The organism is Anaerostipes sp. PC18, assembly GCF_039789045.1.
Taxonomy (GTDB): domain Bacteria; phylum Bacillota; class Clostridia; order Lachnospirales; family Lachnospiraceae; genus Anaerostipes; species Anaerostipes hominis.
Genome location: NZ_CP121164.1, coordinates 2,972,501 through 3,030,171, shown reverse-complemented (window position 1 = coordinate 3,030,171; position 57,671 = coordinate 2,972,501). Strand labels below are relative to the sequence as shown.

The following is a 57,671-nucleotide window of genomic DNA, read 5'->3' as shown; positions in this document are numbered from 1 at the left end:
AGGAATTGGAAAAAAGGACAGAACTCATGAAGAGGATTCTGGGAAAAACAGAGGGAGAATTCACAGTGGAGCAGCCGTTTTTTTGTGACTACGGCTATAATATTGAAGTTGGTGAGAGGTGTTTTCTGAACTATAACTGTACTATTTTAGACGGAGCCAAAGTTACATTTGGACACGATGTCTTCGTTGCGCCTAATTGTTCCTTTTATACAGCGGGACACCCCTTTGATATTAAACAGAGAAATGAGGGGCTTGAATACGCTTATCCGATCCATATAGGCAGCAATGTCTGGATCGGAGGAAATGTGACAGTGCTTCCCGGGGTGTCTGTCGGTGACGGCACGGTTATTGCTGCCGGAAGTGTTGTGACCAAGGATCTGCCCGCCGGGGTGCTGGCGGCCGGAAATCCATGCAAAATCATTCGGATGCTGTCTGAATAACAGAAAGGAGAAGCGGCGGGAAATGTGGTGCATATGACAGGCCTTATATTACAGCTGGAATACAGTGCAAGGATCCTTCTTGCAGCAGTCTGCGGAGCCTGTATTGGTTATGAGCGGACCAACAGGCTGAAAACAGCAGGTATCAGGACTCATGTAATCGTATCATTGGCCGCCGCACTGATGATGATCATCTCCAAGTATGGATTCAGTGACATTCTCGCTGTCCACAACGTAGGACTGGATCCGTCAAGGATTGCGGCAGGTGTCGTAACCGCCATCGGTTTTCTGGGTGCAGGAATTATCTTTGTGCATAACCAGAGTGTCAGCGGACTGACCACAGCAGCGGGCATCTGGGCTACTGTAGGAGTCGGTATGTCCGTAGGAGGCGGGCAGTATTTGATCGGGATTTTCAGCACGATCCTTCTGATCATCGTACAGTGGGTCCTGCACAGGGATTTCAAATGGATCAGGACGCCTACGGTGGAAGTAATTACCCTGAAGCTGCCCAACGGTCCTGATGCCGTGAAGATGATCCAGGAAACGATCAGGGAGGAATCCATAGAGATCCTGAACATCTCAGTTCAGAAGATAGGGAATGAGAGCATCAAGGTCAGACTGGATGTGAAACTGACGGACAGCTTTGATATGTACGATGCGATCCAGCGGCTGCTTGAAAATGAAAATATTGAATCTATTGATATTTGAAGGAGAAAGGGCCGGAAAGGGATAAAAAGTCATTTTACAGGGGTATTTATCTGCTGATTGTCAGAAATTTATAAGAAATTTGAAGCTTTTTTTTCTATATTGTATGATACCCTAATAGAAAGAGATAGTGTCAAGTGATGTATGAAAAAGCTGAGCATAAAAAATAGGCTCAGATGAACCTTGAAACCTGTAGATATTGATAACGTTAAGCTCTCCGAGGGCTTAGGGCGCTGCCCTAAGTACCCGCAAGGGACTTGTCCCTTGACCTAATATCAGGCTTTGCCCGAACCCATCCTCGCCGGAAGGCAGGAAAAGGGCGCAGTTGCCCCTTTTCTGCTAAACAGGATAATCCGAGAACCCTTATGTCAAGCAACTTTCGCGGCATATCCTTGTGCGGTGCACTGTGGTATTCCACGGTTTGCGTGACAACGGTTCCGCTCCTTTTAGGCTGTGGTCCGGTTTTGAAGATTCAGGATCGTCTGTTGACCAAGGAATATAAGAAGCTGCCACTTGCCGGGCATGTTTTCGGCTCCTTTTAGCAGTTCCACCTCATTTAGGACTTTATATCCTGTGTGTTTGTGAGGACGAAGGAAATTGTAGTAAGCAACCCATAGAGCAAGGTCATAGTTGGCGCCGTCGATGTTGTCAAAGCCGTTCGTAGGTCTGTAAGAGACCTTGTATGTACGATTGAGCCTTTCAATCATCTGCTTGTATGGTCGGAATTCTTTTGACACTTCATCGTCGTTGGTAAGTCCAATTACCTGAGTGATGCTGAACTTAAATTTATCACCAAACTCATGGAAGAACTGCTGGGCAGCTAATGGATAGGCACTGTATCCATCCGCAATAAATTTAAAGTTTTTCGGAAGCTCTTTTAGATTTCGGAAAGCCATTCTCATCGCAAGGATACAGGGACCAACACCGCGATTATCAGAGATCCGGTATCCAATGATGGAACGTTTTGCAGCATCCATAATGAACCAGACGTAAGCTTTAAGACCACGGATTTTGATATAGGTTTCATCAGCCGTGAAGACGGATTCGGTGCCATAATCGTAATGATCGACAAAGGGTTTGATGCAAAGAGCTGCGGATTTACAGTAGTTGGCAATGCTCTGATGAGAGATAGTGATACCGTAAAGGTCATGGAGCGCCTGCTTAGTTTTCCTGAGAGAAAGTCCAAGATTCACATGCATAGTCAGACATAGAGACATGGTGTGGGAATCAAACTTGGTGAATTTGAGAGAAGAGGCATTCTTTGGGAGAGAGTTTAAATCCATCCGAAAGAAATCTATCGTGAATTCACGGTAGATGTAGTGAAGCTTATATTTATTTTTACCGTAATCCTCATTCAGATGCTTTTTATCAACTTTTTTCAGGTTGTGCAGATAGTAAGGACACTTAGGATTTACGCATTTATGAATAATAAAGTGTTTACGGTCTTTCTTGTGTTCAAGATTGCGGTTGCAGTGAGGACACTTTAACACGGTAGTTTTGGAAAAACGGTTATCTTTGGTTGGAGAAAAATGTGTCTGGCAGACCTTGCACAGCACTTGGGATTTTCGTTTCCCATCGTTCCACGTGAGATAGTCAACCGGCGCACCGCAAACAGGACAGTGACAGGATTTGGGGATATCACATTCCACGCGTCTGAACACAGGCTTAATGGATTTATGGTAACGCCGCTGATAGTAAGAGATGAGATCCTTCCAGTTCCATTCCTGTTTATAGGAAATGAATTTGGGGAGCTGATCAATTTTAAATTTTTGATATTTCGGAGAATGGGAATCATCGAAAGCCCACTGCTTAAGTGGGATGTATCTACAGATAAAGTTAATAAGCCAGCAAAGTTGTTTATGTTGGTATTGAATAAGTTGAAGTAAATAAAGTATAATGTCCATGAGCAATGAACTCCTTTCGTATTATGTTTGGTTGTGGTAACTACATTATACTTCAAAAAGGGAGGTCATTGCTCTTTTTATTGCAAACTCCCATAAAATCAAGGTTAAAACAATAAGACAGGTAGTAAAACTTGACACTACCTAGAAAGAAAAGGGGGTGGTTTTATGAGAAACCATAGGAACAGGAAGCTTCGGGATGGAATATTTAACGGCGTCTTTATTTTTTATCTGGCATTTCTGCTGGAAAATATTCTGTTTAAATATGTACAGCCGTGGCAGCTATTTCAGCATGGAAGATACTTTTCAAGATCTTTAAATTTAGTTCCGTTTCGGCAAATCATTGGTTCTTCAGGAATCGGTGACCTGAATATTTATGGGAATATCATTTTATTTGTCCCGCTGGGAATTTATCTGATGTTCTTTATAAAAAGAAGAAAAGCGGTCAAAAGTCTGCTGGCAGTCTTTGGCATCAGTTTGTTCTTTGAAGCTTTTCAGTATGCAGCAGCCATCGGAGCCACAGATATTGACGATATTATTTTAAACTGTGCCGGAGGAATTTTGGGAGTTATATGCTATAAAGTTCTGCTTTTTGTCTGCATGGGAAAGGAAGAGAAGGCAAAGACTTTGATTGCCTGTATTGCGGCCGTGGTCGGAATGATCACCGCAGTTCTTACAGGCTTGCTTATTGCCTTTAATTAAGGCTTTACAAGATATAAAAGATATTTTATACTCTAAATAAGAAAAAGAAATGAGGTGTGGAAGGATGATGATTATTTCTTGCTAAAATTAAAACGGCATAAGATGAGAAGGAGGTTTCCTTCTGGTTTTATGCGCTCTGCAAGAAAGATCATCCGAACTGCTTCTATATAGATTGATATTAGTGTACGCTTGGCGTGCGTGATATTTTTGTATGCGAACCTGCGGGGAGAGTCTTTCCTGCGGGTTTTTTGTTTTGTTAAAGATCTTATCACGGTCAGGAGGTACATTTATGTCTATGATTCAAATTTCAGATTTAACGTTTTCATATGATACCAGTTTTGATTATATCTTTGAGCATGTCTCATTTCAAATTGATACGGACTGGAAGCTTGGATTTACGGGAAGAAATGGAAGGGGGAAAACCACATTTTTAAAATTATTGATGGGAGAGTATGAGTATAGGGGCTCTATTGCGGCGAGTGTAAAATTTGATTATTTTCCGTATCCGGTAAAGGACCCGACGGCGCTCACAGTGGATGTGCTGGAGTCTGTGGACCCGCAATATGAACTTTGGAAGGTCATGAAAGAGATGTCACAGCTGGGTGTTCCGGATGAAGTCCTGTACCGTCCATTCCAAACGTTATCAAACGGAGAGCAGACGAAAGTGCTGCTGGCTGTTTTGTTTGGCAAAGAAAACAATTTTCTGCTGATCGATGAGCCTACCAATCACCTGGATGCCGAGGCCAGAAGAAAGGTAGGAGCGTATTTAAACTCCAAGAAAGGATTTATTCTTGTATCCCATGACCGGGCGTTTCTGGATGAGTGTACGGATCACGTTTTATCTGTGAACAGAACGGAGATCGAGGTGCAGAAGGGAAATTTTTCTTCCTGGTATGAAAATAAGCTTCTCAGAGACCAGTATGAACTCTCGGAAAATGAGAAACTGAAAAAGGAGATCGGAAGGCTTTTAAAATCTCAGAGAAGGACTGAGGGATGGTCAGATCAGGTGGAAAAGACAAAAAGGGGCACCAGAAACTCCGGCCTTCGTCCGGACAGGGGATTCATCGGCCATAAGGCGGCAAAAATGATGAAGCGGTCAAAGGCGGCAGAGACAAGAAAGGAAGATGCAGTCAAAGAGAAATCAAAGCTGTTAAAGAATATCGAGACTTCGGAAGCCTTAAAAATATCTCCTCTGGAACACCATGCGAAACGGCTGGCAGTATTGGAGGATGTGTCAATTTCCTATGGAAGCAAAATTGTAACCGAAAATCTGTCCTTTGACATTGAGAAAGGGGACAGGATTGCCCTGGTTGGGAAAAATGGCTGCGGAAAATCCAGTGTGCTGAAACTTTTGCTTGGAAAGGCGGTGGATCACGAAGGTTATCTTTATAAAGCCAATGGTCTGAGAATATCTTATGTGCCCCAGAACACGGACGGATTGAAGGGGGATCTCAGAGAGTATGCATATAACTGCGGTATTGATGAGAGTCTGTTTAAGACCATCTTGAGAAAGCTGGATTTTTCCAGGATTCAGTTTGAGAAAAAAATAGAGGAATTCAGCGAGGGACAGAAAAAGAAGGTGCTGATCGCAGGAAGTCTGTGTGAGCAGGCACATCTGTATTTGTGGGATGAACCCTTGAACTATATTGATGTGTTTTCCAGGATACAGATTGAGGAATTGCTGAAAAACAGCGGAATAACCCTTTTATTTGTGGAGCATGACCTGGCATTCTGCAATCAGATTAAAACAAAAGAAATTTTAATGCAATAAAACAGTGCTCAGAATGAAGCCTCCTTCAAATGGAAATAATAATTCCATAAGAGAAGGAGGCTTTTATGATTCGCTGGATAGAAAAAAAATTTAAATTAAGAGAGCATCATACAGATATCAGAACAGAATTCCTGGCAGGTATCACAGTCTTTATTACCATGGCCTATGCCCTGGCTACGGTGCCCAACATGCTGGAAGCCACGGGAGTGGATAAGCACGTGATGATGACGGTTATGGTACTGCTCATCGCCGCTGCGACACTGGCGATGGCACTTTATACGAACCGGCCCTTTGCCCTGGCACCGGGACTCAGCAGTGCAGGGATTGTGGCTGCTATGATAAGCGCCGATCACGTACCGGTAAGGATTGCAGGAGGCATTGTTTTCTGGAGTGGTCTGCTGTTTCTCGCCATTACATTTTTGGGTCTCAGGGAGGCGATCGTAAGAGCTGTCCCTGCCAGTTTAAAATATGCGGTCAGCGCTGGTATCGGTATTTTCATTGCTCTGATCGGAGCAAGGGGAGCGGGTATTATTGCGGCGAATGAGGCAAAAAACAGCCTTGTATTTGAAAACCCTGGATCGCCGGAGGTGATTACGGCAGTGTTTGGATTTGTCATTCTCCTGATTCTGAGGGCAAAGCGTGTGCCTGGAGATATGGTTCTGTCTATACTGGCGGCTGCCATAGCCGGAATACCGCTGGGAGTGACGAAACTGCCTGAAAAGATTATTTCCATGCCGGCTTCTGTCGGGGGACAGCTGTTTCAGATTGATATCCTTGGAGCGCTTCAGGTGTTCTATCTTCCGTTTCTTTTAGCCCTGTTTGTTCCGGATTTCTTTGCCACCGTGGGGACAATCCTTGGGGTTGGTGCACGCGCGGGTTACCTGGATGAGAACGGGAACTTTGACGGCATTGATCAGTGTTTCCAGGTAGATGCGGCTGCAACGAGTCTGGGAGCACTGTTTGGAATGCCGGGCATGACCACTTATCTGGAATCTTCTGCGGGTATCGAGTCCGGGGGAAAGACGGGACTGACCGTAGTGTTTACGAGCATATGCTTTCTGTTTGCACTGTTTTTTGCCCCGGTGGCCCTCATCATACCTTCTGCGGCTACGGCCCCGGTGCTGGTCTATATCGGCATCAGCATGCTGGAGGCCATGAGCCATATTAAGTATGATGATGTGACGGAGAGTATGCCGTCCTTTATGTGCGTGGTTTTCACAGTTCTGGCCGGAAATATCGCAAACGGGATCTGCACCGCCATTCTGACGTATCTGGTCATGAAAACGGCGGGAGGGAAAACAAAAGAGATACATCCGTTCATGTATCTCTTAGGTGCGGTGAGTTTGCTTTACTTTTATACGCTGTTTTGACGAAAAATATTTTAGCGTTTCCTGCGGAATTCTGTATATGAGTATACAAACGGTGTGATGACCATGACCGCCAGGACTGTCAAAAAGACAGGCACCTGAAACGATTCGGGTGCAAGAGCGGTGAGTGTGACTGTCAGTCCTCCCAGTACCCATATTTTTGCGGCCAGCCGGTGCGTCAGAAACCAGTTTTGTTCATCGGCCAGGGTCCATGGGGTTCGGATGCCAATAAAATAATTATGTTTTGTTTTGGGCAGCAGGTTTCCAAGAAAAATAAATAAGCTGCCCATGCCCAGACAGAAGATCAGGTTGACATCAAAATCAATTTTAAAGGCTGACGCAATCGTCATGATCTGGACAACGAAGAATACCAGGCCTATGACGAAGGTGTACCGGTGATATTCTTTCTGAAATTTATCATAGTTTTCAGAATTGGGATCTGTACGCCGCATAAACTGAAAAAGTATGGTGATCAAAAAGATGACAGCCGGAAATATAAAGATCGTAAATTTGGGAGCGTAACGGTCGATGGCTCCATGTGTGTTCCAATGGGCAGGGATCTGTTCGGGCAGGGAAGAGAATACTGCCAGAGAAAGCAGCAGGGAGACCGCTGTCAGTAAAATACTTGATCTGGATTGTTTCATTTATATGTCCTCCTTAAAGCTTTGAAACCAGTGAATCACTTCTTCAAATACAGAGAGATTCAATTCATAATAAATATATTTTCCTTGTTTCTTGTCGGTTATGAGATTTGCCTGTTTTAAAATGTTCAGATGATGGGAAATCGATGCTCCTGTCATATCGAAATGACTGCATATTTCTCCGGCCGGCATGGAACCGTCTTTCAGCAAGTCTAAAATTTCACGTCTGGTGGAATCCGACAATGCTTTGAATGTTTCCTGAAAACCCACAGTTCCTCCTTTCTGATACATTTAGAAGTTTATCTAAATGTATTGTACCATTCTGCTCATATAAAAGCAAGAACATTTAGAAGAATATCTAAATGAAGTGTGAAAGTTAGAAAATCTTACCTTCCGGAGACAGCAAGCCGCAGAACTGGTGAAAATGTCATGCAATATCATCCAAGATTTTCTCAACACATTTATGTTACACTTAGTATTATGAAAGAAATAAGAGAAATATTTTATGACGAACAATTAAAGATTGAAGCCTATGGCTTTTACGGACTCAAACAGAAGTTTCCTAATCATTTTCACGATCATTACGTGATCGGATGCATTGAGAGCGGTATGCGGAAAGTGACTTGCCGGGGAGAAGAATTTCTTATTGAACCAGGAGACCTGCTGTTTTTTAATTACAGGGAGAACCATGCATGCGAGCAGGTGGGGGATTACCCTCTGAACTGCAGATTTATTAATATCAAGAGAGAAAGGATGAAAGAAATTGCAGAAGAGATCACGGGAAAGTATGAATATCCCGAGTTTGAAAGACCGGTGATCCGGAAGTGTTCAAAATCTGAGCTTCTCCGGGAAGTGTACCGGATGGTGGCAGTGGGGAATCAGGAGTTTGAAAAGGAGGAGTTATTTTATCTTCTCATGGAGCAGCTGCTCTCCGAGTATGCGGTATTTGAACAGAAGAAAGTACAGGTGCCTGACACAGAACGGCTCAATGCTGTATGCAGTTATATGAAGGGGCATTACAGTGAGAACGTTTCACTGGAACAGCTCTGTAAGATTGCAGGCGTCAGCAGATACAGCCTGATCCGGTATTTTACAAAGTATAAAAAGATTACACCGTACCAATACCTGGAATCCATCAGGGTAAACCGGGCCAAATTATATTTGGAGGAGGGAACAGAGCCGGCAGAGGCGGCGGCTCTGACCGGATTCTCAGATCAGAGCCATTTTACAAATTTCTTTAAGCGGCTGTTTGGCCTGACACCGGCACAATATCAGAGAATTTTTACAGAAAAGAAAGGTTATTAACTATGGAAGACAAAAAATACATACAGGGTCATTTGTTTGCACTGGCTACTATTTTTTTATGGGGCACAACGTTTATCTCCACGAAGATTCTGCTCAGGCAGTTTCAGCCGATTGAGATTTTATTTTTCCGTTTCCTTCTGGGCTTCTTGGTGCTGATTCTTATTTATCCAAAGAGGCTGAAGACAGAAGGCTGGAGGGAAGAAAAATATTTTATGGCAGCCGGCCTGTGCGGGATCACCCTGTACTATTTATTTGAAAATATTGCCCTCACATACACGATGGCTTCCAATGTGGGGGTTATTATTTCCGTATCGCCGTTTTTTACGGCACTCCTGGCAAGAGTGGTGACGGGAGAAAAGTCTCTTGGAAGACGTTTTTTTCTTGGATTTTTGCTGGCCATGTGCGGTATTTGCCTGATCTCTTTCGGCGGCACAGCGCTGCATCTGAGCCCAAAAGGGGATTTTCTGGCAGTGCTTGCAGCCTTCGTATGGGCGGCTTATTCCATGCTGACAAAAAAAATCGGAAACTTCGGACACAATATCATGCAGTCCACAAGGCGCTGCTTTGCATGGGGACTTTTGTTCATGTCTCCGGTTCTGCTGTTTACGGATATTTCCTTGGGGAGACAGAGATTTGCTGATCCTTTAAATCTTGGGAACCTTCTGTTCCTTGGGATAGGCGCCTCAGCCATCTGCTTCGTCACCTGGAATACGGCAGTGAAAAGGCTGGGTGCAGTAAAAACTACTGTTTATATCTATATGGTTCCGGTGGTGACCATCATTACATCGGTCCTGATCCTTGGTGAAGAACTGACGGTCAGGGCGGCGTGCGGTGCTTTTTTGACGATCGCGGGCCTGTTTTTATCAGTGGAAAAGAAGAAAAAGAGTGAAAAGTGTGACTTACTCACAGAAGTATTATAGAAAAGCGATATAATGGACTCAGATAGTTAATGATGATTTAGAAAAGGAGTGACCATTATGTCAGTTTTAAAAATAACAACAGCAAATTTTGACGAGGAAGTATTAAACGCAAAGGAGCCGGTTCTGATCGATTTTTGGGCAGCCTGGTGTGGGCCGTGCAGGATGATGTCGCCGGTTGTGGATGAGATCGCGGAAGAACTTTCCGGAGTGAAGGTCGGAAAGATCAATGTGGATGAGGAACAGGAACTGGCCGTAGGATTCCGTGTCATGTCCATTCCTACACTTTTGATTTTTAAGAATGGAAAAATAGAAAAGAGCTTTGTGGGAGCAAGGGATAAAAAAGAAATCGTCGATGCTCTGAAAATGCAGGAGACAGAATAAGATGCCGAGGGAATGTGTTATAATAAGAAGCAAAGACAGTAAAGTAAAAGAAAGGGGTTTTCCTTATGAAAATTTATGATTTGATTATCATCGGCGCAGGACCTGCAGGAATGTCCGCAGCCATTTACGCCAAGAGAGCTATGCTTGAAGTTTTGGTTTTAGAAAAAGAAGCCATGTCAGGAGGACAGATCGTACAGACCTATGAAGTCGATAATTATCCCGGACTTCCAAAGATGACGGGAATGGATCTGGGAGACCAGTTCTATAACCATGCATCTGACCTGGGAGCAGAAGTCAGGACAGGAGAAGTCTCAGAGATCAGGCATGATCAGCCGATCAAAGAGATTGTTTTAAAAAACGGTGAAGTTCTGAAGACCAAAACGGTTATGCTTGCCACAGGGGCTACTCACAGAAAGCTGGGTGTCCCGGGAGAGGAAGAACTCACCGGTCTGGGAGTTTCTTATTGTGCAACCTGTGACGGAGCGTTTTTCAGGAACAAAACTGTGGCAGTCGTAGGCGGCGGTGATGTCGCTCTGGAAGATGCATTGTTCCTGAGCAGAATATGTGAGAAAGTATATCTGATTCACAGGAGAGATGAATTCAGGGGCGCAAAGATTCTTCGGGATCAGGTGACGAGAAACGACAAAATACAAGTAATCTGGAATACGGTTGTGACGAGAATTGCCGGAAATGAGAGGGTTGAATCTATTTCCATCAAAGATGTGCATAACGATGTGGATAAGTCGCTGAAAGTCGATGGAATTTTTATCGCCGTAGGCACGGCTCCGCAGAGCACGCTCTTAAAAGATGAGCTTAAAACGGACGAAAGAGGCTACATTGTAGCCGGGGAAGACGGAGTGACAAATATTCCAGGAATTTTTGTAGGTGGGGACCAGAGGACCAAAAATCTGCGCCAAGTGGTGACTGCTGCCGCAGATGGGGCAAATTGTGTGGTGTCAGTGGAGAGTTACCTCCAAAAGTTAGAATTGCCAGACAATTAACAAAACAGGCAAAAAACTTAAAAATCAAGTGTAAAAGTCTGTTTTGTCATATTTGTATAAGAGTCGTATTTTCAAGTATCAAATCGAAAAATACAGAAAAAAAACATCACATTTTATCCACAGTACAAAATCACAGTTCTCCGCGATAATACAGTTATACACAAAGTTATCCACATTATCCACAGCCGATTAAGGTCGAATTGTGGAAATGAAATTCGACAAAATGAAACATTTGTTTTGTGTAGATTTTATAAAAAGATTTGTTTTCAATGGAAAAGCTATATGATATAATAATTAGTATCAAATAGTAAAGGAGTTGGAAGCCATGAATTTCATTATTAGCGGTAAGAACATCGAAGTAACAGAAGGAATCAGGGCAGCAATAGAAGAGAAATTAGGCAGGCTTGACAAGTACCTGGCTGATGACATTGACATCATCGTTACCTTGAGCGTTCAAAAAGAGAGACAAAAGATTGAAGTAACAATTCCTATGAAGGGGCACATTATACGTGCAGAACAAGACAGTGCGGATATGTATGTATCCATTGATTTGGTAATTGATATTCTCGAACGTCAGATCAGAAGATATAAAACCCGTTTGATGAGTAAAAAATATGAAGGTGCAGGACTGAAACAGGAATTCATCGACAAGGACGAGGATGTGGACGATGATGAGATCCGCATCATCAGGAGCAAGAAGTTTGCGATCAAGCCGATGGATGTGGAAGAGGCATGTATCCAGATGGATCTTTTGGGACACAATTTCTTCGTATTCCGTAACGCCGATACTTTTGAAGTAAACGTAGTATATAAAAGAAAGGGCAATACATACGGACTGATCGAACCGGAATTTTAGGAATAAGGATTTTTTCAGGAGGCTTCGGCCTCCTTTTTGTTTACGGTAAAAATAACGTTGTTTGCGGCATTTCCGTGTATTTTTCCGCAAGAGGGGTATGATGAGCGCTGGGGCTGCCTTTTTTCTTGCCTACATTTTATAGAAGTGTTACAATATCATAGATTACATGTGAATTTAATTGTTTGGGAGTAAAACTATGAGTTTGTTAGGAAAATTTTTTGGTTCGCACAGTGAAAAAGAACTGAAGCGGATCAGTGGGATTGTGAATAAAATTGAATCTTTTGACGAACCGATGCAGAAATTATCCGATGAGGAACTGAGAAATAAAACTGCTGAGTTTAAGGAACGTCTGAGCAACGGAGACACACTGGACGACCTTTTGCCGGAAGCTTATGCGGTTGTCCGGGAAGCGAGTGCCAGGACTATTGGGCTCAAGCACTATCGGGTCCAGCTGATCGGCGGTATTATCCTTCACCAGGGAAGGATCGCAGAGATGAGGACCGGTGAAGGTAAGACCCTGGTCTCCACTCTTCCTGCCTACTTAAACGCCCTGGAAGGGAAGGGCGTGCACATCGTTACGGTGAATGACTACCTGGCAACCCGTGATGCGGAGTGGATGGGAAAGGTTCACAACTTCTTAGGCGTTACGGTCGGTGTGGTTACCAATGAGATGGAAAACGACGAGCGGCGGGCAGCCTATAACTGTGATATCACATATATCACCAACAATGAACTGGGATTTGATTACCTGAGGGACAACATGGTCATCGAAAAAGAAGATCTGGTTCAGCGCGACCTGCACTATGCCATTGTCGATGAGGTCGATTCTGTACTGATCGATGAGGCCAGAACACCATTGATCATTTCCGGTCAGAGCGGGAAATCCACCGAGCTCTACCGTGCCTGCGATATCCTTGCAAGGCAGATGGAGAGGGGAAGCTCCGACGGGGAACTTTCCAAGATGGATATCCTGATGAACGAGGACATTGAAGAAGACGGCGACTTTTTGGTCAATGAAAAGGATAAGCACGTGCTTCTGACCGCCCAGGGCGTGAAAAAGGTGGAGGAGTTCTTCCATATAGATAACCTTGCCGATCCTGAGAATCTTGCGATCCAGCACAATATTATCCTGGCGCTGCGCGCCCATAATCTTATGTTTATTGACAAAGATTATGTAGTGAAGGACGATGAAGTGCTGATCGTCGATGAGTTCACCGGACGTATCATGCCGGGCAGACGGTATTCAGACGGACTTCATCAGGCGATCGAGGCGAAAGAAGGCGTGAAGGTTAAGAGAGAGTCCAAGACCCTCGCTACTATCACATTCCAGAATTTCTTCAATAAATATAATAAGAAATCCGGTATGACCGGTACAGCCGAGACCGAGGAACAGGAATTCCGTGAGATCTACGGCATGGACGTTGTAGTCATCCCGACCAACAAACCGGTTGTGCGTGTTGACCACGAAGATGCCATCTATAAGACGAAGCAGGAGAAGATGAGGGCGGTTGTTGAGGACATCGCGGCATCCCACGCCAAGGGACAGCCAGTGCTCGTAGGTACGATCACCATTGATATGTCCGAGGAACTGAGCCGCATGCTCAAAAAACAGGGGATCAAGCACAACGTGCTGAATGCCAAGTTCCATGAAAAGGAGGCGGAGATCATCTCCCATGCAGGCGAGATCGGTGCTGTCACCATCGCTACCAACATGGCGGGCCGTGGTACCGATATTGTCCTGGCAGACGGTGTGGCCGCTCTGGGCGGTTTAAAGATCATCGGTACAGAGCGTCATGAATCCAGGCGTATTGACAATCAGCTCCGAGGACGTGCCGGACGGCAGGGAGACCCTGGTGAATCTAAGTTTTACCTGTCCCTGGAAGACGATCTGATGAGACTGTTTGGATCTGAGAGGATGATTTCTGTATACAACGCCCTCGGCATACCGGAAGGGGAAGAGATCCAGCACAAATCCATCAGCAGGACGATCGAAAAGGCCCAGAAGAAGATCGAGAATAACAACTTCGGTATCCGTAAAAATCTGCTGGATTATGACAGGGTAAACAACGAACAGAGAGAGATCATGTACAAAGAACGCCGCCGTGTTCTGGATGGGGAAAACATGAAGGATTCTGTGATTCATATGATGGAGGAAACCATCGCAGACTATGTAAACCAGTGTGCCAGTGAAGATGCGGCACCGGAAGAATGGGATATGGATACACTGAATGCAGAGCTGCGCCCAATCGTTCCGTTCGGAAAGATCGAACTGACTCAGGAAGAGATTCAGGCAGGGAAACCTGAGATGCTCACAAAGCGTCTTCAGGATGAGGCTGCCCGGCTGTATGCCGAGAAGGAAAAGGAATTTGAAGACTATGACCTCCGGGAGATAGAGCGTATCATTCTTCTCAAGGTCATTGACCGCAAGTGGATGGATCATATCGATGATATGGATCAGCTTCGGGAGGGCATCGGTATGCAGGCATACGGACAGAGAGATCCGGTAGTAGAATACCGCATGGCCGGTTTTGAGATGTTCAATGTGATGACGAAGGCAATCCAGGAGGAGACCACCGGAGCGCTGTTCCACGTAGAGATTGAACAGAAGGTGGAGAAAGAGCAGGTTGCCCAGGTGACAAGCACTAATAAAGACGACAGCAGTGTAAAGACTCCGTATAAGAGAAAAGGGGAGAAGATCGGGAGAAATGATCCATGCCCATGCGGAAGCGGAAAGAAATATAAAAACTGCTGTGGAAGAAATTAAGGAGTTTTTGGAGTGATTGAATTAGATCAGTTAAAATATAACCTGAATTCCTACCGGGAGCCACTTGAGAAATTAAGCGGTTCTCTTGGCTTGGAAGAAAAGAAAGAGCGGATCGAGCAGTTGGAGCTTGATATGGAAGCTCCGGGATTCTGGGAGGACCTGGAGGAGTCCCAGAAGGTGGTCAGAGAGGTCAAAGGGCTGAAGGATCAGGTGGTAGGATATGAAGGGCTGAAAGGACAGTTTGAGGATATTGAGACTTTGATCGAGATGGCGTCGGAGGAAGAGGACGAAGAACTGGCTGCGGAAACTCAGGAGGCATTTGCGGAGTTTGAGACAGCCTATGAAAGCCTGCGGATTTCTACTCTCCTGAGCGGGGAATATGACAAGAATAATGCAATCCTGAGCCTTCATGCAGGGGCTGGCGGAACTGAGTCCTGTGACTGGGCCGGTATGCTGCACCGGATGTATACCCGTTGGGCCGGGAAAAAAGGATTCGAGACAAGAGTCATTGACTATTTGGACGGGGAAGAGGCAGGAATTAAATCAGTGACGGTAGAAATCAAAGGTGAAAACGCCTATGGGTATTTAAGGTCCGAGAGAGGCGTTCACCGGCTGGTGAGAATTTCTCCGTTTAACGCGGCGGGAAAGAGGCAGACCTCCTTTGCATCCTGTGACGTGATGCCGGAGATTGACGAAGACCTGAATGTGGAGATCGCCGATGAAGATATCAGGATCGATACTTACCGGGCCAGCGGCGCGGGAGGCCAGCATATCAATAAGACGGATTCTGCCATAAGGATCACGCATATCCCGACAGGGATCGTTGTCCAGTGCCAGAATGAACGGTCACAGCATAAGAATAAAGACCAGGCTATGAAGATGCTCAAGACAAAGCTGTATCTGTTAAAAGAGCAGCAGCATCTGGAAAAGCTGTCTGATATCCGGGGAGACGTGGGAGACAATGGATGGGGAAGCCAGATTCGGTCTTATGTCCTGCAGCCGTATACTATGGTGAAAGATCACAGGACAAATAAAGAAAGCGGCAATCCATCCGCTGTCCTGGACGGAGATCTGGACGGTTTCATGAACGCATACCTGGCATGGAGCAATGATTAAGAAGACGCTGCGGTATACGGCCGGACAATAACTGCCGGCAAAATACATTTCTCTGTCCGCGGCCGCGCTGCTGTGTATTATATGGCTGATGTTAAAATGTCTGAAGAAATAGAGTAAGAGATTTGCAGGACATACAATCTGCATGGTTGTATGTCCGTTTTTTATTTAAACAGTTGCTTAATTTATAAAAATATGATAGTATCGTCTGGAAAAACAAATGTGTTCAGCAGACGCACAGAGGTGGACTATGTTAGAAGATTCAAAGTATTATGTCATTAAAAAGAAAGCAGTTCCGGAGGTTCTATTAAAAGTACTGGAAGTGCAGAAGCTTCTGGATGCAGAACAGGCCAAGTCCATTCAGGAGGCCACAGAAACTGTGGGGATCAGCCGGAGTTCTTATTATAAGTACAAAGATGATATTTTTCCTTTTCACGCGAGCAAAAAGGGACGAAATATCACGTTTGTGATCGAGGTGGAAGACCAGCCGGGAGTTATGGCGACAGTGCTTCAGGTATTTGCAAACTACAAGGCCAATATCCTGACGATCCATCAGAGTATTCCGATCAACGGAAAAGGAGTGCTCACAGTCAGCGTGGATATTGTTGATATGGAGACCGATGTTTCTGCCATGATCGAGAGCGTAGAAAAGCTTGACAACATTACATATGTAAAAATAATTGCAAAGGAGTAAAACAGATGATAAACATTGCGGTATTGGGATATGGAACCATTGGATCAGGAGTCGTGGAGGTAATCGAGACAAATCACGAGAGCATCAACCATAAGATCGGGGAGCCGATCCGGGTAAAATATGTTTTGGACAAGAGGGATTTATCCGACACACCGGTGGCGTCAAAGGCAGTCACAGACTATGATATTATTTTAAATGACGACGAAGTGAGCATCGTTGTGGAAGTCTTAGGCGGAGTGGAGCCGGCATACACGTTTGCAAAACAGGCATTGGAGCACGGGAAGAGTGTTGCCACTTCCAATAAGGAATTGGTGGCTGAAAAGGGTGCGGAACTACTGGCCATGGCAAAGTCCAAGAATCTAAATTTCCTGTTTGAGGCGAGTGTGGGAGGCGGAATTCCGATCATCCGTCCGTTAAACCAGTCTCTGACAGCCGATGAGATCAATGAAATAACAGGCATACTGAACGGAACTACAAACTATATCTTAACAAAGATGGCCGATGAAGGGGCTGACTTCGATGAGGTGTTAAAGGACGCTCAGAACAAAGGATATGCGGAACTCCATCCGGACGCGGATGTGGAGGGATATGATGCGTGCAGAAAGATCGCAATCCTGACTTCACTGGCATTCGGCATGCAGGTGGATTATGAGGATGTACATACCGAGGGTATCACAAAGATCACAGAAACCGACATGAAATATGCAAAAGCCCTGAATAAGAGCATTAAGCTTTTGGGAACCAGCAAAAAAATCGGTGACAATGTATATGCCATGGTATGCCCGATGATGATCGGCAGGGATCATCCCCTGATCGGCGTCAACGATGTGTTCAACGGCATTTTTGTAAACGGAAATGTCATCGGCGACGTGATGTTTTACGGAGCGGGGGCAGGAAAGCTTCCGACAGCCAGCGCGGTTGTGGCAGACGTGATCGATGCGGCAAAGCATAAAGAGAGAAATATCATGCAGATCTGGAGTGAAAAGAAGCTTCATCTCGCAGATATCGGCGATTTTGAACATAAATTCTTTGTGCGTCTTCCGAAAGACTGCGACAGAGAAAAAGTAAAAGAAGTTTTTGGCGATGTAGAAGAAGTTTCAGCAGAAGGGGTGACAGATGAATTTGCATTTGTTACACTGACAATGAAAGAAAAAGACTATCAGGAGAAGATCAAAGCGTTTAATTCCGTTTTGGGCATGATTCGTATGAATGTTAAATAGATTTGGAGGACTAGTTTATGAAGTATATTGTTGTGTTGGGAGACGGAATGGCCGATGAACCGATCGGTGAGCTGGGCGGCAGAACACCGCTTCAGGCGGCCAGGACTCCGGTCATGGATACCATGGCAAAGGTATCGGAACAGGGAATTGCTTACACGGTGCCAAAGAACCTTCCGGCTGGAAGTGACGTGGCAAACCTTGCTATGCTCGGCTATGACCCGCAGAAGTATTATTCCGGGAGATCGCCTCTTGAGGCACTTTCCATCGGTGTGGATATGAAGGATACTGACATTGCTCTGCGCTGCAACATTGTCACCTTATCAGAAGATGAGACCTATGAGGAAAAAACTATCATCGATCACAGCTCCGGGGAGATCACAACAGAAGAGGCAAGGGTTCTGATCGATGCGGTGAAAAAGGAATTAGAGACAGATGAGTTTCAGTATTATCCGGGAGTCAGCTACCGCCATCTTACGATCTGGGATCACGGAGAGACGGTGGAACTGACGCCGCCCCATGATATATTAGGAAAGCGGATCGGGGAGTATCTTCCTGAGGAGACAAAGCTCCGGGAGATGATGGAGAAGAGTTTTGATATTTTAGACCGGCATCCAATCAACGAAAAACGCAGGGAGATGGGATTGAATCCGGCGAACAGCATTTGGTTCTGGGGTGCGGGCACCCGTCCTGCGCTGGATGATTTTGAGGAAAAAACAGGAAAGAAGGGTGCTATGGTATCCGCTGTGGATCTGCTGAAAGGCATCGCGGTCGGTACGCACATGCTGAATTTAGATGTGGAAGGAGCCACAGGCGGACTCGATACCAACTATAAAGGAAAAGCAATGGCAGCCGTGGATTCTCTGACGAAAGACGGGGCGGATGTGGTTTATATTCATGTGGAAGCTCCCGACGAGATGGGGCACCAGGGAAGTGTGGAAAATAAAGTGAAGGCCATTGAATTTCTCGATGACCAGGTGATCCGTGTCGTCGCAGAGGAGCTGAAGAAGCGCGGAGAAGATTTCCGTATGCTCATTGGGCCGGACCATCCGACACCCATTTCGATCCGGACCCATTCCAAAGACCCGATTCCGTTTATGATCTATGACAGCACGAAGGAAATGAAGGGACAGAAGGAATACAGCGAAGAGGCAGCAAAAAGTACAGGACTCGTCCTGGAACACGGACATGATCTGATGGGCCGGCTATTACAAAAATAAGAGAAAATTTTAGGAGGCAGCAATGTTAATTGTTAAAAAATTCGGAGGTACATCCGTAGGAAATAAAGAGAGGATTTTAAATGTGGCAAAACGCTGCATTGAAGAATACCAGAAAGGAAATGACGTGGTTGTTGTCTTGTCTGCAATGGGCAAGATGACAGATGAACTGATCGCGATGGCGAAGGATATCAATCCGAATCCGCCGAAGCGGGAGATGGATATGCTTCTGACTACAGGAGAGCAGACATCCGTTGCCATGATGGCGATGGCGATGCACTCCATGGGGATTCCGGCTGTTTCCCTGAATGCATTCCAGGTAGCCATGCACACGACCCACGCTTACAGCAACGCCAGGATCAAGAGAATCGATACGGACCGCATTTTTAACGAGCTGGAACAGAGAAAAATCGTCATCGTGACAGGATTCCAGGGTGTGGACCGTTACGACAACTATACGACTTTGGGCCGCGGCGGCTCAGACACTACTGCCGTTGCCTTGGCTGCGGCCCTGAATGCGGATGCCTGCGAGATCTATACGGATGTAGACGGTGTTTACACCGCAGACCCAAGAAAAGTCACTACGGCGAAGAAACTCCAGGAGATCACCTACGATGAGATGCTGGAGATGGCCACACTCGGTGCGGGAGTTCTCCATAACCGTTCTGTGGAACTCGCCAAGAAGCACGGAGTACAGCTGGTTGTCCGTTCCAGCCTGACGAAAGAAGAGGGAACGGTTGTCAAAGAGAGGATCATGATGCCTCAGGCAGAGATCAGCGGTGTTGCCGGAGACGATGATGCGGCACGGATCTCTGTGACGGGACTCGAGGATGAGCCGGGAGTAGCATTCCGCCTGTTCAATATCCTTGCAAAGAAGAATATCAATATCGACATCATACTCCAGTCCGTAGGACAGAACGCAAAGAAAGATATTTCTTTTACGGTGAAAGAAGACGATGCGGATCTGGCAGTCAAAACGATCAAAGAGCATCTGCCGCTGGGGTCCTATGCGGATGTGGATGCTACCACCGACGTGGCCAAAGTATCCATCATCGGAAGCGGACTGATCGGACACTCTGGAATGGCTGCCCGCATGTTTGAGGCACTGTATGAGGTTGGAGTCAATATCCGGATGATCTCAACATCTGAGATCCGTGTGACGGTTATCGTGGACCGGGCTGATATGGTGAAGGCTATGAATGCGGCACACGAAGCATTTGAATTATAACAGAAGGTGAAAGGGAACACCGCCTGCAGTCCGGGCGGTGTTTTTTGACCCGGAAGGAAAGGAGATCGGGATGAAGAGAACAGATTATTTATCATGGGATCAGTATTTCATGGGGGTTGCGCTTCTTTCTGCCCAGAGGAGCAAGGATGACCACACGCAGGTCGGGGCATGTCTTGTCAATGACCAGAATAAAATATTATCCGTGGGCTACAACGGGATGCCGACCGGCTGCCATGACGATGACATGCCGTGGGAGCGGGAGGGAGAACCTCTCGATACAAAATACTTTTATGTCTGTCATGCAGAACTCAATGCCATTTTAAATTACGGGGGAGGCTCTCTCTATGGAGCGAGAGTCTACGTAACTTTATTTCCGTGCAATGAGTGTGCCAAGGCCATCATTCAGAGCGGAATGAAGGAAGTGATTTATATGCAGGACAAGTACGCCGATGACGACATGACGGTTGCGTCCAAGAGGATGTTTGATATGGCCGGTGTGAAGTACCGGAAATTTGAACCAAAAGACCAGACAATAGAACTGCACTTATAAGGAAATGGAAAAATGGATATCATCAATATTTTAAAAGACGAGCTGGGAATCAAAAGAGCACAGGCGGAGACGGCAGTCAAGCTGATTGACGAAGGAAATACGATACCGTTCATTGCTCGCTACCGAAAAGAGATGACCGGCTCTTTGGACGACGAGACACTCAGGAACCTGGACGAGAGACTGAAATATTTAAGAAATCTTCAGGACAGAAAGGATGCGGTTTTAAAGAGCATTGAGGAGCAGGGAAAGCTGAGTGAGGAGCTGAAAAAGCAGATTGAGGAGGCGGTGACCTTAGTCACTGTGGAGGACCTGTACCGGCCGTATAAGCAGAAGAAGCGGACCAGAGCTATGATCGCAAGAGAAAAGGGACTAAAACCTCTGGCTGATCTGATCTTTTTACAGGCTTCTGACGATCCTGCCAGAGAGGCTGAAAAGTTTATTGATCCGGAAAAAGGAACAGAGACACCGGAAGATGCCCTCCAGGGAGCCAAAGATATTCTCGCGGAGATGATCTCGGATGATGCCAAATACCGTGAATGGATCAGAAGATCCTATAAAGAACATGGAAGGATTTTGTCCGCTGCTAAAAAGCATGGAAAGAAATCTGTCTATGAGATGTACTATGACTTTGAAGAACCGGTAAAAAAAGCCGCCGGATACAGAATATTGGCTATGAACCGCGGGGAGAAAGAAGGGTTCCTTTCTGTAAAGATCGAGCCTGACAATGAAAAGATCGCGGCTTATTTGGTCAGAAATGTGGTGAAGAAGCAGAAGCATCCCACTACAAAATATTTGCTGGAAGCGATCGAGGACAGTTATAAGAGGCTGATCGCACCTTCCATCGAAAGGGAGATCAGAAATGAATTGACGGAACAGGCAGAGACGGAGGCTATCAAGCTTTTCGGCAAAAATCTGGAGCAGCTCCTCATGCAGCCGCCCATCGCGGGACAGGTCGTCCTCGGATGGGACCCTGCGTTCCGAACGGGATGTAAATTGGCTGTGGTGGATTCGACAGGAAAAGTCCTGGACACGGTGGTGATCTATCCGACGGCGCCTCAGAACAAAGTGGAAGAGGCCAAAAAGACAGTAAAAAACCTGATCAAAAAATATGGGATTACGCTGATCTCGATAGGTAACGGGACTGCCTCCAGGGAATCAGAACAGATTGTAGTGGAACTTTTAAAAGAGATAAAAGAACCGGTACAGTATGTGATAACCAATGAAGCCGGTGCTTCGGTCTATTCTGCGAGCAAACTGGCGACGGAGGAATTTCCGAACTTCGATGTGGGTCAGAGAAGCGCAGCCTCCATTGCGAGAAGGGTTCAGGACCCGCTCTCGGAACTGGTAAAGATCGAGCCGAAAGCGATCGGTGTGGGACAATACCAGCATGATATGAACCAGAAACAGCTCTCCGGAGCTCTGGCAGGAGTCGTGGAGTCAACCGTCAACAAGGTGGGCGTGGATTTGAATACGGCATCTGCTTCGCTGCTGGAATATGTGTCTGGTGTTTCCAGGACGGTGGCAAAAAATATTGTTTCTTACCGGGAGGAAAACGGGAAATTTACCAGCAGGAGAGAACTTTTAAAAGTTGCCAAGCTGGGACCGAAAGCCTATGAGCAGTGCGCGGGCTTTCTGAGGATTTCGGGAGGAAAGAATCCGCTGGATGCCACCGGAGTGCATCCTGAGACTTATAAAGAAACTGACCAGCTGTTACAGAGGCTGGGATACTCGGTAAAAGAGCTTTCCAGCCAGGGATTTCAGGACATAGGGAAAAAGATTACGGATTATCGGAAACTTTCCGGGGAATTGGGAGTGGGAGAGATCACACTCCGGGATATTGTGAAAGAACTGGAGAAGCCGGGGCGTGATCCGAGAGAGGATATGCCGAAACCGATTTTAAGGACGGACGTCATGGAGATGGAGGACCTGAAGGAAGGGATGAAGCTGAAAGGCACTGTGAGAAATGTCATCGACTTCGGAGCCTTTGTGGACATCGGAGTCCATCAGGACGGGCTGGTGCACATCTCCCAGATGGCCGACCATTTTGTGAAACATCCTCTGGAAGTGGTCAGCGTGGGCGATGTGGTGGAAGTGACCGTACTGAGTGTGGATCAGGAGAAGAAGAGAATACAGCTTTCCATGCGGGAGTCTTAATTTACCAGCCTCCGGAGAAGGTGATGACCTCTCCTGTCAGATACCGGGGTGCGGTGCAGGTATGATAGATCATTTCTGCGGCTTCCCTGGGATCGGCAATCCGGTCTGCCGGTATCTCCTGCCGGATCATGTCTTTTTCTTCTTCGGTGAATCCGGAGTTCATTTCTGTGTCGATCATGCCGAACGCCACTGCGTTCACGGAGATATTGCTGGGTGCAACCTCCTTGGCCAGGGCTTTCGTAAACGTGTTGACGGCGCCTTTGGCGGCAGAGTACAGCACCTCACAGGAGGCGCCTGTGTCACCCCACACGGAAGATACGTTGAGGATCGTACCGGATTGCCGGCGGATCATATGAGGGAGGACACTTTTGCAGGAGGCAAACATTGGCATCACATTGGTGTGGAATATTTCCTGCCAGTCTTTTTCGGTGGTATCAGTAAACAGGCCCACTCTGGAAATTCCTGCATTGTTTACAAGGCAGTCCAGTTTTCCAAAATGAGAGATTGTCTCCCGGATCATCCGGTCTACGAAAGAGGAACTGGATATATCACCTGTAAAAGAAAGGCATTGGACGCCGAACCTTTTGATGTTTTGTTCTAGGGATGCGAGGCATTCGGGATGACGGTAACCGTGGATTGCCACATTCCAGCCGTTTTGGGCAAAGACCAGAGCTGTTTCTCTGCCGATGCCTCTGGAACTGCCTGTGATGAGTACTGTATTCATAGCTTCTCCTCCTGGATTTAAGAAAACTTTAAGGAGAGTATAGCATATAGTTTTGTTGAAATAAATCGATTTATTTGGTATACTGAACGGAGTTTCAAGGGAAGGAGCATGAGAAATGGCCAGAAGAGCAAGGAGAAAAGCAGGAGCCGGGGCGATCATCCTGCGCATATTGGTAGTCATCGTATTATCAGCTGCGGTAGGTATCGGTTCTTTTGCAGGGAGTAAAGCATTTTTTCTGAATAGATTTAAAAAAGACAAAAAAGATAAAATAGCGGAGGCGTTAAAGGCAGAGAGCCAGGAAAGGGTGGATATCTCTCTGATCAGAGTAAAAGATGCCTTATCGATCCGCATCTATCATAACAAGGATAAACAGATGGTTTTTGTACCGATCAGAAAGGACACCATACTGACTCTGGACAACGACGGAGTCAAAGCCATGGGCGGAGACACGAAGACAGCGACTGTCGAGCAGCTGGCAGAGAAGGCCAAAGACATCAAAGTCATCAAGGCACAGGTGGAAAAGACTCTGGGAATTACCATTGGCAGCTATGAGAGCTTGTCACAGAAGAACTTCACAAAGGCAGTGAACAATGCCGGAGAAGTAGAACTGGATCTCGAAAAAGAAGTGGCTTACAAAGACCAGAACAAGATGCTGGTCCATATTCCTGCGGGGAATAACACGATCAATGGGAACCAGGCACTGGGAATGATCCTTGACAGCAGCCAGTTCAGCGACGAGAATGAGCACATCGCTCTGGTCGGGGAACTGACGGTTAAAATAGCGCAGAGTATCAACAAGAAGTCATTAAACGACTATAAAAAGTTTGCGAAAGATTATTATGGCAGCTATGCAAAGAGCAATGTGTCATATGACAGCATCAAAGACAATCTGAGCAGGATGCATGAGGTCAGCGCCAAGGACGTTACCTATCTGATCCTTACCGGTACCGACGAAGGGGAAAGCTTTAAGCTGGATACAAAGAAAACGAAAGAGATGTTTGATGAGCTTCTCTCAGAAAACGGGGGAGTTCCGAAATCATCCGGTTCAGAAAAAACAACAAAAAAGGAAACAACAACAACGACGGAAAAGAAAGAAGAGACAGAAGTATCTTCAAAGGGAATCTCTATTGAGATCCAGAACTCCACAAGGATCAGCGGTCTTGCCGGAAGCTGGAAAGACAAGCTTTCGGGAGACGGATTCACGATTGGAAGCATCAAGACGAACCGACAGGGAACTCTGACCGACACAAAGATCATAGTTGCGAAAAAGGGTATGGGCGAAGACCTGAAAAAGTATTTCAAAAATCCAATCATTGAGGTCGGAAGTGTTGACAGCGGTGCACAGATCTGCATCATCCTTGGAACCAACGATGATATTTAGCAGGGCAGAATAAAGGGTTTAAAAGAGGCCATACTAACATTAACGATGATGTTTATGTTAGGAGGCGTCCGGTGAAACGAAAAGAAGCATTTAGTATTATTATCGGAACATTTTGCATGGCGGCAGCTACCAATACAGTATTCCAGCCGTTCGGGATCGTCACAGGCGGTTTCGGCGGCCTGGGGATCATCTTTGACAAGCTGTGGGGCATCCCTCTGTGGATGACGAACGTTACGCTGAATGTTCCTCTTTTTATATTTGCATTCCGCTATAAGACAAGAAAATTTATGCTGAGAACTATATGCAGCGATATTATGCTGACCGTCTTTTTAGGCGTGCTGCCCAGATTCTCATTTTTTCCGAAAGATTTTTATGTCAATCTGATTCTGGGGGCCATCCTGATGGGGATCGGGCTGGGGCTGGTGATGAAAGAAAGGACGTCCACGGGGGGAACGGATCTGTTGGCGTTTTTGCTGCACGTTGTATTTCCGCATATGAGCATTCCCATGCTTCTTGGTATGCTGGACGGCGCGATCGTACTGTTCGGCGCTTTTATTTTCGGAGTCGAGAAAACAAGTTTTGCGCTTCTTGTCATATATGGGATCACGAAGATCACAGACAGTGTGATCGAAGGCTTCCAGGTTTCCAAGCTGGTGTTTGTGATCAGCCGGCATCAGGAACAGATATCGGAACAGATTTTGTTCCGCATGGGCCGCGGAGTGACCAAGCTTTCTTCTATGGGAGCCTATACCGGGCAGAGTAAAGAGACTCTGATGTGCATCGTATCAAAGAAGGAAGTGCCTGTGTTAAAGAAAATCGTCATGGAAACAGACCCGAAAGCATTTGTAATTATATCTGACACAAGAGAGACAATAGGGGAGGGGTTTGTGGATTATACACAATAAAATAAAAAAGTTACTATCTTTCTCTTTTTTTTTTGTATATTTTGCTATATAGTATTAGAAAAGGTCGGTAATAAGAAAGGGCGTGTAAATATGATTTCAAATCAAATCCTGCAGGAGACATTAGATGGAATCCACAGTATTTCCAACGTGGATCTGTATGTGATAGATTTAAACGGAAAGATTCTGGCGAAAACAAAGGAGACGGAGGCAGAGGACGAAGACACACTGAAGGGCTTCATCAATTCCGTGGCCGAGAGCCAGGTTGTGGGCGGCAAGCAGTATTTTAAAATTTTTGACGACAAACGTCTGGAGTATGTGCTTTTAGCTGACGGAGAGAGTGAGAGCATGTATATGGTGGCAAAGATGGCGGTATTTCAGATTGAAAGCCTGCTTGTCGCCTATAAAGAGAGGTTTGACAAGGATAATTTTATAAAAAATCTTCTTCTCGATAATCTTCTCCTGGTGGATATTTATAACCGGGCCAAGAAGCTGAATATCGATATTGAGGCCACAAGAGTTGCCTATCTGATCGAAGCTGCCTACGGCAAAGATCAAAATCTGGTGGAGACAGTGAAGCAGCTGGAGAATACTACAGATGATGACTTTATTGCCGCTGTCGATGAAAAAAGCATCGTTTTGGTGAAGGAAGTCTGTGTAAATGCTCAGTCAAAGCAATTTGTCAAGACGGCTGAGAAGCTTTTGAAAAACCTGAAAAGTGTCGGGATCAATGACGCAAGAATTGCTGTCGGGACCATAGCCAAGGGGATCAAGGATGTGTCCCGGTCTTACAAAGAGGCACAGATCGCTCTTGAGGTAGATAAGATTTTTTATGAAAACAAAGAGGTGGTAGCCTATGACCAGCTGGGCATCGGAAGGCTGATCTATCAGCTGCCCCTGCCGCTATGCAAAATGTTCATAAAAGAGGTGTTTGGGGATTATTCTCCGGAGGAGATCGACGATGAGACATTGGCAACGATCTATAAGTTTTTTGAGAACAATCTGAATGTTTCCGAAACGTCCAGGCAGTTGTATATACATAGAAATACTCTTGTGTACCGCCTGGATAAAATACAGAAAAGCACAAACCTGGACCTGAGGAATTTTGAGGATGCCATTGCTTTTAAAATTGCTCTGATGGTCGTACAGTATATGAAGCATATGAATACACTTGGATAAGCGTGTGAGAGGGGAGTTATTTCTATGATTACACTGCAGAATGTGACGAAAGAGTACCAAAAAGGCAGCATAGGGCTGTACAACGTGTCACTGGAGGTAAATAAAGGGGAATTTGCCTTCATAGTGGGTAAGAGCGGGTCCGGCAAGACGACACTGATCAAGCTGCTGCTAAAAGAACTGGAAGCGACCTCCGGGGACATCGTCGTCAACGGTTATCACTACCAGAAGATGAAGCGGCGGCAGATCCCGTATCTCAGGAGACAGATCGGCGTTGTTTTTCAGGATTTCCGGCTGCTTAGGGACCGGAGTATCTATGAGAATGTGGCGTTTGCGCAGCAGGTGATCGAGGTGCCTAAAAGAGCCATGAAGCGGCAGGTGCAGAACGTCCTTGAGTTGGTGGGGCTGGGGAACAGGCTCAGGGCCCTGCCGGACGAATTATCCGGAGGCGAGCAGCAGAGGGTCGCCATTGCCAGAGCTTTGGTCAATCACCCGGCGCTTTTGCTGGCGGATGAACCTACGGGGAATCTGGACCCGCAGAATGCACAGGAAATTATGGATCTTCTGGTGGAAATCCAGAAGAGAGGAACGACGGTGATTGTCGTAACTCATAATAAAGAAATTGTAAACCAGATGGGAAAACGGGTAATCGCCTTGAATGAGGGAGCAATCCATCACGATGAGAAAGGCGGTACATATGATATTTAGACGGCTGGCCTATGGATTTAAAGAAGGGCTGAAAAACATTTTCAGAAACAAAATATTTTCTTTGGCAACGGTAGGGACGATCATGGCCTGTATTTTCCTTCTGGGAGTGACATTTTCCGTGCTCCTCAATGTAAGGGCTACGGTAAAACAGGCAGAAGATTCAGTGACCATTTCCGTATTCTTCGATGAAAAGCTGCCGGAGGGCGGGAAGGATGCCATCGGAAAGAAAATCAAATTTTACAAAGAAGTCCAGTCTGTCCGGTATGTATCGGCGGAAGAAGCGTGGGCAAAGTATAAAAAAGAAGTATTCAAGAATAATGAAGATCTTCTGGAGGGATTTGAGGGCAAGAACCCGTTAAATGAATCGGACTCCTATGAAGTCATGCTAAAAGACGTAAAGTATCACGGAAAAATGGTCAAGCAGTTTAAAGGCCAGGACGGAGTCAGAAAAGTAGAGTATGCGAAAGGAGCAGCAGAGGGTATTTCCAAAGCAAATCTCCTCGGAGCCTATGTAGCAGGGGCTATTATCCTGATTCTTTTGCTTGTGTCGGTCTTCCTCGTGAGCAACACCGTCTCTATCGGTATTGCGGTGAGAAAAGAAGAGATCGCCATTATGAGACTGATCGGTGCCACCAACCGGTTTATCAGGGCTCCATTTATTGTGGAGGGAGCCGTCATCGGGATCGTCGGCTCCCTGATCCCGATGGGCGTCATTTATATAGGATATAAGGTGATTGTCAACTATATTATAGACAAATTTCATGTGCTGACTAATTTTATGGAGTTTGTTCCCGTAAATCAGATCATGATTTATCTGATTCCCGCGTCTCTGTTAGTGGGGCTTGGCATCGGCTGTCTCGGAAGCAGCTTTACGATTCGCAAATACCTTAGAGTGTAGGAGGATTCCTATGAAGAGAAAATATTTTGGTGTAATAGCATTTTTTTTGGCCGTATGTCTTTGTTTTGGGAGTATGCCGGGATTGGCAGTGAAGGCTGACAGCAAGACAGAAGACTTGAAGAATAAGGCAAAGAAAAAAGAAGAGGAAAACAAGGAGCTGGAAAAGAAGGTTTCCGGGATGGAAAAGGAAATCGAGGCCATGGATCAAAAGATCGAGAAGGCTTCCGATAAAGCGGACAAGCTGGAAAAAAAGCTGAACGAAACGAAGAAGCAGGTGAGTGATACAAAAGAAAAGCTCAGTGAGGCAAAGGCATCTAAAGAGAAGCAATATAAGATTATGAGCAAACGGATAAAGTATCTCTACGAAAACGGGAACACGGGTTATATTGACGTCATCGTACAGGCGAAATCTTTCAATGAGTTTCTGACAAGGCTTGACTATGTATCAAAGATCTCTAATTATGACAACAACATGTTTCACAAGCTCAGAAAGACTCAGGACAAGATTGCTTTAGCTTCAAAAAAGCTGGAAGAAAGCTACAAGGAGATTAAAACTGTGACGAATGAGGCGAAGGCTGAAGAGGCCAAGATCGTCAGCCTGGCCGACAGTAAGAAATCGAAGCTGATACAGTTCCAGCAGAAGATTGCTTCCAACAAGGATCTGATGCGGAAGTATCAGGACCGCATAGATTACTACGATACTGCCGCAAACAAGCCGTCCGGAGGAAACGCAGGGAACAGTCCTTCGTCCGGAAGTTCCAAACCCGGGGGCAGTTCTTCTTCACTGACATGGCCGGTCCCGTCCTGCCATACAGTCACTTCACCGTTTGGGAACCGGACACATCCGGTCCAGGGGGGAACGAAATTCCATGAAGGCATTGATATCGGAGCGCCAAAGGGTTCCACGGTAGTAGCAGCGGGAAGCGGCACTGTGGAAGTGGCAGGATACAGCCCGTATAACGGAAACTGGGTGAAGATCGACCACGGAAACGGATTGGAAACGCTGTATCTGCATAATTCTTCTCTGAAAGTCTCAGCCGGACAGAGGGTCAGCAGGGGGCAGAAGATCGCATCATCCGGCTCCACCGGCATGTCCACCGGGCCGCATCTTCACTTTGCAGTAAAGAAAAACGGCAGCTATGTGAATCCGATGAATTATATGTGACAGGAACTGTGGAATCAGGGGTATGAAAAAAAGTCATACCCCTGTTCTTTTAATATATGAAAATTTCATAGTATAATTGATTTAAATGGATATCATGGGAAAGGAGTGGAGTATGAATTTAAAACAGCTGACTTATTTTGTCGCACTGGCAAAGAATCAAAATTTTACCACTGCCGCAAATGAATTGTTCATATGCCAGTCGGCGCTGAGCAAGACGATAAAAGCCATGGAAGAGGATTTGGATGTACAGCTTGTTGACCGGACTGCAAAGCGTTTTTGCCTGACGCCGGAGGGCAGGATGCTCTACCAGGAAGGCAGGGACGCGCTGGAGAACATCAATAACCAGATGGAGCATTTAAGAGACTGTATCAATGCAAAGAACGGAGAAATTTCGGTGGGGATACCTCCGGTGATCAGTACCATTTATTTTGCGTCTATTATCCATGGGTTCCGGAAAGCCTATCCGGGAATCCGTCTTGTTATTGCGGAAGAGGGAGCAAATACTGTGAAAGAGAAGGTTCAGTCCGGAGAGATTGACATTGGTGTAGTCATACTTCCTTTTGCCTCGGACGATTTTCATATCCTTCCTGTATTTAAGTCGGATAATGTGCTGACGGTCAGCACGGATCATCCTCTCGCAGGCCGTGAGAAAGCAGCCTTCCGGGAATTGAGAAATGAAGAGTTCATCTCGCTTGACAAGACGTTTATGCTCCACAGCCGGACCAGGGAGCTGTGCCATATGTCGGGTTTTGAACCGAACATCGTCATGGAGAGCTCCCAATGGGACTTCATAGCCGAGATGGTTTCACTGAACCAGGGAGTGGCCATCCTTCCGCGGCCGATTTTATCCCGTTTTAATTCAGATAAAATAAAAATTCTTACACTGACAGAACCGGAGTTTCCATGGGATATAGCATTGATTATAAGAAAGGACAAATACGTTTCAAATCCTATCAGACATTTTCAGACGTATGTAAAAAAACACGGGAATATTAAATAAAGAAATTGCAAAGAACTAAACCTGAGATAGAATACAGGCTTAGTTCTTTTTTTTCATGCCGTCTATGAATTTTATATATTTTACTGTGAGAATCAACCAAATATATAATGGATTTATAGAAGTAATTATACAAGATAATCAATGAATTGCATCAGGGAAGGAGTAATCAATGGGAAATTGTTCATTAAAAGTCGGAGATGAATGTTCTTTTTGTAAACAAATTAGCAATGAGGATGTCCTGGCATTTGCAGAGGTGACGGGGGATAAAAATCCGCTGCATCTGGATGATGACTATGCGAAAGGTACGGTATTTAAAGAAAGGATAGCACACGGGATGATCAGTGCCGGAGTCATCTCGGCGGCCATTGCCATGAAGCTTCCGGGACCCGGTACCACATATCTGGGCCAGTCGCTGAAGTTTACGGGACCTGTGAAGATCGGAGACACAGTCACAGCCAATTTGAGGGTAAAGGAATTAAAAGAAAAACCCAAGTTTACGATCGCCACGATCGCCACTACTTGTGTCAACCAGGAAGGCAAGGTTGTCGTGGAAGGGGAAGCAACCGTTATCCCACCGGAGCATAAGGAGGATACAGCATGTCAAAATTAAGCAGTGCAGAAGAGGCGGTAAAACAGATCAAAGACGGCGACACGGTAGCGTTCAACGGATTTGCCTTTGGGTTCGGTTTCGCTGAAGAAATAGCAAAGGCTTTGGGAAAACGCTACGAGGAGGAGGGACATCCAAAAGATTTGACGCTCCTGTTTGGATCAGGCTGCGGAGACGGAGGAGCCCTCAAAGAAGATTTCGGCCTGGACCATCTGGCGAAAGAAGGAATGGTCAAACGGATCATTGCCGGGCATGTGGGACTGGCAAAGAAGCTGAGCAGAATGATCAATGAGAATAAGATCGCGGCTTATAATTTTCCGCAGGGTGTCGTTGCACATTTATTCAGGGCCATTGCAGGGGGCAAGCCCGGGGTGCTGACTCAGGTGGGATTAAAGACATTTGCAGATCCAAGAGTGGAAGGCGGACGGATGAACCAGGCTGCCCGGAGCGAGAGCTTTGTGGAGGTTATGGAGGCAGCAGGGAAAGAATATCTTTTGTACCGTTCCATTCCTGTGGACGCTGCCATTATCCGCGGGACGGTGGGAGACGAGAAAGGCAATATGACGGTCGAGGAAGAAGGGGTGCTTTTGGAAACACTCCATATCGCTGAGGCAGCTAAAAATTCCGGAGGGATCGTGATCGGTCAGGTAAAAGAGGTGGCAAAAGAGGGGACTTTGGACCCAAGAGATGTATATGTCCCGGGAATCATGGTAGATACATTGGTAAAGGCCAAACCGGAAAATCATCGGATGACTTGTATATTAGACTATGATGCTTCTTTTACGGGGGAAGTGAAAGTGCCGTCTGACAGCATTGCGCCTATGGAAATGGGAATACGGAAGGTCATCGCAAAGCGGTGTGCGAAAGAGATTCAGCTGGATACTACGATCAATCTGGGGATCGGAGTGCCGGAGGGTGTCGCTTCCGTCGCCCTGGAAGCAGGGATTGCAGACCGTCTGACAATGACCATCGAGGCCGGGGCGATCGGAGGAGTGCCTCAGGGAGGACACAGCCTCGGAGCCGCAGCCAATGTAGAAGTACTGATCGGCCAGCCCAATCTGTTTGACTTCTATGACGGCGGCGGGCTTGACCTGACCTGCCTCGGGCTTGCACAGGCAGATGCCAAAGGAAATATTAATGTAAGCAAGTTTAACGGCAGGATGGTTGGCTGCGGAGGATTCGTAAACATTTCACAGAATACGAAAAACGTCATTTTCTGCGGTACATTTACGGCCGGAAAGTCGCTGATCGAAGTAAGAGACCGGGGACTTCAGATCGTACAGGACGGAGAGTTTACCAAGTTTGTGGACCAGGTGGAGCAGATCACCTTCAGTGGAGAGTATGGTGTGCAGACAGGACAGAATGTGCTGTATGTGACGGAACGGGCGGTGTTCAGACTGACGGAAGGCGGCCTGGAATTGATTGAGATAGCACCTGGAATAGATCTCGAAAAGCACATTTTAGACAAGATGGATTTCAAACCTTTGATTTCCCGAAATCTAAAAGAGATGGATGCAGATATTTTTGACAACACCCCATTAAAGATCGGAGGCAGATAGTATGGTTGGAATTGTTTTAGGGCTCGCATTGCTTGTGTTCCTGGCGTACAAGGGATATTCAATTATCTGGGTAGCTCCGGTATCCGCCATGGTTGTGGCGCTGACCGGGGGACTTTCTCTGCTGCCTGCATACACAGACACCTATATGCAGGGGCTTGTGGACTTTGCCAAATCCTGGTTCCCAATGTTCCTTTTGGGAGCAATTTTCGGAAAGGCAATGGAAGTTACGGGGGCAGCCCATTCTGTGGCGAAAAAATTATCCTCAATGATCGGAGCACAGAGGGCAATCCTGGCTGTTATTATCAGCTGTGGTATTTTGGTCTACGGTGGCATTTCACTGTTTGTAGTTGTGTTTGCCATTTATCCGATTGCCGTATCCTTATTTCGGGAGGCCGACCTTCCGAGAAGGCTGATCCCAGGCTGCATTGCCTGCGGCGCATTCACATTTTCCATGACCGCATTTCCTGGGAATCCCCAGCTGAATAATATTATTCCCACAAAGTATTTCGGAACCAACGCAATGTCGGGACCTATCATGGGAATCGCAGGGGGACTTGTCATGCTTGTGGGAGGATATCTGTGGCTGTCTTACCGCGCAAAGAAAATGACTGCCGCGGGAGAGCACTTTGATGAACCTGACAATATAAAGGAGAGTACTTCAGAGGATCTGCCCAATCCACTGCTGTCGGTCGTGCCATTGCTGATCGTTGTCGCATCGCTGAATATCCTGCCAATGTGGATAGCGTTTCCGGAAGATAAGAAGTCCACTTACGCTATCATCATCGCCCTGCTTTTGGGGATCGCCGCATCTATCCTGTTAAATCTTCGAAATTTGAAGAATATCATCGGCGCTGTCAGTGAAGGTGCCAACGGATCTGTCATGGCGATTATGAACACATCTGCAGCCGTGGGATTCGGAGCAGTGGTAAAGGCTGCTCCCGGGTTTGCCGTACTTACAAAGGCTGTCCTGGGCATCAAAGCAAGCCCTCTGATTTCGGAGGCGCTGGCTGTAACACTTCTGGCAGGAGCTACCGGATCTTCCTCCGGAGGCATGGGCATCGCGCTGGAAGCATTGGGGCCGAAATATATGGAAATGGCTGCATCTTTGAACATTGATCCAGGCGCTTTCCACCGTGTCGCTTCCATCGCATCCGGGGGACTGGATTCTCTGCCCCACTGCGGAGCTGTCATCACGCTGCTGGCCGTAGCAGGAATGACACATAAAAAATCTTATGCAGATATCGGCATGGTTACTTGTGTGATTCCCATTGTGGCAACCGTTGTTGTTGTGGCGATGGGGATGATGGGCATAGTTTGACATTTTGTACGTGATTTCGGTTCGGCTCTTAGAATGCCTCACTCCAATCATGTACAAAATGGACGTAATATCTGCCGGATAAGTATTTCTTTAGCAAAAAAAGCTATGCAACGATACTTTATTTGCCCACATTGTCCGTTTGCATCATGTTATAGTTTCCATAGAGTATGAAAATTATGAAGTAAGGAGGGTATAACATGAATTTTTGGCAGAACGCAGTTGTGACGGACGCGGGTATCGCGCTGCAGTCCAGAATAATCAACGGTCATACATTGAAAATTGTAAGGGCTGTTACAGGGGCCGGTACTGTCCCGCCTGTAAATCTGAGGCAGCAGACAGAAGTAACGTCCCCGAAGCAGGCAATCATGGAATAAAAATTAAAGTAAATGCAGAGTTTAAGAAAGCCATGATGAAAAATCATGGTTTTTCTTTTGAGAAAATTAGCCGGATACGGCGGTTAAGTTTATATATTGCTAATTAGTTGAGGGTTGTAGCGGCTTTTTCTCAGTGTTATAATGGAACACATATTTGGAGGATGCTCTTTATTTATAAAGAGATATCCGGACGTGGAGGTCGATATGAAAAAACAATTTTCAAAAATCCTGATCGCAGTTCTTCTTGTGATCTCTCTCGGAGAGGGATTCCTTTTATACAGGACGTATTCGGTATCGGGGGAAAATGTGGAGATAGCAAATAAACTTCAGCGCCTTAAAAAGACCGTGGATCAATATTATACCGGCGATGTGGATCAGGAGCAGCTGGAAAATTACGCTTATAAAGGATATCTGGCAGGTCTGGGAGACCCATATTCCACTTATTATTCAGAGAGTGAATTTAAAGAACTGATGGAAGCGACGAACGGTGTATTTTCAGGTGTAGGAATTTATCTTTCCCAGGATACTGTCACAGGTGAGATAAAGGTGATCAGGGTCATCAAGGGAGGTCCAAGTGATGGAAGAGGAATCAAGGCCGGAGACGTTCTGATCAAGGTGGACGGCAAATCTGTCGGTGACAAGGATCTGGATAAAGTCGTGGCAGAAGTAAAAGGAGAAGAAGGCACTAAGGTAAAACTTTCTTTTCTGCGCGGAAAAGAGAAGAAAGCAAAAAACTACACAATTACAAGAAAAAAAGTTGTGACTCAGACCGTTGAGACAAAAATGCTTGATAACAGTATTGGCTATTTGTCTATCTCTGAATTTGATGAAGTGACCGTTGGCCAATTTAAGAAAGGTATAAAACAGCTGCAGAACAAAGGAATGAAGGCTTTGATTCTGGATGTTCGGAATAATCCGGGCGGACTGGTGGATTCCGTTGTGGATATCTGCGACGAACTGCTTGGTGAAGGCAGGATTGTGTCTATAAAGGATAAACAGGGCAAGGAAAAGGTATACCGTTCAGATGCAGAGCAGTCGGTAAAGGTTCCGGTCTGTGTCCTTGTGAACGGAGAGAGCGCCAGCGCTTCTGAAATCTTGTCAGGAGCTGTCAAAGATCATAAAAGGGGAACCTTAGTAGGTGAAAAGACCTTCGGAAAAGGGATTGTGCAGGGATTCTTTAAATTGGGAGACGGTTCCTATGCCAAATTAACCTATGCGTCATATTATACGCCTTCAGGAGCCAATATCCATAAGAAGGGGATAAAACCCAATATAAACATAAAAGATGACACCAAGACAAAAGCGGATGAACAGCTTTTAAAAGCACAGCAGATTTTAAAGAAGAAGCTGAAGAAATAAAATTTTACAGGAGCCGGAAAAGCAACGAAAGCATGAGAGCGAAAAAGGATGGATTTACCTTAGTGGAACTGATTGTGATTTTGCTGATCCCTTCACTGACAGGGTATAGACAAAGTTTTCTGTCATAGCGGCGAATAACGTGTTGTTCGACTTCATCGGTTATAAACGGAAATAATATGGCAGCAGTGATCCATCCGGATGATATAGTGGTGATGAAAGAGAACCTGCAGGAACAGCTGAAATGCGGCAACACGATCCACAATGAGACGGAGCAGAAGATGCAGGAGATCCGCGGTCTGACTTTATATACAGTGGTGAAGAATATTCACATTTTAAAGTACAGAACAAACATTCGAATTTGTTCTGTACTTTTTTAGTGGGGTCTGATATAATCAAGGCTGATACACAGAGTATGATATTTCAGAGAATGGGAATCATAATTATGGGAATTTCTATCCCGTTTTTCGATATACGGAGGTGTATATTTATGGATCATTTTGAATTGGTATCTGAATTTGAGCCTACTGGGGATCAGCCGGAAGCGATCAAACAGCTGGTTTCTGGATTTAAGCAGGGGAATCAGTTTGAAACGCTATTAGGGGTTACAGGGTCAGGCAAAACGTTTACAATGGCAAATGTCATTCAAGAATTAAATAAACCTACATTGATCATTGCCCATAACAAGACCCTGGCAGCACAGCTTTACAGTGAATTTAAAGCATTTTTTCCGCATAATGCCGTGGAATATTTTGTTTCCTACTATGATTATTATCAGCCGGAGGCCTATGTACCGTCCACAGATACCTATATTGAAAAAGACTCTTCCGTCAACGATGAGATCGATAAACTGAGGCACAGCGCCACAGCCGCCCTCATAGAGAGGAAGGATGTGATCGTGGTATCCAGTGTTTCCTGCATTTACGGGATAGGAAGCAAGGAAAATTACTCTGAGATGATGATTTCCTTAAGACCCGGTATGCAGAAGGACAGGGATCAGGTTATCGATGAACTGATCAATATCCAGTATGTCCGAAACGAACTGGATTTTAAACGGGGAACCTTCCGGGTGAAAGGTGATGTCCTGGAGATCCTTCCGGTCTCTACATTTGAGGAGGCTGTCCGGGTAGAGTTTTTCGGAGATGAGATTGACAGGATCGTGGAATTTGATGTTCTCACCGGAGAAGTCAAGAGAAGCATTAACTTTCTCGCCATATTTCCGGCATCCCACTATGTAGTTCCGCAGGAACAGATAGAGCAGGCGATTGTTAATATCAAACAGGAGCTGGCCGAGAGGGTAAAGTATTTTCAGGAAAATGACCAGCTGATCGAGGCACAGAGGATTGCGGAACGAACGAATTTTGATATTGAGATGCTGAGGGAGACCGGGTTCTGTTCCGGTATTGAGAACTATTCCAGGCATCTGACCGGGGGTAAACCAGGGGAACCGCCGAGTACGCTGATCGATTTCTTTGGGGATGATTTTCTGGTGATCGTGGACGAGTCCCATATCACAGTGCCCCAGATCGGGGGTATGTATTCCGGAGACCAGTCCAGGAAGTCTACCCTGGTGGATTTCGGATTCCGTCTGCCATCGGCAAAGGATAACCGCCCGCTGGAATTCAGCGAATTTGAGAGTAAGATCGATCAGATGCTGTTTGTTTCCGCAACGCCGAACAAGTATGAAGCAGAGCATGAACTTCTCCGGGCAGAACAGATCATACGCCCGACCGGACTTTTAGATCCGCCGATTGATGTGCGTCCGGTAAAAGGACAGATTGACGACCTTTTATCTGAAGTGCATAAAGAGACAGAGCAGGGACATAAGGTTCTGGTTACCACCCTTACAAAGCGGATGGCGGAGGAGCTGACCGATTACATGAGGGAGGTTGGAATCCGGGTTAAATACCTGCATTCTGATATTGATACCCTTGAGCGAACAGAGATCGTCAGGGATTTGAGGATGGACGTATTTGATGTGCTTGTCGGCATCAACCTGCTGAGAGAAGGTCTGGATATTCCGGAGATCACGCTTGTCGCGATCCTGGATGCAGATAAAGAAGGCTTTTTAAGATCAGAGACTTCTCTGGTGCAGACAGTGGGTCGTGCGGCCCGAAACAGTGAAGGACATGTTATCATGTACGCCGACAATATGACAGATTCCATGGAAGCCGCCATCAGTGAGACAAACCGGAGACGAGCGATTCAGGATCAGTACAATAAAGAGCATGGCGTCACACCGCAGACGATTCAGAAGGATATACGTGATCTGATCAAGATTTCTGAGGAGGAAGAAGCAGAGCAGACCAATGAAAAGGATATTGAGTCTATGAACAAGAAAGAACTGAAGGAAAATATTGAACGGCTCACCAAGAAGATGAACAGGGCGGCGGCAGAGCTGAATTTTGAGGAGGCCGCAACGCTGCGGGATGAACTGAAAGAATATAAGATTGCTTACAGAGATTATGATAAGTAAGGAGATACTATGAAGAAGGATGTTATTCGGATCAGAGGAGCGAAAGAACATAATTTGAAAAATGTAGATTTAGTAATACCCAGAAACGAGTTCGTTGTTCTCACAGGACTGAGCGGTTCCGGGAAATCGTCCCTGGCATTCGATACAATTTATGCGGAAGGGCAGAGAAGATACATGGAGTCTTTGTCCTCCTATGCAAGACAGTTTCTCGGACAGATGGAAAAGCCGGATGTAGACAGTATTGAAGGTCTGTCCCCCGCTATTTCCATCGACCAGAAATCCACCAACCGAAATCCCAGATCCACAGTAGGTACGGTGACAGAAATTTACGACTACTTCCGTCTGCTGTACGCCAGGATCGGGATTCCGCACTGCCCTAAGTGTGGGAAACCGATCAGCAGGCAGACTGTAGACCAGATGGCAGACCGGATCATGGAGTTTAAAGAGGGAACAAAGTTCCAGCTTCTGGCGCCGATTGTCCGCGGAAGGAAGGGAAGGCATGAAAAGATTTTCTCAAATGCCAGGAGAAGCGGCTATGTCCGTGTCAGGGTGGACGGAAACATTTATGATCTGGAGGAAGAGATCACACTGGACAAAAATAAAAAACACAACATTGAGATCGTTGTGGACCGGCTGGCAGTGCGTCCGGGGATTGAAAAGAGACTTACAGATTCTATTGAGACGACTCTGGACCTGGCGGATGGATTGATGACTGTGGACATCATCGGGGGAGAACCGATGAATTTCAGCCAGAGTTTCTCCTGTCCCGACTGTGATATCAGCATTGACGAGATCGAGCCGAGGAGCTTTTCTTTCAACAATCCGTTCGGAGCCTGCCCGGTCTGTCACGGTCTCGGATATAAGATGGAGTTTGATGTGGATCTTATGATTCCCGATCCGAAACTGAGCATTGCGGAAGGTGCAATCCAGGTGATGGGCTGGCAGTCCTGCACAGACAAGAAGAGTTACACTCGGGCGATCCTCGACGCTCTTGCAAAAGAATATAAATTCGACCTGAACACACCTTTTAAAGACTATCCGAAAAAGATCAGAGATGTGATTCTCTACGGAACAAATGGAAAAGAAGTGAAGGTTCATTATACCGGGCAGAGGGGACAGGGTGTCTATGATGTCTCCTTTGAAGGTCTGATCAGAAATGTAGGCCGGAGATACCGGGAATCCTCTGAATCTATGAAGGCGGAGTACGAAAATTACATGACAGTTACCCCATGTGAGGAGTGTCACGGACAGAGACTGAAGGCAGAGTCGCTGGCTGTGACTGTGGCCGGAAAAAATATTGCGGAAATGTGTGATATGTCTGTGGGAGAAATTTCTGCCTTTTTGGACGAGATGGAACTGACAGACCGCCAGCAGTTTATCGGAAGCCAGATTCTAAAGGAAATTAAGGCCAGAGTTGGGTTCCTCAACAATGTGGGGCTTGAATACCTGACACTCTCCAGGGCAACCGGCACACTTTCCGGGGGAGAAGCCCAGAGGATACGTCTTGCAACCCAGATCGGATCGGGTCTTGTGGGTGTGGCATATATTTTGGATGAACCGAGCATCGGTCTGCACCAGAGAGATAATGACAAGCTGATCAATGCCCTGAAAAATTTAAAAGATCTGGGAAATACCCTGCTGGTCGTGGAACACGATGAGGATACGATGCTGGCGGCGGACCATATTGTGGACGTAGGACCCGGAGCCGGAGAGTACGGCGGTGAGATCGTAGCCCAGGGAACTGCCCAGCAGATAATGAAGAATAAAAAGTCCATCACCGGTGCATATTTGAGCGGAAGGATTAAGATCCCGGTTCCAGAGGAGCGCAGAAAGCCTACCGGCTGGATGAAGGTGATTGGTGCCAGAGAAAATAACCTTAAAAATATTGATGTAGATATCCCTCTTGGGGTCTTTACCTGTGTGACCGGTGTGTCCGGTTCCGGGAAGAGCTCTCTGATCAATCAGATTGTTTATAAGAGACTGGCGAAAGAGCTGAACCGTGCAAAAATCAAGGCGGGGAAACACACAGACATCGAAGGTTTTGACCAGCTGGATAAGATCATAGATATTGACCAGTCTCCGATCGGACGGACGCCGAGATCAAATCCGGCGACTTACACGGGTGTATTTGATCAGATCAGAGATTTATTTGCCATGACAAAGGACGCAAGGAGCCGTGGATACAATAAAGGAAGGTTCAGTTTCAATAAAAAGGGGGGAAGATGTGAGGCATGTGCCGGGGACGGTATCATTAAGATCGAGATGCATTTCCTTCCGGATGTTTATGTTCCCTGTGAAGTGTGTCAGGGAAAGAGATACAACAGGGAAACACTGGAAGTTCTCTACAAAGGAAAGAGCATTTATGACGTCCTGAACATGACGGTTGAGGAAGCCTGTGAATTCTTTTCGAATATTCCGAGCATCAGCCGGAAGATGGAGACGCTGAGAGACGTGGGTCTTTCCTATATCCGCCTGGGGCAGCCTTCCACCCAGCTTTCAGGCGGAGAAGCCCAGAGAATCAAACTGGCTACGGAACTGAGCAAACGGAGTACAGGAAAGACAATCTATATTCTGGATGAACCGACCACAGGACTTCACTTTGCAGACGTCCATAAGCTGGTAGATATCCTGGGCAAGCTGACGAAAGGCGGCAATACGGTTATTGTCATCGAACACAATCTGGAGGTCATAAAAACCGCCGATTATATTATTGACATTGGACCGGAAGGCGGCAGCAATGGAGGAACTGTCGTTGCTCAGGGGACTCCTGAGGAGATATGTAATGCAAAACAGTCTTATACTGGAAAATATCTTAAAAAATACCTGGATTAATAATAAACTGCCGGACATGCGGTGAGCATGCCGGCAGTTTTTGCACGGCGGTTTCGGTGCGATTAATCTTCCATTTGTTTTCCCAGGAAAGAAGCACCTATTTTTGCGATGGTCAGATCCTGTTCATTCATTTTGTTTTCATTGGAAAGTATACAGACCAGTCCAATAGCATCTCCTTCGGCAATAATAGTAGCCACAGCCTGATTTGTAAACTCATCAGGGAAATCGGAGATGATTGGAACAAAATTCTGATCTCCTTTGACTGCACTGAACTGTCCGCGGTCAATGATGATCTGTTCTGCCTGCTCATGCAGGAGCTTTCCGGACAGCTTTTTTCCATTTGGACCTGCCGCTGCGATAACAGAATCCTGATCGCAGATACAAATTGTATGAGGAAGGGTGGCAGCTATGGACTCAGCATACTGTTTTGCTATCTGCCCCATTTCCCCGATCGGAGAATATTTTTTAAGAATGATACTTCCGTCATGTTCTGTAAATATCTCCAAAGGATCACTTTCTCTGATATGCATTGTCTTGCGGATTTCTTTCGGAATTACGATCCTTCCCAAATCGTCAATACGTCGTACTATTCCTGTTGCTCTCATGTGTTTACGTCTCCTCTCACAAACATATATTTTCCCATGTGGATATTGTTTGCATCGGGAGAAAAAATATACCAAAACTCTTTTTACTATGATATAATTAAAAACTAGAGCGAGATGAAAAGCATAAATTCAATGATAAAAGATAAAGGAGTAAGAGATGAATTTTAATATTAGATTAACCGCAAAAGATCTGTATCAGTTCTCTATGACCCATGCGTATAATGGACAGTCGGGAATTTTTACAGCCATCTGTGTTCTGGTCGGAATTATGATGGTATTCCGCGGCACAGCGGCCGGAGGCGGAATGTATTATGCAATGCTTGGAGTATTAATGATCGCACTTTTCACGATCGTCACACCGCTTACTTTATATATGAAGGCAAAGAAACAGGCTGCAGGGAATCCAATGTATCAAAATGAAACGGAATATGATCTTCAGGAAGACGGAGTTCATGTGACAATGGGAAATCAAACGGGAGTCATTCCTTGGAATCAGATCGTTAAGATCAGACACAGCAGAGGAATGTATATTTTATATACAGGAAAACAAAGTGCATTTATTTATCCTGATGTAGCGCTTGGAGAACAGAAAAACGAAATCATGAATTATATTTACCAGCATGTACCGGCCAGTACAAAGCTTCCAAAGTATGCAAAGAGGTCTTAGTATGACAGAAAGCTTAAGTTATGGGGATACATTTCGTACAGGCTTTCTGATGGGAGAAAAGGCCGAACCTGGAGATGTGTACTGTCTCTGCGGAGATTTAGGAGTAGGCAAGACAGTCTTTACCCAGGGATTTGCAAAGGGTCTCGGAATAGAGGAACCCGTGCAGAGTCCTACTTTTACGATCGTGCAGGAGTATGAAGAAGGACGTCTGCCTTTTTACCATTTCGATGTCTACCGCATCGGGGACGTTGAGGAGATGGACGAAATCGGGTATGAAGATTATATTTACGGGCAGGGAGTTTCCCTGATCGAGTGGGCCAACTTGATTGGGGAGATCCTGCCTGAGCATTATACGAAGATTACGATTTCCAAAAACCTGGAACGGGGATTTGATTACCGGGAAATCAAGATTGAGGAGATATAGATGAAGATTTTAGCATTGGATAGTTCAGGGCTTGTAGCATCGGCTGCTTACCTTGTGGACGGCGTAATGGTCGCTGAATATACGGTCAACGATAAACTGACTCATTCACAGACACTGCTTCCCATGCTGGATGTGATGAGAAAACAGGTGGGATTTGAATTGGCTGAACTGGATGCCATTGCAGCAGCCATGGGTCCGGGTTCGTTTACCGGGCTTCGGATCGGGGCAGCCACAGTGAAAGGGCTCGGTCTGGCTCTTGACAAGCCGGTCATTCCGGTCCCGTCCGTGGACGGTCTGGCTTTTCAGCTGTACGGAGCACATGGAATCATCTGTCCCATTATGGATGCCAGAAGAAATCAGGTTTATACCGGATTTTACCGTTTTGAGCATGGAAAGTTTACTGTGATAAAAGAACAATGCGCCCAGAGTATGCAGGATACGCTGGATCAGCTGACGGATTTTGAGGATACGGTAATTTTTCTGGGGGATGGGGTTCCTGTCCATAAGGAAGCGATCTCAAAGCAGATGGGTGATAAGGCTTTTTTTGCTCCTGATTTTGCAGGACGGCAGAGAGCCGGTGCTGTAGGAGCGCTGGCCGGCATCTATTACCAACAGGGAAAGTTTGTCACGGCAGATGATTTTGAGCCTGAATATTTACGGAAATCCCAAGCAGAAAGGGAAAGAGAAGAACGACTGAAACATGAAGAAACCAATATTTGAGGTAAGAGAAAAAGATCTTGCAATGATTGCTGAACTGGAAAAGCAGTGTTTTTCAGATCCATGGTCTCTCCGCACGCTCGAGGATGCCTTCAGACAAAAGGATTACTTTATATATGTGTGGCGTGATATGAAACGCGTCAGCGGTTATGTCATAGGCCGGCTGGCGGCAGACGAGGGAGAACTGCTCAGAGTCGGTGTCCTGCCTTTCATACGGAATTTCGGTATCGGAGCACGGCTGGTTCGTGTTTTGCAGGAGGAGCTCGCAAAAAGATTTGTCTCCGCCGTTTATCTGGAGGTGAGAGAATCCAACAAACCGGCGATCCGCATGTATAAAAAGCAGGGATTTATTGTTCAGGGCCGAAGACCCAAATATTACCGGAATCCGATGGAAGACGCTGTTTTAATGCGCTGGGACGTGCCGGCCCAGTCATTACCAGTAGTATCGGAAGAAGAACCTTCTTATAATGAGACCTATAAGGAGGAGAATGAGATGAAGTGCAACTTATGTGGTCGAACAATCAAAGAGAAGGAAGATTTTTTTAAAGGTGAGAAGGAGTGGGGATATTTTTCAGGCAAAGATCTGGAATGCCATGAATTTTTCCTTTGCGAACACTGTTATGATGAACTGGTAAAAAAATTTAAAATACCGGTTTCTGTGAAAGAAAAGAAAGAAGTCTTGACTTAGAAAAAGGATGAAAAATGTTAGATGTATGTTTATTAGGTACCGGAGGCATGATGCCTCTTCCATATCGGAAATTGACGGCATGCATGACCAGATTCAATGGTCATGATGTGCTGATCGACTGCGGCGAAGGGACACAGGTGGCGATCAAAGAACGGGGGTGGAGTGTGAAGCCTCTGGATGCTATCTGTTTTACACATTTTCACGCAGATCATATCAGCGGGCTTCCGGGCCTTTTGCTGACTCTTGGAAATGCCGAGCGGACAGAGCCGTTATTGATCATCGGGCCGAAAGGCGTGGAGCGGGTCGTACAGTCTCTGAGGGTCATTGCTCCGGATCTGCCATTTGAGATCGAATTTCTGGAACTGTCCGGGAAACAGCAGATAATCCCTATGGACGGATATCAGATCGAGGCGTTCCGTGTACAGCATAACATTATGTGCTACGGATATAATATGATTATACCGAGAGCCGGAAAATTCGATCCGGAAAAGGCAAGACAGAACGACATCCCGATGAAGTACTGGAGCCGTCTTCAGAAAGGTGAGACGATAGAAGCCGATGGACGTGTCTTAACCAGTGATATGATTCTCGGTGAAGCCAGAAAAGGGATCAAACTGACCTATTGTACGGACACAAGGCCTGTTCCTTTCATAGCAGAAAATGCCCGTGGTGCAGATCTGTTTATCTGTGAGGGCATGTATGGAGAAGAAGGCAAAGAGAAAAAGGCAAAAGAATATAAACATATGACATTTTATGAAGCTGCAAGGCTTGCGAAACAGGCAGATGTGGGTCAGCTTTGGCTGACCCATTACAGCCCGTCTTTGGTAAGACCAGAGGAATTTATGGGGAAGGTCAGAGAGATCTTTCCGAGATCCAAGGCCGGAAAGGACGGAAAAACGGTTACTTTGGATTTTTGTGAGGAATAGGGAGCAGACAATGGATAAAAATATTAAAATACTGGCAATTGAATCTTCCTGCGATGAGACTGCCGCGGCAGTAGTGGAGAACGGGAGAAGTGTTAAATCCAATATTATTTCATCACAGATAGAACTACATAAGCTGTACGGAGGAGTCGTACCTGAGATCGCATCGAGAAAGCATATCGAAAAGATTAACTATGTGATCAGAGAGGCATTGAACGAAGCGGATGAGACCCTGGATTCAATCGATGCAGTGGCAGTTACCTATGGTCCGGGACTCGTAGGAGCTTTGCTTGTGGGAGTTGCGGAGGCAAAGGCGATTGCTTTTGCGAAAGATAAACCCCTGGTAGGAGTTCATCACATCGAAGGACATATTTGTGCCAATTATATAGAACACCACGAGCTGGAACCTCCGTTTTTATGTCTTGTTGTATCCGGCGGACATACTCATCTGGTGGATGTAAAGGATTATGGAGTCTATGAAATCATCGGGCGTACGAGGGACGATGCTGCCGGAGAAGCATTCGACAAGGTAGCCAGATGCATCGGTCTCGGTTATCCGGGAGGTCCAAAGATCGAAGCTCTGGCCAGAGAAGGAAATAAGGAAGCAATCAAATTTCCAAGGGCAAAAGTGGACGGTGCGCCGAATGACTTCAGTTTCAGCGGACTGAAGTCCTCTGTACTAAATTATCTAAATAAGTGTGAGATGAAGGGGGAAGAAGTGAACCGGGCAGATGTGGCGGCATCTTTTCAGGAAGCTGTTGTGGATGTACTCAGTACCCATGGCGTAGAAGCGGCAAAGAATCTTGGATACCGGAAACTTGCGATTGCCGGAGGAGTCGCTTCCAACGGAGCTTTCAGGGAGAAGATTCAAGCCAGATGCCGAGAAGCAGGAATTGAATTTTATCACCCATCACCCATATTATGTACGGACAATGCGGCAATGATCGGAGCCGCAGGGTATTATGAATATATGAACGGAGCCAGAAGCGGCTGGGATCTGAATGCGGTTCCGGGATTGAAGATCGGCCAGAGATAAACAATTAGGAGATGCCATGAAGGAGAAAATCGTAGCCATAGTACTTGGCGCGGGAGAAGGAAAACGCATGGGGAGCGGGATTCCCAAACAGTATATGATTATTAAGTCAAGACCTCTGATCTACTATGCCCTGAAAGCCTTTGAACACAGTCCAGTGGATGAAGTCATATTAGTAACCGGAGAGGATGAGATCGACTATTGTCAGAAATATATTGTAGGCAAGTATAAGTTTGAAAAGGTGAGCAGAATCGTAGCCGGCGGTCGGGAACGGTACGAGTCTGTCTATCTTGGGCTGAGAAGCATTGAGGAGGCAGACTATGTTCTGATTCACGACGGAGCGAGGCCGATGCTGAATGCCGATATTATACGAAAATGTATTATCAATGTGCGCAGGCATAAAGCTTGTGTGGTTGGCATCCCTTCAAAAGATACGATCAAGGTTGTGGACAATGACACTTATGCGGTTTCGACGCCTCCGAGAAGAAAGCTTTGGCAGGTCCAGACTCCTCAATGTTTTGATTTTGATCTGATCTATGATGCCTATCAAAAGCTGATGGACAGCGGAGATACTACCGCAACCGATGACGGTATGGTGCTTGAAAATTATGGAGACCAGAGAGTTAAAGTAAAGCTCATTGAAGGAAGTTATGACAATATTAAGGTGACAACTCCCGAGGATGTGAGGATCGCAGGAAGTCTTGTGAAGGCCAGAAAGCTGTTCCGGTTCCTGCACAATGTACATGATAAGATTATTTATCTGCAGATGAAGATACTGCAGAAGCGGTTTTTTACGAAGAAATAGCAAGAATGTACCAGGGGTAGTGCATTGTTTGGCAAATGGAAAAATGTTATAGATAGTCTATGCAGAAATGCATAGGCTTTTTTTATTTCATAGGATTAGGGTGTCAAAAGACATATTAATAAATATCTGATTTTGTTTGTACCTTGAAAATTTAACACGAATTGGTTTGAGAATATTAAATTTAGAACAATCAACAGAAGGTGAGCTTGATGTTTTGAGTATTAATTATGCTATCTCTTTTTCAGAGGCACAATAAACCAAGCTATTTTCATAATCCAATAGCTTTTGAAAATTCAAAGCTGCGACTTTGAATCCGAAATGCAGACGAGTCTGTTTTTTGCCATGTGTTGGGATTTTGTCGGCATGATATTTTCTGCGAAGCAGTGAAGGTAATGATTCTACTCCATTTCGGAAATGTGCATACTGCTTGAATTCTTCTGTTTTCATAAAACGAAGTTGTTTTGCTCGATTGACTGCTTTCCAAGACAGTTCTTTTAACGCATTGTTTTGGCGTAAACGTGGTTTGCATTCTGCCAGGTATGGACAGTCTGCACAGTCACATTTTTTAAACAACGCATCACAACGGTCATTGTGCTCATCATAGCGGAACTGATATGGCTTTTTATGATTGATACACTCCAACAGTTCATGCCCATCTTCGCTAAAAATAAACTCTGCAAAAATATCAGCCGGTTTTCTCCCGGTAAAATTCGTAGTGATAAGTCGGATTCTATGTTTAGCAGCTTCGGCAACATTAACCTCACTGCCGTAAGCACCATCGGCAATCAGTAATACTTCCTGTTTATATATCGGTTCCTTGGCTAAATGATCCTTCATGAATTGGCTGTCTCCGTATATGTTTTGTTCGTACGCATAATCGGTGATCAGGCTTTTGTTTTCCCCTACGGTTTCTGTGAGATTTGCTACGTATCCTAAATGTTTACCTCCTGCTTTTTTTCGGAAAGTGGCTTCCGGATCAGATGGATTTAACAACACTTTTGATGGATCCTCTTTTTCCTTTTTTTCACGCAACCTGCGGGTCCCATCGTCATTGAAGATGGTTTGTTCTTTGAGTAAACGTATCAACAGCTGATATTCGCTGGTATCATCAAAATCTCCTTCGCAGAGTTCCAGAAGTTTTTCGGCATCATGCATTACAACAATTGTTCTTTCGTTAGCATCTAGCTTACGCTGGTGATAGATAAACGCATTGTAATCATCCTTTTCCACATAATGTTTTTGCTTTTCTGGAAGAGTAACCCCTCTGCTAACCATAACTTTTGCTAAATTTGCAGTACAAGTATAGAAAAGCTCTAATAGTGAAAGATTCCGGATATTTGCCGCGATCATCATACTGTCCATTCTCTGCATAGAAGGGGTAAGCCCCATAAATTCAGATATTTCTTTTGATAAAGAGGTAACACATATATGAATCAGGTCAATACCGGTTTCTGTTTCATAAGCAAGGCATCTTGCACGAAATCTACTCAGAGTTCTGTCGCTCAAGGGCTGTTCTTCAAAACTAGTAGTATGAAGAGCATGCTGATACCGTATATCAAACATTAGAGCCTGAACAAGTTCATCATCACTATCACCAAGTGCTTCTTTGAGAATCAATGCACCAACGATGACATTTACGGGAGTATTTGGACGAGAAGCTTTACTACTATACAATACAGAAAATATATCTTCGTTTATGGCAGGAAAAATCCTATCCGAAAAAGTCTTTGCCCATGATTTTTCAAGAAACCTACGTTCTCTTTCTGTCAGGTTAAATGTGCTGTCAGTCAACGACATTTGTTGACTATTATTTGATACAAAACACATGCGAATCACCTCGATATTTGATATTTATATTTTACCAAATGTTCGGATGGATTGATATATCGTGTTAAATTTTCAAGGTACAAATTTATATCAAAGGTCAATGACCTTTTGACACCCTAATCTTCATAGGAAAGTTCTACGACCTTCCCTATGAAATAAAAACGCTCCGCGGGCTGTGCACAGATGCGTAAGGAAATTATTTGCCTGCGGCAAATCGCATCTGGCACGCAAAGTTGCCAAGCCCCTAAAAGATTGAGGGGTTGGGGAGATGAAGTGGGCTTGCCCACTTTGTTCATTGGTGTACTAAAACTTCCTTAGAGCTAGAGTAGGAGTTTTGTATTTTTAGAAGAACAATTGGGTGATATAGTTTGTTTAAAGAGGAAGGAAACAATCCTGAGAGGTAACATATCAGATATCATCCCAGAGGGAGAGAACATGAAGAGTTTAAGTAAGAGACAAAAGAATTTTATAAGGATGATGATGCAAGAGGATTGCTACAGGTCAGTTCATTATTATGCCGACAAATTAAAGGTGTCAGATAAGACATTAAAGGATGATTTGAAAATGATACGGCAGGTTTTAGAAGAAGAAAAGATTCAGGTCATAGGCAGGACAGGAAGAGGGATTTTGCTGGATATGGAAAACAGAGACCGCATCAAAATGACAGACATTTTGGGAGCATATGGACCGGAAGACAGCAGCGGTTCGGTAGAGTGGCGGAGGGGCATTATTCTCAAAAATCTGCTGATTCATTCCGGCAAATCTACATCGCTTCAAAAATTATCAGAGGAATATTATGTCGGAAAGGCAAGTATTGTAAATGATCTAAAGCTGATTGAAAAATGGCTGGCAGATTTTGATCTGAAGTTGGTCAGGAATGTGGAAGGAACCCGGATTGAAGGTGAAGAAATTAATATCAGAGAAGCAATTGCATCACTGATCAACGGAGAGGGAACAGCAGGCGGTCTCAATGACGATATACAGCCGGACGGGATATGTAGGCTGAATATGCCGACACTGCGGGGACTGCTGGAAGTGTTTTCGCTGGAAGAAATCATTTTTGTGGAATCTCTTCTTGTCAGTTTGGAAGAAGAAGAGGGAATCGACATCAATGATATTTACTATGTAAATATTCTTACTCATATTTTAATCTGCATCAAACGTGTCAGGGATGGCAATAAGATGGATTCACTAAATGATGATTTGTCAGAGACGGACAGGAACAGAGTTTATCAAAAAGCAGATCAGATTGCCCGGAGTATTTGGGAGAAATACGAAATTAATATTGGAGAGGAAGAGATTACTTATATATACCAGTATTTAAGCTCGCTGAGTACGATTGAGGGAGTAAAAAAAGAGATAAAACAGAAGAGAAGCATCGGTGAAAAGGTGGCGATGGCTTTGACTGATTATATGTCCGGCGTAATGGGCGTTAACTTCTTTAAAGAAAAAACCTTACTGGAAGGACTGATGCTCCACATAAGGCCGATGCTGAACCGTCTGGAATACAATATTCAGATTACAAATCCATTGCTGGAAGAAATGCAGCAGTGGTACCCACAGATGCTTGGGATTTGTAAGATTGCCTGTACGGTTGTGGGGAAACGTTTTCATCTAAAAAAGATAAGACTCGATGAGATTGCTAATATTGCTACATATTATCAGACAATGATCGTCAAGCTGTCATCCAGAATCAATGTTTTGGTAGTCTGCCACAGCGGATTTGGAACTTCTCTTCTGCTGAGCGAGAAAATCAAACAGGAATTTCCTAAAATCCGTGTGATTGATACGATTTCTTCGCGGAAGCTGAAGGAGAGGGAGCTGGGAGACACAGACTTTATTATCTCCACAGTTCCGGTAAACCCGGGGAATATTCCGAACCTGATGATTTCCGCACTTCTGACCAAACAGGATATAAAGGCTATCAGGAATTATATATATGATATCTGCAAAAGCCAGGAGACCAATAGTGCAGGCGTTAAACTGGGGGAAATGATGCGGGAAAGTCCGTCTGACGCTGAAAGGGAAATGATATGTAAAGCGGAGCTGATATCCGGTTTCTATGTGAACTTATGGTACCAGGAGAAGTCAGAAATATATCTGGATATGGATGCTGAGACATCTGCGCTCACGATTGATGTGTGTACGAGTTCAGAAGAAGAACAGCAGAAGATTCTTCATGAATTATATTGCCTGTCGATGGACAAAAGAAGGACGGAAAGGCTGAAATCCGCTAAGACCAGAGAGGAAGCCCTGGATGTATTAATGAGAGGAGGGAGAGCAGAACAATGAACATAGAGGATTTGATGACGGAGGAAAAAATTCTGCTACATGCAGATATCCACACGAAGGAAGAAATGATAGAACAGCTGAGCGGCCTGCTGACCGGTGGGACAGATTCTAAAACGAAGAGCAGACTTATGAAAGAAGTGTGGAAAAGAGAAAAGGATGGATTCACTGCGATCGGAAATTCTGTCGCACTGGCTCATGCTGTATCGGATTTTATTTCTGAGGTCAGCATAGTCTGCATCAGATCCGAGCATGAGATTGACTGGGCACCGCAGCAGCATGTAAATAAGAATAGGATGGTCCGGCTGGTATTTTTATTCGTCATACCCGAAATTATGGTAGATGATGAAGACAGAGAAGAGCTGGAAGTATTGAAACAGGTGGTGCTTAAGGCAGGGAGAACAGAAATTGTTCAAGGACTGCTGAAAGCTGTGGATAAAGAAGAGTTCAGGAATATTATCAGTGGATAAAAGGAGTGTGTATGAATTATTATTCAATGTTTCTGTCAGATGTTGACGGAACTTTAGTGGGAAATGATTTTCATCTGCATGATGATGTGATCCAGGCGGCAAAAGACTATGAGGCTTCCGGAGGCCGCCTGATCCTGTGTACCGGGAGATCTGTGGAGGCATTAGAGGAATACAGCAGAAAACTGAATCTTAAATTTCCAGCAGTCGTCTATAACGGAGCCGGAATTTATGATTTTCAGAGGAAGAGGCTGATCTGGAAGAAGCCACTAGGGAAGGATATCCTGCATGATATTCAGTTTATTTATGAACATCTGCCTGAAATATGTATCCAGATCTTTACTGAAAAAGGAATCTACAGAATGAGAAGCAACTGGATGATCGAGAATCACGGAGTGAAGGAGGAGATGGGAAAAGAAATTTTCTCAGCCGGACAGGCACAGGGTGATATTTTGAAACTGTCTTTTACGGCAAATCATAGAACGATACTTGAAAAGTGCAGGAATCTGCCTTTGTGGAAGGGGAGAAGATACGAATATTCCAGCAAACATTTTACGGAGGTAACTTCTGAGCAGACTGGCAAGCACGTGGCAGCAGCTCATTTGATGGAAGTTCTCGGAGCAAAAAAAGAAAAAATATTTGCTGCCGGGAATGGAATGAATGATTTGAGTATGCTGAAGATGGGGCACTGCTCCTTCGCACCGAAAGATGCTGCCAGACAGGTACTGGAGATAAGCGATATTTTGATTGATTCTCCTGCCAGCTGCGGAATGAAACAGGCATTCAGGCTGGCGGATCAATATAATCTGCAAATTTCAAAGGAAAGGAGGAATTTTAATGAAGAGACCAATAAAGCTGATGGTTTCATGCGGTTCAGGAATTGCGACATCCACACATGCGGCATCCATTGTTCAGGAATATATGAATGAACATGGCATCCCGGTTTCCATTATGACCTGCAGTGTCAACGATCTGGCCAACAGGCTTACAGGCTGTGATGTGATCTTAAGCACTGCCCAGGTTGCTTTTGATCCGGGCATCCCTGTATTTGACGGACTGCCGCTGCTGACAGGAGTGGGAGAAGAGGAACTGCTGGAAGATTTGCAAAAGACCATTCAAGAAATCACAGAAAAAGATTAGAAGAAAGAAGGAGGATTTTATGGAAATTATATCAAAGGTTTCAGGTGCCCTGACCAGTTTAGGGGCATCGGTGTTGATTCCAATCTTCATTTTCATCATATGTATGGTGTTTGGTGCAAAATTGAAGAAATCACTGATGGCCGGATTGACATTCGGTGCGGCTTATATCGGTTTAAATCTGGTCATCAATCTCATGATTACAACTGTGAATCCTATGGTTACTGCTCTGGCAGACAATCTGGGAGTAAAGAAAGACATTCTGGATGTGGGATGGGCTGTGGGGTCTGCGGTGGCATACAGTACAAAGTGCGGTGTGCTGATCATACTGGTATCACTGGGAGTCAATATCTTAATGCTGGCAACAAAAACGACCAAAACATTGAACGTCGACATATGGAATTTTTGGAACCATGCATTTACAGCATCTGTAGTGTATATCGTTACAGGGAATCTGATCATCGGCCTGGCGGCAGGTGCAGTACACGCAGCGTTTTGTCTGGTCATGGCTGACCGGACAGCAGAAAGAGTTCAGAAGTTTTATAAGATTCCGGGTGTTTCGATCCCACAGGGCTGGGTCGTCACCAGTATTCCGATCATCAACGGTGTGAATTGGGTTTTAGACCGGATTCCGATTATCAAAGATATCGAGTGGGATGAAAAGCATATCCAGGAGAAATGGGGCATCTTTGGAAGCCCGTTGGTTCTTGGTACAACATTGGGATTGATTCTGGGATGTGTGGCAGGTTATTGGAAAGACATTCCAACTCTATTAAACTCGGCAATCTCCATCGGCGCTGTTATGATGATCATTCCAAAATTCATTGCATTATTTATGGAGTCTCTAACGGTGGTATCCGACGCAGCCAAGAAATTTATGGACAAGCATTTTAAGGGGAGAGAATTTTATGTGGGGCTTGATTCAGCTATTTTGATCGGGCATCCGGTTACGGTAGCATCGGCCATTATCCTAATACCGATTGTTCTTGTAGTAGCTATGATCCTTCCGGGAAACCGAGTGCTACCATTTGGTGATCTGGCATCCCTGGCATATTTTGTCGCGCTGGTACCTTGTCTCAGTAAAGGAAATTTATTCAGGTCTATTATTTCGGGGATTGTTATTATGAGCATTGTCCTGCTAATTTGTTCCAGTTTTGGTGCTTCCATGACAACGATGGCTGTGGATGCGGGATATAGTCTTCCAAAAGGAGCCGTGGATATTACAGCTCTGTCCGCCGGAAACTGGCTGACTTGGATTTTCTATAAGATTGCAGGTATATTCGCTTAACAGATCAATATAAAAAGGAGCAGAGATGGGCTATAACATTGAATTAGAAGGACAAGTTGCCGTTGTCACAGGCGCTGCACAGTGTAAAGGAGGGAAAGAATGGATATTTATGAAGAGATTAAAAAATTGACAGAAATATCTGCCATGAGCGGACGGGAAGACCGTATGATTTCTTATATTATCAGCCGGCTGAAAGAAAGTGCTGATGATCTACATGTAGACAAAATGGGGAATGTGACAGCAACTTATCTGGGGAGAGGAGAGAATCCCCCGAGCATTGCCTATTTCGCACATATGGATGAAGTAGGGCTGATTGTTAAAAAGATAGAAGACACTGGATTCTTAAGACTGGAAAGAGTAGGCGGGATTCCGGAGAAAGTACTCCCTTCTGAATTTTTAGACGTACATACACTGGACGGAACAACTTCAGTCCGAGGAGTTGTAGGAAATACTTCACATCATCTGACATCTGCAGAAAAAAAGTTTTCGGTTACAGCCATTAATGAAATTTATGTAGATATCGGATGCCGATCAAAAGAGGAAGTGTTGTCTCTGGGCGTCGATATAGGGAGTTCAGTAACTTATGTTCCTAATTTTATGAAGATGGGAAACTGTATTGTCTCGAAATCCCTGGATGACAGAATGGGTATCTATACACTTCTTGCTCTGGCAGAGCATTTGGAAACTGCAGAGCACGAAGCTACCGTCTATTTAATTTTTACGGTGCAGGAAGAATTTAATGTCAGATCTTCAACACCGACATTTCAGCGGTTGGAGCCGGATGCGGCCATCTGTGTAGATATTTCTCCGGCCTGTGATACACCGGAACTGGAGGGCAAATATGATATGGCTCTTGGAAAAGGTGTGGCAATCATGTATATGAATTTCCATGGGAGAGGAACTCTCGGAGGCCTGCTTCCAAACCCGAAGCTGAATCAATTTCTTGAGGAAATCGCGGAAGATGAACTTATGAATTGTCAGAAAGAAGTGGTGATCGGAGTCATAACAGACGATGCTTTTACACAGCTTGCGGGAACAGAGGGGATTCCTATGGCTCATTTATCAATTCCGCTCAGATATACACATTCACCGGCGGAGGCAGCGTGTGTGAAAGATATTGAAGACTGCGCAGAGCTTATGTGCCTGTCTGCATGTAAATTCGGAAGGCATGTCGACCTGTCAAGAGGATGTTAAAACTTTAAAACAGCAAGCAGAGGAAAAGGAGAAGAACATGAGTAAAAAATGGACAGAGGAAGTATTGGGAACAGACAAGGTTATTATTGCAATGTGTCATTTCACGGCTTTGCCGGGAGATCCGGGTTTTGACGAGAAAGGAGGAATGGAAGCAGTTGTAGAGCGTGCCCGCAGAGAGATGCTAAAACTGCAGGAAGGCGGTGTCGATGCCATTATGTTCTCCAACGAGTTCAGTCTTCCTTATCTTACAAAGGTAAAAACGGAGACAGTAGCCGCAATGGCACGGATCATTGGAGAGATCAAGGGAGATCTTCACATACCGTTTGGGGTGAATGTTTTATGGGATCCGGAAAAGTCATTAGATTTAGCAAAAGCTACGGGAGCAAAGTTTGTCAGAGAAATATTTACTGGCGTCTATGCCAGCGATTTCGGTATCTGGGACACAAACTGCGGTGAGGTTGTAAGGCATCAGCATGCAATTGGGGCACAGGATGTGAAACTGTTATTCAACATCGTACCGGAAGCGGCAAAATACATTCAAAGAGATGATATTGCCCAGATTGCGAAAAGCACTGTATTTAACTGCAGACCGGATGCACTCTGTGTTTCCGGACTCACAGCAGGTGCTGCCACAGACTCACAGGTACTGAAAACGGTAAAAAATGAAGTTCCGCAAACCATCGTTTTTGCAAATACCGGTGTGAGAAAAGAAAATGTAGCAGAGCAGCTGAAGATTGCAGACGGAGCGGTTGTTGGAACTACATTTAAAAAGGACGGGATTTTTGAAAATGCTGTAGACAGAGAACGCGTAAAAGAATTTATGGATGTTGTAAAAGAGTTCAGAAATAAATAATAGGAGCCGGAGGAATCATTGACTATGAAGATATTTCCGTCATTGGCTTCGGCAGATCAGCTGAAGTTAAGAGAAGAGATTGAAAAGCTCAAAAATCATACGTATCTGCATTATGACATTGAAGATGGAAACTTTGTTCCTAATATAACGTTTGGATTAGGGACGGTCAGGCTGGCTGCAGAAGTTACAGAGGCTTCCATGGATGCTCATCTGATGGTACAGAATCCTTTGGACTATTTGAATGATCTGCAGGCATGCGGTTTTAAAGCTGTAGCTGTTCATTGGGAGGCCCTTGACTATCCTTCAAGAATTATTACAGAGATTAAAAGACGCGGAATGAAAGCCGGAATTGCACTGAATCCACGTACAGCGGTAAATGAAGTAGAATTTTATCTCAATGAAGCCGATTATTTTTTAATTATGACATCAGAACCGGACGGAGCCGGAGAGAAATTTCGAGCGGATATGGTGGAGAAAGTCAGATGGCTTGCTAAGAGATGCCGGACAGATCAGGATATTATTGCGGATGGAGGCATTTCAGGAAAGGAAATACGGCTTTTAAGGAAAAACGGAGCAACAGGTGCTGTTATAGGCAGAGCTGTCTTTCAAGCTGAAGATTCTTTCGGTGCAATCACATACTTTGAGAACTTGTAAGGAGGTATCATCCATGTCACTAAAAGATGCATTGTCAGAAGAAACATGTTTTACCAACATCAGGGCCGAAAGTCAGGAAGAAGCCCTTCATATTATAGCGTCAAAAATGTATCAGAAAGGAATTGTAACAAAAGATTATGAGGAGCACGTGATACAGAGGGAGAAAGAATTTCCTACGGGACTTCCGTTAAATGGATATAAAGTAGCAATCCCGCATACAGATTCCAGATATGTTAAGAAAACGAGAATCTGTGTTGCGTCCCTGAGCGAACCAATTGAGTTTCAGGTTATGGGAGGCAGTCAGGAAAAAACCAGTGTCAGTGTCATCATGATGATGGCAATCAAAGAGCCACATGCCCAGTTGGAAACTTTACAGGAATTAATTCATCTGGTACAGGATGATCGTATGATGGAGGAATTAGTGAGGGCAAAAGACGGAAAAGAGATTTATCATAAAATCGTTTCTTGTATGTGTTAAAGGAAAGGATAAAACAAAAGGGGGTGAGCAGTCAGCTGACCCCTTATAAGCAGTCTTAATTTATAAGAATACAAAAAAATAAAATATTTTCAAAAAACTTGTTGACAAGTGTAGGAGCGTTTGGTATTATATACAAGCGTCACAGCGAGAGACGCTTAAAAAACAAAGAAAACAAGTACCTGGAGAGGTATCGAAGTGGTCATAACGAGGCGGTCTTGAAAA

General features: G+C 45.2%; 55 protein-coding genes and 1 tRNA gene (2 of these 56 running past the window's edge). 50 read left to right on the top strand and 6 right to left on the bottom strand.

The genetic code is table 11. From position 1 onward, the window contains the following. Together P8F77_RS16270 and P8F77_RS16265 are read left to right on the top strand one after the other, a co-directional pair. Positions 1 to 440, top strand: the 3' portion of a protein-coding gene (locus tag P8F77_RS16270; RefSeq protein ID WP_024729390.1) for a sugar O-acetyltransferase. The gene continues 121 nt to the left of window position 1, outside the view; 440 of the gene's 561 nt are visible here — the last part of the coding sequence; its start codon lies beyond the left edge, outside the window; its stop codon occupies positions 438 to 440. A 33-nt stretch (positions 441 to 473) separates the two neighbouring features. Continuing rightward, positions 474 to 1,145 carry an MgtC/SapB family protein gene (locus P8F77_RS16265; RefSeq protein ID WP_207727577.1) on the top strand — a complete coding sequence of 224 codons (672 nt, stop codon included), beginning with the start codon at positions 474 to 476 and terminating at the stop codon, positions 1,143 to 1,145. A 443-nt stretch (positions 1,146 to 1,588) separates the two neighbouring features. Here the strand turns inward: P8F77_RS16265 and P8F77_RS16260 are convergent, their stop codons facing one another. Next, complete coding sequence (locus P8F77_RS16260) at positions 1,589 to 3,046, bottom strand: DDE-type integrase/transposase/recombinase (protein ID WP_270601766.1); 1,458 nt, start codon at positions 3,044 to 3,046, stop codon at positions 1,589 to 1,591. 165 nt (positions 3,047 to 3,211) lie between these two features. On the opposite strand from P8F77_RS16260, the gene P8F77_RS16255 reads away from it, so the two are divergent. The 3 genes from P8F77_RS16255 (at position 3,212) to P8F77_RS16245 (ending at position 6,886) form a co-directional block, all read left to right on the top strand. Next, positions 3,212 to 3,745, top strand: a complete 534-nt coding sequence (locus tag P8F77_RS16255) for a VanZ family protein (RefSeq protein WP_287519683.1) — start codon at positions 3,212 to 3,214, stop codon at positions 3,743 to 3,745. Between the two features lie 289 nt (positions 3,746 to 4,034). Continuing rightward, the gene (gene abc-f / locus P8F77_RS16250; protein ID WP_024729393.1) at positions 4,035 to 5,516 is read left to right on the top strand and encodes a ribosomal protection-like ABC-F family protein; all 1,482 of its coding nucleotides are present in this window, start codon (positions 4,035 to 4,037) and stop codon (positions 5,514 to 5,516) included. A 65-nt stretch (positions 5,517 to 5,581) separates the two neighbouring features. Next, a complete protein-coding gene (locus P8F77_RS16245) occupies positions 5,582 to 6,886 on the top strand; it encodes an NCS2 family permease (protein ID WP_095142970.1) in 1,305 nt (434 codons plus the stop codon). A gap of 11 nt (positions 6,887 to 6,897) precedes the next feature. Here the strand turns inward: P8F77_RS16245 and P8F77_RS16240 are convergent, their stop codons facing one another. Further along, on the bottom strand, positions 6,898 to 7,527 hold the full coding sequence (locus P8F77_RS16240; RefSeq protein ID WP_024729395.1) for an SdpI family protein: 630 nt from the start codon (positions 7,525 to 7,527) through the stop codon (positions 6,898 to 6,900). Continuing rightward, positions 7,528 to 7,794: an autorepressor SdpR family transcription factor gene (locus P8F77_RS16235; RefSeq protein WP_024729396.1), complete on the bottom strand. Its 267-nt coding sequence runs from the start codon at positions 7,792 to 7,794 to the stop codon at positions 7,528 to 7,530. It lies immediately after the preceding gene. Between the two features lie 210 nt (positions 7,795 to 8,004). Here P8F77_RS16235 and P8F77_RS16230 point away from each other — a divergent pair, with 210 nt between their 5' ends. From P8F77_RS16230 to P8F77_RS16170, 13 genes are all read left to right on the top strand, one after another. Continuing rightward, positions 8,005 to 8,829: an AraC family transcriptional regulator gene (locus P8F77_RS16230; protein WP_034550763.1), complete on the top strand. Its 825-nt coding sequence runs from the start codon at positions 8,005 to 8,007 to the stop codon at positions 8,827 to 8,829. Positions 8,830 to 8,831: 2 nt separating this feature from the next. Next, positions 8,832 to 9,749 (top strand): DMT family transporter, encoded by a 918-nt coding sequence (locus tag P8F77_RS16225; protein WP_024729398.1) that lies wholly within the window; start codon positions 8,832 to 8,834, stop codon positions 9,747 to 9,749. Positions 9,750 to 9,806: 57 nt separating this feature from the next. Beyond that, the gene (gene trxA / locus P8F77_RS16220; RefSeq protein WP_024729399.1) at positions 9,807 to 10,130 is read left to right on the top strand and encodes a thioredoxin; all 324 of its coding nucleotides are present in this window, start codon (positions 9,807 to 9,809) and stop codon (positions 10,128 to 10,130) included. 65 nt (positions 10,131 to 10,195) lie between these two features. After that, entirely contained in the window at positions 10,196 to 11,131 is a 936-nt protein-coding gene (trxB, locus tag P8F77_RS16215; protein ID WP_024729400.1) for a thioredoxin-disulfide reductase, read from the top strand. A 325-nt stretch (positions 11,132 to 11,456) separates the two neighbouring features. Next, the gene (gene raiA, locus P8F77_RS16210; RefSeq protein ID WP_024729401.1) at positions 11,457 to 11,987 is read left to right on the top strand and encodes a ribosome-associated translation inhibitor RaiA; all 531 of its coding nucleotides are present in this window, start codon (positions 11,457 to 11,459) and stop codon (positions 11,985 to 11,987) included. Between the two features lie 196 nt (positions 11,988 to 12,183). Continuing rightward, positions 12,184 to 14,751, top strand: a complete 2,568-nt coding sequence (gene secA, locus P8F77_RS16205; RefSeq protein ID WP_287519676.1) for a preprotein translocase subunit SecA — start codon at positions 12,184 to 12,186, stop codon at positions 14,749 to 14,751. A 12-nt stretch (positions 14,752 to 14,763) separates the two neighbouring features. After that, entirely contained in the window at positions 14,764 to 15,867 is a 1,104-nt protein-coding gene (gene prfB / locus P8F77_RS16200) for a peptide chain release factor 2 (protein ID WP_287519675.1), read from the top strand. Between the two features lie 247 nt (positions 15,868 to 16,114). Further along, positions 16,115 to 16,558: an ACT domain-containing protein gene (locus tag P8F77_RS16195; protein WP_006568552.1), complete on the top strand. Its 444-nt coding sequence runs from the start codon at positions 16,115 to 16,117 to the stop codon at positions 16,556 to 16,558. Positions 16,559 to 16,563: 5 nt separating this feature from the next. Then, positions 16,564 to 17,778 carry a homoserine dehydrogenase gene (locus P8F77_RS16190; protein WP_287519672.1) on the top strand — a complete coding sequence of 405 codons (1,215 nt, stop codon included), beginning with the start codon at positions 16,564 to 16,566 and terminating at the stop codon, positions 17,776 to 17,778. A gap of 17 nt (positions 17,779 to 17,795) precedes the next feature. Beyond that, complete coding sequence (locus P8F77_RS16185) at positions 17,796 to 18,995, top strand: cofactor-independent phosphoglycerate mutase (RefSeq protein WP_006568554.1); 1,200 nt, start codon at positions 17,796 to 17,798, stop codon at positions 18,993 to 18,995. 22 nt (positions 18,996 to 19,017) lie between these two features. After that, positions 19,018 to 20,220, top strand: coding sequence for an aspartate kinase (locus P8F77_RS16180; RefSeq protein WP_148459134.1), 1,203 nt, complete (start codon positions 19,018 to 19,020; stop codon positions 20,218 to 20,220). 70 nt (positions 20,221 to 20,290) lie between these two features. Further along, complete coding sequence (locus tag P8F77_RS16175) at positions 20,291 to 20,770, top strand: dCMP deaminase family protein (RefSeq protein WP_024729407.1); 480 nt, start codon at positions 20,291 to 20,293, stop codon at positions 20,768 to 20,770. A 12-nt stretch (positions 20,771 to 20,782) separates the two neighbouring features. Next, on the top strand, positions 20,783 to 22,924 hold the full coding sequence (locus P8F77_RS16170; RefSeq protein WP_024729408.1) for a Tex family protein: 2,142 nt from the start codon (positions 20,783 to 20,785) through the stop codon (positions 22,922 to 22,924). Between the two features lies 1 nt (position 22,925). Here the strand turns inward: P8F77_RS16170 and P8F77_RS16165 are convergent, their stop codons facing one another. Beyond that, complete coding sequence (locus P8F77_RS16165; protein ID WP_024729409.1) at positions 22,926 to 23,648, bottom strand: SDR family NAD(P)-dependent oxidoreductase; 723 nt, start codon at positions 23,646 to 23,648, stop codon at positions 22,926 to 22,928. A 115-nt stretch (positions 23,649 to 23,763) separates the two neighbouring features. Here P8F77_RS16165 and P8F77_RS16160 point away from each other — a divergent pair, with 115 nt between their 5' ends. The 15 genes from P8F77_RS16160 (at position 23,764) to uvrA (ending at position 41,400) form a co-directional block, all read left to right on the top strand. After that, entirely contained in the window at positions 23,764 to 25,029 is a 1,266-nt protein-coding gene (locus tag P8F77_RS16160; RefSeq protein ID WP_024729410.1) for an LCP family protein, read from the top strand. Between the two features lie 71 nt (positions 25,030 to 25,100). Then, positions 25,101 to 25,934, top strand: coding sequence for a YitT family protein (locus P8F77_RS16155; protein WP_287519667.1), 834 nt, complete (start codon positions 25,101 to 25,103; stop codon positions 25,932 to 25,934). Positions 25,935 to 26,024: 90 nt separating this feature from the next. Beyond that, positions 26,025 to 27,110 (top strand): helix-turn-helix domain-containing protein, encoded by a 1,086-nt coding sequence (locus tag P8F77_RS16150; protein ID WP_024729412.1) that lies wholly within the window; start codon positions 26,025 to 26,027, stop codon positions 27,108 to 27,110. Between the two features lie 24 nt (positions 27,111 to 27,134). After that, positions 27,135 to 27,815, top strand: a complete 681-nt coding sequence (gene ftsE / locus P8F77_RS16145) for a cell division ATP-binding protein FtsE (protein WP_024729413.1) — start codon at positions 27,135 to 27,137, stop codon at positions 27,813 to 27,815. After that, on the top strand, positions 27,805 to 28,713 hold the full coding sequence (gene ftsX, locus P8F77_RS16140; RefSeq protein WP_287519665.1) for a permease-like cell division protein FtsX: 909 nt from the start codon (positions 27,805 to 27,807) through the stop codon (positions 28,711 to 28,713). The genes ftsE and ftsX overlap by 11 nt, the downstream gene beginning before the upstream one ends. A gap of 10 nt (positions 28,714 to 28,723) precedes the next feature. Continuing rightward, positions 28,724 to 29,878, top strand: a complete 1,155-nt coding sequence (locus tag P8F77_RS16135) for a peptidoglycan DD-metalloendopeptidase family protein (protein ID WP_024729415.1) — start codon at positions 28,724 to 28,726, stop codon at positions 29,876 to 29,878. 112 nt (positions 29,879 to 29,990) lie between these two features. Continuing rightward, positions 29,991 to 30,878, top strand: coding sequence for a LysR family transcriptional regulator (locus P8F77_RS16130; protein ID WP_024729416.1), 888 nt, complete (start codon positions 29,991 to 29,993; stop codon positions 30,876 to 30,878). Between the two features lie 169 nt (positions 30,879 to 31,047). Beyond that, complete coding sequence (locus P8F77_RS16125) at positions 31,048 to 31,488, top strand: MaoC family dehydratase (RefSeq protein ID WP_148459136.1); 441 nt, start codon at positions 31,048 to 31,050, stop codon at positions 31,486 to 31,488. Continuing rightward, positions 31,476 to 33,044 (top strand): CoA-transferase, encoded by a 1,569-nt coding sequence (locus tag P8F77_RS16120; RefSeq protein WP_148459137.1) that lies wholly within the window; start codon positions 31,476 to 31,478, stop codon positions 33,042 to 33,044. Before P8F77_RS16125 ends, P8F77_RS16120 begins: the two co-directional genes overlap by 13 nt. Before the next feature lies 1 nt (position 33,045). Continuing rightward, entirely contained in the window at positions 33,046 to 34,362 is a 1,317-nt protein-coding gene (locus tag P8F77_RS16115; protein WP_287519661.1) for a GntP family permease, read from the top strand. 197 nt (positions 34,363 to 34,559) lie between these two features. Beyond that, entirely contained in the window at positions 34,560 to 34,736 is a 177-nt protein-coding gene (locus tag P8F77_RS16110) for a hypothetical protein (RefSeq protein WP_270432625.1), read from the top strand. Positions 34,737 to 34,940: 204 nt separating this feature from the next. Then, positions 34,941 to 36,095, top strand: a complete 1,155-nt coding sequence (locus P8F77_RS16105; RefSeq protein ID WP_270432627.1) for a S41 family peptidase — start codon at positions 34,941 to 34,943, stop codon at positions 36,093 to 36,095. A gap of 176 nt (positions 36,096 to 36,271) precedes the next feature. Further along, positions 36,272 to 36,472: a hypothetical protein gene (locus P8F77_RS16100; RefSeq protein WP_287519658.1), complete on the top strand. Its 201-nt coding sequence runs from the start codon at positions 36,272 to 36,274 to the stop codon at positions 36,470 to 36,472. Positions 36,473 to 36,582: 110 nt separating this feature from the next. Next, positions 36,583 to 38,568 carry an excinuclease ABC subunit UvrB gene (gene uvrB / locus P8F77_RS16095; RefSeq protein WP_024729422.1) on the top strand — a complete coding sequence of 662 codons (1,986 nt, stop codon included), beginning with the start codon at positions 36,583 to 36,585 and terminating at the stop codon, positions 38,566 to 38,568. A gap of 9 nt (positions 38,569 to 38,577) precedes the next feature. Next, positions 38,578 to 41,400, top strand: a complete 2,823-nt coding sequence (gene uvrA, locus P8F77_RS16090) for an excinuclease ABC subunit UvrA (RefSeq protein WP_024729423.1) — start codon at positions 38,578 to 38,580, stop codon at positions 41,398 to 41,400. Between the two features lie 62 nt (positions 41,401 to 41,462). Here the strand turns inward: uvrA and P8F77_RS16085 are convergent, their stop codons facing one another. Then, complete coding sequence (locus tag P8F77_RS16085) at positions 41,463 to 42,005, bottom strand: stage V sporulation T C-terminal domain-containing protein (protein WP_024729424.1); 543 nt, start codon at positions 42,003 to 42,005, stop codon at positions 41,463 to 41,465. Positions 42,006 to 42,162: 157 nt separating this feature from the next. Here P8F77_RS16085 and P8F77_RS16080 point away from each other — a divergent pair, with 157 nt between their 5' ends. Genes P8F77_RS16080 through ispD form a run of 7 tightly spaced genes read left to right on the top strand, consistent with a single transcriptional unit; the run spans position 42,163 to position 47,262 of the window. Further along, the gene (locus P8F77_RS16080) at positions 42,163 to 42,672 is read left to right on the top strand and encodes a YcxB family protein (protein WP_287519655.1); all 510 of its coding nucleotides are present in this window, start codon (positions 42,163 to 42,165) and stop codon (positions 42,670 to 42,672) included. Position 42,673: 1 nt separating this feature from the next. After that, on the top strand, positions 42,674 to 43,096 hold the full coding sequence (gene tsaE, locus P8F77_RS16075; protein ID WP_287519653.1) for a tRNA (adenosine(37)-N6)-threonylcarbamoyltransferase complex ATPase subunit type 1 TsaE: 423 nt from the start codon (positions 42,674 to 42,676) through the stop codon (positions 43,094 to 43,096). Then, complete coding sequence (tsaB, locus tag P8F77_RS16070; RefSeq protein ID WP_024729427.1) at positions 43,097 to 43,816, top strand: tRNA (adenosine(37)-N6)-threonylcarbamoyltransferase complex dimerization subunit type 1 TsaB; 720 nt, start codon at positions 43,097 to 43,099, stop codon at positions 43,814 to 43,816. It begins immediately after the preceding gene. Further along, positions 43,797 to 44,501: a ribosomal protein S18-alanine N-acetyltransferase gene (gene rimI / locus P8F77_RS16065; RefSeq protein WP_024729428.1), complete on the top strand. Its 705-nt coding sequence runs from the start codon at positions 43,797 to 43,799 to the stop codon at positions 44,499 to 44,501. Before tsaB ends, rimI begins: the two co-directional genes overlap by 20 nt. 14 nt (positions 44,502 to 44,515) lie before the next feature. After that, on the top strand, positions 44,516 to 45,427 hold the full coding sequence (locus P8F77_RS16060; RefSeq protein WP_024729429.1) for a ribonuclease Z: 912 nt from the start codon (positions 44,516 to 44,518) through the stop codon (positions 45,425 to 45,427). Positions 45,428 to 45,437: 10 nt separating this feature from the next. Next, positions 45,438 to 46,460 (top strand): tRNA (adenosine(37)-N6)-threonylcarbamoyltransferase complex transferase subunit TsaD, encoded by a 1,023-nt coding sequence (gene tsaD, locus P8F77_RS16055; protein WP_024729430.1) that lies wholly within the window; start codon positions 45,438 to 45,440, stop codon positions 46,458 to 46,460. Between the two features lie 16 nt (positions 46,461 to 46,476). After that, entirely contained in the window at positions 46,477 to 47,262 is a 786-nt protein-coding gene (ispD, locus tag P8F77_RS16050) for a 2-C-methyl-D-erythritol 4-phosphate cytidylyltransferase (protein WP_024729431.1), read from the top strand. Positions 47,263 to 47,487: 225 nt separating this feature from the next. On the opposite strand, the gene P8F77_RS16045 is transcribed toward ispD, so the two are convergent. Continuing rightward, positions 47,488 to 49,089, bottom strand: coding sequence for a transposase (locus P8F77_RS16045; RefSeq protein ID WP_347256053.1), 1,602 nt, complete (start codon positions 49,087 to 49,089; stop codon positions 47,488 to 47,490). Positions 49,090 to 49,524: 435 nt separating this feature from the next. Here P8F77_RS16045 and P8F77_RS16040 point away from each other — a divergent pair, with 435 nt between their 5' ends. The 10 genes from P8F77_RS16040 to P8F77_RS15995 form a co-directional block, all read left to right on the top strand. Then, positions 49,525 to 51,381, top strand: coding sequence for a PRD domain-containing protein (locus tag P8F77_RS16040; protein WP_347256191.1), 1,857 nt, complete (start codon positions 49,525 to 49,527; stop codon positions 51,379 to 51,381). Beyond that, the gene (locus P8F77_RS16035; RefSeq protein ID WP_148459142.1) at positions 51,378 to 51,848 is read left to right on the top strand and encodes a PTS sugar transporter subunit IIA; all 471 of its coding nucleotides are present in this window, start codon (positions 51,378 to 51,380) and stop codon (positions 51,846 to 51,848) included. The genes P8F77_RS16040 and P8F77_RS16035 overlap by 4 nt, the downstream gene beginning before the upstream one ends. 11 nt (positions 51,849 to 51,859) lie before the next feature. Then, positions 51,860 to 52,774, top strand: a complete 915-nt coding sequence (locus P8F77_RS16030; protein WP_024729434.1) for an HAD family hydrolase — start codon at positions 51,860 to 51,862, stop codon at positions 52,772 to 52,774. Continuing rightward, positions 52,683 to 52,985: a PTS sugar transporter subunit IIB gene (locus P8F77_RS16025; RefSeq protein ID WP_024729435.1), complete on the top strand. Its 303-nt coding sequence runs from the start codon at positions 52,683 to 52,685 to the stop codon at positions 52,983 to 52,985. Before P8F77_RS16030 ends, P8F77_RS16025 begins: the two co-directional genes overlap by 92 nt. A gap of 19 nt (positions 52,986 to 53,004) precedes the next feature. Beyond that, complete coding sequence (locus tag P8F77_RS16020) at positions 53,005 to 54,270, top strand: PTS transporter subunit IIC (RefSeq protein WP_024729436.1); 1,266 nt, start codon at positions 53,005 to 53,007, stop codon at positions 54,268 to 54,270. 99 nt (positions 54,271 to 54,369) lie between these two features. Then, a complete protein-coding gene (locus P8F77_RS16015) occupies positions 54,370 to 55,464 on the top strand; it encodes a M42 family metallopeptidase (protein WP_148460415.1) in 1,095 nt (364 codons plus the stop codon). 37 nt (positions 55,465 to 55,501) lie between these two features. Beyond that, positions 55,502 to 56,317: a BtpA/SgcQ family protein gene (locus P8F77_RS16010; RefSeq protein WP_024729438.1), complete on the top strand. Its 816-nt coding sequence runs from the start codon at positions 55,502 to 55,504 to the stop codon at positions 56,315 to 56,317. 24 nt (positions 56,318 to 56,341) lie between these two features. Further along, positions 56,342 to 56,971 carry a ribulose-phosphate 3-epimerase gene (locus P8F77_RS16005; RefSeq protein ID WP_024729439.1) on the top strand — a complete coding sequence of 210 codons (630 nt, stop codon included), beginning with the start codon at positions 56,342 to 56,344 and terminating at the stop codon, positions 56,969 to 56,971. Between the two features lie 13 nt (positions 56,972 to 56,984). Continuing rightward, on the top strand, positions 56,985 to 57,449 hold the full coding sequence (locus tag P8F77_RS16000; protein ID WP_024729440.1) for a PTS sugar transporter subunit IIA: 465 nt from the start codon (positions 56,985 to 56,987) through the stop codon (positions 57,447 to 57,449). A gap of 181 nt (positions 57,450 to 57,630) precedes the next feature. Next, positions 57,631 to 57,671, top strand: a tRNA-Ser gene (locus P8F77_RS15995) (it continues 45 nt past the right edge of the window).

What these genes read in the sequence shown, in the direction of transcription:
- P8F77_RS16265 (WP_207727577.1), top strand. Translation starts at nt 474, where the DNA reads ATGACAGGCCTTATATTACAGCTGGAATACAGTGCAAGGATCCTTCTT.
- P8F77_RS16260 (WP_270601766.1), bottom strand. Translation starts at nt 3,046, where the DNA reads ATGGACATTATACTTTATTTACTTCAACTTATTCAATACCAACATAAA.
- P8F77_RS16255 (WP_287519683.1), top strand. Translation starts at nt 3,212, where the DNA reads ATGAGAAACCATAGGAACAGGAAGCTTCGGGATGGAATATTTAACGGC.
- abc-f (WP_024729393.1), top strand. Translation starts at nt 4,035, where the DNA reads ATGTCTATGATTCAAATTTCAGATTTAACGTTTTCATATGATACCAGT.
- P8F77_RS16245 (WP_095142970.1), top strand. Translation starts at nt 5,582, where the DNA reads ATGATTCGCTGGATAGAAAAAAAATTTAAATTAAGAGAGCATCATACA.
- P8F77_RS16240 (WP_024729395.1), bottom strand. Translation starts at nt 7,527, where the DNA reads ATGAAACAATCCAGATCAAGTATTTTACTGACAGCGGTCTCCCTGCTG.
- P8F77_RS16230 (WP_034550763.1), top strand. Translation starts at nt 8,005, where the DNA reads ATGAAAGAAATAAGAGAAATATTTTATGACGAACAATTAAAGATTGAA.
- P8F77_RS16225 (WP_024729398.1), top strand. Translation starts at nt 8,832, where the DNA reads ATGGAAGACAAAAAATACATACAGGGTCATTTGTTTGCACTGGCTACT.
- trxA (WP_024729399.1), top strand. Translation starts at nt 9,807, where the DNA reads ATGTCAGTTTTAAAAATAACAACAGCAAATTTTGACGAGGAAGTATTA.
- trxB (WP_024729400.1), top strand. Translation starts at nt 10,196, where the DNA reads ATGAAAATTTATGATTTGATTATCATCGGCGCAGGACCTGCAGGAATG.
- raiA (WP_024729401.1), top strand. Translation starts at nt 11,457, where the DNA reads ATGAATTTCATTATTAGCGGTAAGAACATCGAAGTAACAGAAGGAATC.
- secA (WP_287519676.1), top strand. Translation starts at nt 12,184, where the DNA reads ATGAGTTTGTTAGGAAAATTTTTTGGTTCGCACAGTGAAAAAGAACTG.
- P8F77_RS16195 (WP_006568552.1), top strand. Translation starts at nt 16,115, where the DNA reads ATGTTAGAAGATTCAAAGTATTATGTCATTAAAAAGAAAGCAGTTCCG.
- P8F77_RS16190 (WP_287519672.1), top strand. Translation starts at nt 16,564, where the DNA reads ATGATAAACATTGCGGTATTGGGATATGGAACCATTGGATCAGGAGTC.
- P8F77_RS16185 (WP_006568554.1), top strand. Translation starts at nt 17,796, where the DNA reads ATGAAGTATATTGTTGTGTTGGGAGACGGAATGGCCGATGAACCGATC.
- P8F77_RS16180 (WP_148459134.1), top strand. Translation starts at nt 19,018, where the DNA reads ATGTTAATTGTTAAAAAATTCGGAGGTACATCCGTAGGAAATAAAGAG.
- P8F77_RS16175 (WP_024729407.1), top strand. Translation starts at nt 20,291, where the DNA reads ATGAAGAGAACAGATTATTTATCATGGGATCAGTATTTCATGGGGGTT.
- P8F77_RS16170 (WP_024729408.1), top strand. Translation starts at nt 20,783, where the DNA reads ATGGATATCATCAATATTTTAAAAGACGAGCTGGGAATCAAAAGAGCA.
- P8F77_RS16165 (WP_024729409.1), bottom strand. Translation starts at nt 23,648, where the DNA reads ATGAATACAGTACTCATCACAGGCAGTTCCAGAGGCATCGGCAGAGAA.
- P8F77_RS16160 (WP_024729410.1), top strand. Translation starts at nt 23,764, where the DNA reads ATGGCCAGAAGAGCAAGGAGAAAAGCAGGAGCCGGGGCGATCATCCTG.
- P8F77_RS16150 (WP_024729412.1), top strand. Translation starts at nt 26,025, where the DNA reads ATGATTTCAAATCAAATCCTGCAGGAGACATTAGATGGAATCCACAGT.
- ftsE (WP_024729413.1), top strand. Translation starts at nt 27,135, where the DNA reads ATGATTACACTGCAGAATGTGACGAAAGAGTACCAAAAAGGCAGCATA.
- ftsX (WP_287519665.1), top strand. Translation starts at nt 27,805, where the DNA reads ATGATATTTAGACGGCTGGCCTATGGATTTAAAGAAGGGCTGAAAAAC.
- P8F77_RS16135 (WP_024729415.1), top strand. Translation starts at nt 28,724, where the DNA reads ATGAAGAGAAAATATTTTGGTGTAATAGCATTTTTTTTGGCCGTATGT.
- P8F77_RS16130 (WP_024729416.1), top strand. Translation starts at nt 29,991, where the DNA reads ATGAATTTAAAACAGCTGACTTATTTTGTCGCACTGGCAAAGAATCAA.
- P8F77_RS16125 (WP_148459136.1), top strand. Translation starts at nt 31,048, where the DNA reads ATGGGAAATTGTTCATTAAAAGTCGGAGATGAATGTTCTTTTTGTAAA.
- P8F77_RS16120 (WP_148459137.1), top strand. Translation starts at nt 31,476, where the DNA reads ATGTCAAAATTAAGCAGTGCAGAAGAGGCGGTAAAACAGATCAAAGAC.
- P8F77_RS16115 (WP_287519661.1), top strand. Translation starts at nt 33,046, where the DNA reads ATGGTTGGAATTGTTTTAGGGCTCGCATTGCTTGTGTTCCTGGCGTAC.
- P8F77_RS16110 (WP_270432625.1), top strand. Translation starts at nt 34,560, where the DNA reads ATGAATTTTTGGCAGAACGCAGTTGTGACGGACGCGGGTATCGCGCTG.
- P8F77_RS16105 (WP_270432627.1), top strand. Translation starts at nt 34,941, where the DNA reads ATGAAAAAACAATTTTCAAAAATCCTGATCGCAGTTCTTCTTGTGATC.
- P8F77_RS16100 (WP_287519658.1), top strand. Translation starts at nt 36,272, where the DNA reads ATGGCAGCAGTGATCCATCCGGATGATATAGTGGTGATGAAAGAGAAC.
- uvrB (WP_024729422.1), top strand. Translation starts at nt 36,583, where the DNA reads ATGGATCATTTTGAATTGGTATCTGAATTTGAGCCTACTGGGGATCAG.
- uvrA (WP_024729423.1), top strand. Translation starts at nt 38,578, where the DNA reads ATGAAGAAGGATGTTATTCGGATCAGAGGAGCGAAAGAACATAATTTG.
- P8F77_RS16085 (WP_024729424.1), bottom strand. Translation starts at nt 42,005, where the DNA reads ATGAGAGCAACAGGAATAGTACGACGTATTGACGATTTGGGAAGGATC.
- P8F77_RS16080 (WP_287519655.1), top strand. Translation starts at nt 42,163, where the DNA reads ATGAATTTTAATATTAGATTAACCGCAAAAGATCTGTATCAGTTCTCT.
- tsaE (WP_287519653.1), top strand. Translation starts at nt 42,674, where the DNA reads ATGACAGAAAGCTTAAGTTATGGGGATACATTTCGTACAGGCTTTCTG.
- tsaB (WP_024729427.1), top strand. Translation starts at nt 43,097, where the DNA reads ATGAAGATTTTAGCATTGGATAGTTCAGGGCTTGTAGCATCGGCTGCT.
- rimI (WP_024729428.1), top strand. Translation starts at nt 43,797, where the DNA reads ATGAAGAAACCAATATTTGAGGTAAGAGAAAAAGATCTTGCAATGATT.
- P8F77_RS16060 (WP_024729429.1), top strand. Translation starts at nt 44,516, where the DNA reads ATGTTAGATGTATGTTTATTAGGTACCGGAGGCATGATGCCTCTTCCA.
- tsaD (WP_024729430.1), top strand. Translation starts at nt 45,438, where the DNA reads ATGGATAAAAATATTAAAATACTGGCAATTGAATCTTCCTGCGATGAG.
- ispD (WP_024729431.1), top strand. Translation starts at nt 46,477, where the DNA reads ATGAAGGAGAAAATCGTAGCCATAGTACTTGGCGCGGGAGAAGGAAAA.
- P8F77_RS16045 (WP_347256053.1), bottom strand. Translation starts at nt 49,089, where the DNA reads ATGTGTTTTGTATCAAATAATAGTCAACAAATGTCGTTGACTGACAGC.
- P8F77_RS16040 (WP_347256191.1), top strand. Translation starts at nt 49,525, where the DNA reads ATGAAGAGTTTAAGTAAGAGACAAAAGAATTTTATAAGGATGATGATG.
- P8F77_RS16035 (WP_148459142.1), top strand. Translation starts at nt 51,378, where the DNA reads ATGAACATAGAGGATTTGATGACGGAGGAAAAAATTCTGCTACATGCA.
- P8F77_RS16030 (WP_024729434.1), top strand. Translation starts at nt 51,860, where the DNA reads ATGAATTATTATTCAATGTTTCTGTCAGATGTTGACGGAACTTTAGTG.
- P8F77_RS16025 (WP_024729435.1), top strand. Translation starts at nt 52,683, where the DNA reads ATGAAGAGACCAATAAAGCTGATGGTTTCATGCGGTTCAGGAATTGCG.
- P8F77_RS16020 (WP_024729436.1), top strand. Translation starts at nt 53,005, where the DNA reads ATGGAAATTATATCAAAGGTTTCAGGTGCCCTGACCAGTTTAGGGGCA.
- P8F77_RS16015 (WP_148460415.1), top strand. Translation starts at nt 54,370, where the DNA reads ATGGATATTTATGAAGAGATTAAAAAATTGACAGAAATATCTGCCATG.
- P8F77_RS16010 (WP_024729438.1), top strand. Translation starts at nt 55,502, where the DNA reads ATGAGTAAAAAATGGACAGAGGAAGTATTGGGAACAGACAAGGTTATT.
- P8F77_RS16005 (WP_024729439.1), top strand. Translation starts at nt 56,342, where the DNA reads ATGAAGATATTTCCGTCATTGGCTTCGGCAGATCAGCTGAAGTTAAGA.
- P8F77_RS16000 (WP_024729440.1), top strand. Translation starts at nt 56,985, where the DNA reads ATGTCACTAAAAGATGCATTGTCAGAAGAAACATGTTTTACCAACATC.